This is a genomic window from Cryobacterium sp. Y50 (assembly GCF_002929805.1).
Taxonomy (GTDB): domain Bacteria; phylum Actinomycetota; class Actinomycetes; order Actinomycetales; family Microbacteriaceae; genus Cryobacterium.
The window spans coordinates 1-55,647 of the sequence record NZ_PJJM01000083.1 but is presented as its reverse complement, the minus strand read 5'-3'; the positions used below and the strand labels follow the sequence as shown (position 1 = coordinate 55,647).

General features: G+C 63.7%; 55 protein-coding genes, 2 tRNA genes and 5 pseudogenes (1 of these 62 only partly in view). 40 read left to right on the top strand and 22 right to left on the bottom strand.

Features of this window, described 5'->3' with window-relative positions; translation table 11 throughout:
• The 3 genes in view from CXY73_RS07605 to CXY73_RS07595 are tightly spaced (at most 44 nt apart) and all read left to right on the top strand, a layout consistent with a single transcriptional unit that may run on beyond the window.
• A protein-coding gene (locus CXY73_RS07605) for a 3-oxoacyl-ACP synthase III (protein ID WP_104136790.1) crosses the window boundary here: on the top strand, positions 1-89 show its final stretch. 934 nt of this gene lie to the left of the window's left edge; the window shows 89 of its 1,023 coding nt (coding positions 935-1,023); its start codon lies beyond the left edge, outside the window; the stop codon is at positions 87-89.
• Positions 90-133: 44 nt separating this feature from the next.
• Positions 134-3,022 carry an alpha/beta fold hydrolase gene (locus CXY73_RS07600; RefSeq protein ID WP_233198202.1) on the top strand — a complete coding sequence of 963 codons (2,889 nt, stop codon included), beginning with the start codon at positions 134-136 and terminating at the stop codon, positions 3,020-3,022.
• A 24-nt stretch (positions 3,023-3,046) separates the two neighbouring features.
• On the top strand, positions 3,047-4,036 hold the full coding sequence (locus tag CXY73_RS07595) for an NAD(P)-dependent oxidoreductase (protein WP_104136787.1): 990 nt from the start codon (positions 3,047-3,049) through the stop codon (positions 4,034-4,036).
• 230 nt (positions 4,037-4,266) lie between these two features.
• Here the strand turns inward: CXY73_RS07595 and CXY73_RS07590 are convergent, their stop codons facing one another.
• The 3 genes from CXY73_RS07590 to CXY73_RS07580 form a co-directional block, all read right to left on the bottom strand.
• A complete protein-coding gene (locus tag CXY73_RS07590) occupies positions 4,267-4,626 on the bottom strand; it encodes a GntR family transcriptional regulator (RefSeq protein WP_369831225.1) in 360 nt (119 codons plus the stop codon).
• On the bottom strand, positions 4,623-5,615 hold the full coding sequence (locus CXY73_RS07585) for a hypothetical protein (RefSeq protein ID WP_146071681.1): 993 nt from the start codon (positions 5,613-5,615) through the stop codon (positions 4,623-4,625). Before CXY73_RS07585 ends, CXY73_RS07590 begins: the two co-directional genes overlap by 4 nt.
• A gap of 145 nt (positions 5,616-5,760) precedes the next feature.
• On the bottom strand, positions 5,761-6,135 hold the full coding sequence (locus CXY73_RS07580; protein ID WP_233198201.1) for a GntR family transcriptional regulator: 375 nt from the start codon (positions 6,133-6,135) through the stop codon (positions 5,761-5,763).
• Positions 6,136-6,304: 169 nt separating this feature from the next.
• On the opposite strand from CXY73_RS07580, the gene CXY73_RS07575 reads away from it, so the two are divergent.
• Entirely contained in the window at positions 6,305-7,075 is a 771-nt protein-coding gene (locus CXY73_RS07575) for an ABC transporter permease (protein ID WP_104177342.1), read from the top strand.
• A gap of 9 nt (positions 7,076-7,084) precedes the next feature.
• Here the strand turns inward: CXY73_RS07575 and CXY73_RS07570 are convergent, their stop codons facing one another.
• Positions 7,085-7,522, bottom strand: a complete 438-nt coding sequence (locus tag CXY73_RS07570) for an Lrp/AsnC family transcriptional regulator (protein WP_104136778.1) — start codon at positions 7,520-7,522, stop codon at positions 7,085-7,087.
• A gap of 226 nt (positions 7,523-7,748) precedes the next feature.
• On the opposite strand from CXY73_RS07570, the gene ddaH reads away from it, so the two are divergent.
• The 6 genes and pseudogenes from ddaH to CXY73_RS23510 all read left to right on the top strand — a co-directional run bounded on the left by ddaH (position 7,749) and on the right by CXY73_RS23510 (position 11,533).
• Positions 7,749-8,603: a dimethylargininase gene (ddaH, locus tag CXY73_RS07565; RefSeq protein ID WP_104136774.1), complete on the top strand. Its 855-nt coding sequence runs from the start codon at positions 7,749-7,751 to the stop codon at positions 8,601-8,603.
• 44 nt (positions 8,604-8,647) lie between these two features.
• Positions 8,648-9,904, top strand: a complete 1,257-nt coding sequence (gene rocD / locus CXY73_RS07560) for an ornithine--oxo-acid transaminase (protein ID WP_104177350.1) — start codon at positions 8,648-8,650, stop codon at positions 9,902-9,904.
• A gap of 40 nt (positions 9,905-9,944) precedes the next feature.
• Complete coding sequence (locus tag CXY73_RS07555) at positions 9,945-10,907, top strand: acetylxylan esterase (protein WP_104177341.1); 963 nt, start codon at positions 9,945-9,947, stop codon at positions 10,905-10,907.
• A gap of 53 nt (positions 10,908-10,960) precedes the next feature.
• A complete protein-coding gene (locus CXY73_RS07550) occupies positions 10,961-11,167 on the top strand; it encodes a ribbon-helix-helix protein, CopG family (RefSeq protein ID WP_233198200.1) in 207 nt (68 codons plus the stop codon).
• Positions 11,164-11,340, top strand: a pseudogene (locus CXY73_RS23515) (death-on-curing protein); the annotation flags it as partial. The gene CXY73_RS07550 and the pseudogene CXY73_RS23515, both read left to right, overlap by 4 nt.
• 19 nt (positions 11,341-11,359) lie before the next feature.
• Positions 11,360-11,533: a hypothetical protein gene (locus CXY73_RS23510; RefSeq protein WP_368665892.1), complete on the top strand. Its 174-nt coding sequence runs from the start codon at positions 11,360-11,362 to the stop codon at positions 11,531-11,533.
• Between the two features lie 46 nt (positions 11,534-11,579).
• On the opposite strand, the gene CXY73_RS07540 is transcribed toward CXY73_RS23510, so the two are convergent.
• From CXY73_RS07540 to CXY73_RS07525, 4 genes are all read right to left on the bottom strand, one after another.
• Positions 11,580-13,004, bottom strand: a complete 1,425-nt coding sequence (locus tag CXY73_RS07540; protein ID WP_104177340.1) for an alpha-hydroxy acid oxidase — start codon at positions 13,002-13,004, stop codon at positions 11,580-11,582.
• Between the two features lie 12 nt (positions 13,005-13,016).
• On the bottom strand, positions 13,017-13,718 hold the full coding sequence (locus CXY73_RS07535; protein WP_104136766.1) for a FadR/GntR family transcriptional regulator: 702 nt from the start codon (positions 13,716-13,718) through the stop codon (positions 13,017-13,019).
• Positions 13,719-13,996: 278 nt separating this feature from the next.
• Positions 13,997-14,326, bottom strand: coding sequence for a metal-sulfur cluster assembly factor (locus CXY73_RS07530; protein ID WP_104136763.1), 330 nt, complete (start codon positions 14,324-14,326; stop codon positions 13,997-13,999).
• A gap of 40 nt (positions 14,327-14,366) precedes the next feature.
• On the bottom strand, positions 14,367-15,296 hold the full coding sequence (locus CXY73_RS07525) for a 2-hydroxyacid dehydrogenase (RefSeq protein ID WP_104177339.1): 930 nt from the start codon (positions 15,294-15,296) through the stop codon (positions 14,367-14,369).
• A gap of 196 nt (positions 15,297-15,492) precedes the next feature.
• Here CXY73_RS07525 and CXY73_RS07520 point away from each other — a divergent pair, with 196 nt between their 5' ends.
• Positions 15,493-16,959 carry a peptide MFS transporter gene (locus tag CXY73_RS07520; protein WP_104177338.1) on the top strand — a complete coding sequence of 489 codons (1,467 nt, stop codon included), beginning with the start codon at positions 15,493-15,495 and terminating at the stop codon, positions 16,957-16,959.
• 146 nt (positions 16,960-17,105) lie between these two features.
• Here CXY73_RS07520 and CXY73_RS07515 read toward each other — a convergent pair whose 3' ends face one another.
• The gene (locus tag CXY73_RS07515; RefSeq protein WP_199184318.1) at positions 17,106-18,533 is read right to left on the bottom strand and encodes an MFS transporter; all 1,428 of its coding nucleotides are present in this window, start codon (positions 18,531-18,533) and stop codon (positions 17,106-17,108) included.
• Positions 18,530-19,003 (bottom strand): MarR family winged helix-turn-helix transcriptional regulator, encoded by a 474-nt coding sequence (locus CXY73_RS07510; protein ID WP_104136936.1) that lies wholly within the window; start codon positions 19,001-19,003, stop codon positions 18,530-18,532. Before CXY73_RS07510 ends, CXY73_RS07515 begins: the two co-directional genes overlap by 4 nt.
• Positions 19,004-19,093: 90 nt before the next feature.
• Between CXY73_RS07510 and CXY73_RS07505 the strand changes: the two genes are divergently transcribed.
• Positions 19,094-19,936: an alpha/beta fold hydrolase gene (locus CXY73_RS07505; protein ID WP_104136753.1), complete on the top strand. Its 843-nt coding sequence runs from the start codon at positions 19,094-19,096 to the stop codon at positions 19,934-19,936.
• Between the two features lie 9 nt (positions 19,937-19,945).
• A complete protein-coding gene (locus CXY73_RS07500) occupies positions 19,946-20,998 on the top strand; it encodes a biotin/lipoate A/B protein ligase family protein (RefSeq protein WP_104177337.1) in 1,053 nt (350 codons plus the stop codon).
• A 92-nt stretch (positions 20,999-21,090) separates the two neighbouring features.
• On the opposite strand, the gene CXY73_RS07495 is transcribed toward CXY73_RS07500, so the two are convergent.
• Positions 21,091-21,429 carry a GNAT family N-acetyltransferase gene (locus CXY73_RS07495; protein WP_104136748.1) on the bottom strand — a complete coding sequence of 113 codons (339 nt, stop codon included), beginning with the start codon at positions 21,427-21,429 and terminating at the stop codon, positions 21,091-21,093.
• Positions 21,430-21,478: 49 nt separating this feature from the next.
• On the opposite strand from CXY73_RS07495, the gene CXY73_RS07490 reads away from it, so the two are divergent.
• From CXY73_RS07490 to CXY73_RS07480, 4 genes and pseudogenes are all read left to right on the top strand, one after another.
• Positions 21,479-22,366, top strand: coding sequence for a site-specific DNA-methyltransferase (locus tag CXY73_RS07490; protein WP_104136745.1), 888 nt, complete (start codon positions 21,479-21,481; stop codon positions 22,364-22,366).
• Between the two features lie 106 nt (positions 22,367-22,472).
• Positions 22,473-23,396: pseudogene (locus CXY73_RS07485) on the top strand (LLM class F420-dependent oxidoreductase).
• A 71-nt stretch (positions 23,397-23,467) separates the two neighbouring features.
• A complete protein-coding gene (locus tag CXY73_RS21920; RefSeq protein WP_158253108.1) occupies positions 23,468-23,605 on the top strand; it encodes a hypothetical protein in 138 nt (45 codons plus the stop codon).
• A 49-nt stretch (positions 23,606-23,654) separates the two neighbouring features.
• Positions 23,655-24,368 (top strand): amidase domain-containing protein, encoded by a 714-nt coding sequence (locus CXY73_RS07480; protein WP_158253107.1) that lies wholly within the window; start codon positions 23,655-23,657, stop codon positions 24,366-24,368.
• A 163-nt stretch (positions 24,369-24,531) separates the two neighbouring features.
• On the opposite strand, the gene pgm is transcribed toward CXY73_RS07480, so the two are convergent.
• On the bottom strand, positions 24,532-26,148 hold the full coding sequence (gene pgm, locus CXY73_RS07475; RefSeq protein WP_104177336.1) for a phosphoglucomutase (alpha-D-glucose-1,6-bisphosphate-dependent): 1,617 nt from the start codon (positions 26,146-26,148) through the stop codon (positions 24,532-24,534).
• 35 nt (positions 26,149-26,183) lie between these two features.
• On the opposite strand from pgm, the gene pheA reads away from it, so the two are divergent.
• A complete protein-coding gene (gene pheA, locus CXY73_RS07470; protein ID WP_104177335.1) occupies positions 26,184-27,140 on the top strand; it encodes a prephenate dehydratase in 957 nt (318 codons plus the stop codon).
• Complete coding sequence (locus CXY73_RS07465) at positions 27,137-27,628, top strand: hypothetical protein (RefSeq protein WP_104136733.1); 492 nt, start codon at positions 27,137-27,139, stop codon at positions 27,626-27,628. Before pheA ends, CXY73_RS07465 begins: the two co-directional genes overlap by 4 nt.
• Before the next feature lie 32 nt (positions 27,629-27,660).
• On the opposite strand, the gene CXY73_RS07460 is transcribed toward CXY73_RS07465, so the two are convergent.
• Positions 27,661-28,644 carry a diacylglycerol kinase family protein gene (locus CXY73_RS07460; RefSeq protein ID WP_104177334.1) on the bottom strand — a complete coding sequence of 328 codons (984 nt, stop codon included), beginning with the start codon at positions 28,642-28,644 and terminating at the stop codon, positions 27,661-27,663.
• Between the two features lie 63 nt (positions 28,645-28,707).
• Here CXY73_RS07460 and serS point away from each other — a divergent pair, with 63 nt between their 5' ends.
• From serS to CXY73_RS07435, 5 genes are all read left to right on the top strand, one after another.
• The gene (gene serS / locus CXY73_RS07455) at positions 28,708-29,988 is read left to right on the top strand and encodes a serine--tRNA ligase (RefSeq protein WP_104136727.1); all 1,281 of its coding nucleotides are present in this window, start codon (positions 28,708-28,710) and stop codon (positions 29,986-29,988) included.
• A gap of 5 nt (positions 29,989-29,993) precedes the next feature.
• Complete coding sequence (locus tag CXY73_RS07450; RefSeq protein ID WP_104136933.1) at positions 29,994-30,800, top strand: HAD family hydrolase; 807 nt, start codon at positions 29,994-29,996, stop codon at positions 30,798-30,800.
• Between the two features lie 122 nt (positions 30,801-30,922).
• Positions 30,923-31,007: transfer RNA gene (locus CXY73_RS07445), tRNA-Ser, on the top strand.
• 87 nt (positions 31,008-31,094) lie between these two features.
• Entirely contained in the window at positions 31,095-32,393 is a 1,299-nt protein-coding gene (locus tag CXY73_RS07440; RefSeq protein WP_104177333.1) for an LCP family protein, read from the top strand.
• Positions 32,394-32,496: 103 nt separating this feature from the next.
• Positions 32,497-32,585 (top strand) — tRNA-Ser (locus CXY73_RS07435).
• A 229-nt stretch (positions 32,586-32,814) separates the two neighbouring features.
• Here CXY73_RS07435 and CXY73_RS07430 read toward each other — a convergent pair.
• From CXY73_RS07430 to CXY73_RS07420, 3 genes are all read right to left on the bottom strand, one after another.
• Positions 32,815-33,516, bottom strand: coding sequence for a hypothetical protein (locus CXY73_RS07430; protein ID WP_146071680.1), 702 nt, complete (start codon positions 33,514-33,516; stop codon positions 32,815-32,817).
• A 63-nt stretch (positions 33,517-33,579) separates the two neighbouring features.
• A complete protein-coding gene (locus tag CXY73_RS07425; protein ID WP_104177331.1) occupies positions 33,580-34,623 on the bottom strand; it encodes a hypothetical protein in 1,044 nt (347 codons plus the stop codon).
• A complete protein-coding gene (locus CXY73_RS07420; RefSeq protein ID WP_104177330.1) occupies positions 34,620-35,519 on the bottom strand; it encodes a tyrosine-type recombinase/integrase in 900 nt (299 codons plus the stop codon). Before CXY73_RS07420 ends, CXY73_RS07425 begins: the two co-directional genes overlap by 4 nt.
• Before the next feature lie 463 nt (positions 35,520-35,982).
• Between CXY73_RS07420 and CXY73_RS07415 the strand changes: the two genes are divergently transcribed.
• Positions 35,983-36,408 carry a hypothetical protein gene (locus CXY73_RS07415; RefSeq protein WP_104177329.1) on the top strand — a complete coding sequence of 142 codons (426 nt, stop codon included), beginning with the start codon at positions 35,983-35,985 and terminating at the stop codon, positions 36,406-36,408.
• On the opposite strand, the gene CXY73_RS21485 is transcribed toward CXY73_RS07415, so the two are convergent.
• Complete coding sequence (locus CXY73_RS21485; RefSeq protein WP_146071679.1) at positions 36,374-36,709, bottom strand: hypothetical protein; 336 nt, start codon at positions 36,707-36,709, stop codon at positions 36,374-36,376. The genes CXY73_RS07415 and CXY73_RS21485 overlap by 35 nt on opposite strands.
• A gap of 119 nt (positions 36,710-36,828) precedes the next feature.
• Here CXY73_RS21485 and CXY73_RS07410 point away from each other — a divergent pair, with 119 nt between their 5' ends.
• Positions 36,829-37,470, top strand: coding sequence for a helicase associated domain-containing protein (locus CXY73_RS07410; protein WP_104177328.1), 642 nt, complete (start codon positions 36,829-36,831; stop codon positions 37,468-37,470).
• Positions 37,471-37,920: 450 nt separating this feature from the next.
• Positions 37,921-38,268: a transposase gene (locus CXY73_RS07400; RefSeq protein ID WP_146071678.1), complete on the top strand. Its 348-nt coding sequence runs from the start codon at positions 37,921-37,923 to the stop codon at positions 38,266-38,268.
• Here the strand turns inward: CXY73_RS07400 and CXY73_RS22665 are convergent.
• Positions 38,249-38,542, bottom strand: a pseudogene (locus CXY73_RS22665) (IS256 family transposase); the annotation flags it as partial. The gene CXY73_RS07400 and the pseudogene CXY73_RS22665 overlap by 20 nt on opposite strands.
• Positions 38,543-38,682: 140 nt before the next feature.
• Between CXY73_RS22665 and CXY73_RS07390 the strand changes: the two are divergent.
• A pseudogene (locus CXY73_RS07390) lies at positions 38,683-38,982 on the top strand (transposase); the annotation flags it as partial.
• Between the two features lie 149 nt (positions 38,983-39,131).
• On the opposite strand, the gene CXY73_RS07385 reads toward CXY73_RS07390, so the two are convergent.
• Positions 39,132-39,728 (bottom strand): FadR/GntR family transcriptional regulator, encoded by a 597-nt coding sequence (locus tag CXY73_RS07385; protein ID WP_233198199.1) that lies wholly within the window; start codon positions 39,726-39,728, stop codon positions 39,132-39,134.
• A 350-nt stretch (positions 39,729-40,078) separates the two neighbouring features.
• On the opposite strand from CXY73_RS07385, the gene CXY73_RS07380 reads away from it, so the two are divergent.
• The 7 genes from CXY73_RS07380 to CXY73_RS07345 all read left to right on the top strand — a co-directional run bounded on the left by CXY73_RS07380 (position 40,079) and on the right by CXY73_RS07345 (position 45,988).
• Positions 40,079-40,948, top strand: coding sequence for a fumarylacetoacetate hydrolase family protein (locus CXY73_RS07380; protein ID WP_104177324.1), 870 nt, complete (start codon positions 40,079-40,081; stop codon positions 40,946-40,948).
• A 90-nt stretch (positions 40,949-41,038) separates the two neighbouring features.
• The gene (locus CXY73_RS07375; protein ID WP_104177323.1) at positions 41,039-42,064 is read left to right on the top strand and encodes an ABC transporter substrate-binding protein; all 1,026 of its coding nucleotides are present in this window, start codon (positions 41,039-41,041) and stop codon (positions 42,062-42,064) included.
• Entirely contained in the window at positions 42,061-42,855 is a 795-nt protein-coding gene (locus CXY73_RS07370; protein WP_104177322.1) for an ABC transporter ATP-binding protein, read from the top strand. The genes CXY73_RS07375 and CXY73_RS07370 overlap by 4 nt, the downstream gene beginning before the upstream one ends.
• A complete protein-coding gene (locus CXY73_RS07365) occupies positions 42,848-43,774 on the top strand; it encodes an ABC transporter permease (protein ID WP_104177321.1) in 927 nt (308 codons plus the stop codon). Before CXY73_RS07370 ends, CXY73_RS07365 begins: the two co-directional genes overlap by 8 nt.
• Positions 43,771-44,433: an RraA family protein gene (locus CXY73_RS07360; RefSeq protein ID WP_104177320.1), complete on the top strand. Its 663-nt coding sequence runs from the start codon at positions 43,771-43,773 to the stop codon at positions 44,431-44,433. Before CXY73_RS07365 ends, CXY73_RS07360 begins: the two co-directional genes overlap by 4 nt.
• A complete protein-coding gene (locus CXY73_RS07355; RefSeq protein ID WP_104177319.1) occupies positions 44,430-45,194 on the top strand; it encodes a sulfite exporter TauE/SafE family protein in 765 nt (254 codons plus the stop codon). Before CXY73_RS07360 ends, CXY73_RS07355 begins: the two co-directional genes overlap by 4 nt.
• 596 nt (positions 45,195-45,790) lie before the next feature.
• On the top strand, positions 45,791-45,988 hold the full coding sequence (locus tag CXY73_RS07345; RefSeq protein ID WP_146071677.1) for a hypothetical protein: 198 nt from the start codon (positions 45,791-45,793) through the stop codon (positions 45,986-45,988).
• On the opposite strand, the gene CXY73_RS07340 is transcribed toward CXY73_RS07345, so the two are convergent.
• Positions 45,966-46,967 (bottom strand): LacI family DNA-binding transcriptional regulator, encoded by a 1,002-nt coding sequence (locus CXY73_RS07340; protein ID WP_104177316.1) that lies wholly within the window; start codon positions 46,965-46,967, stop codon positions 45,966-45,968. The genes CXY73_RS07345 and CXY73_RS07340 overlap by 23 nt on opposite strands.
• 188 nt (positions 46,968-47,155) lie before the next feature.
• On the opposite strand from CXY73_RS07340, the gene CXY73_RS07335 reads away from it, so the two are divergent.
• The 5 genes from CXY73_RS07335 to CXY73_RS07315 are packed head-to-tail and all read left to right on the top strand — an operon-like array spanning position 47,156 to position 52,015.
• Entirely contained in the window at positions 47,156-48,112 is a 957-nt protein-coding gene (locus CXY73_RS07335) for an asparaginase (protein WP_104177315.1), read from the top strand.
• Positions 48,113-48,163: 51 nt separating this feature from the next.
• On the top strand, positions 48,164-49,042 hold the full coding sequence (locus CXY73_RS07330; protein ID WP_104177314.1) for a polysaccharide deacetylase: 879 nt from the start codon (positions 48,164-48,166) through the stop codon (positions 49,040-49,042).
• Between the two features lie 38 nt (positions 49,043-49,080).
• Complete coding sequence (locus CXY73_RS07325; RefSeq protein ID WP_104177313.1) at positions 49,081-50,460, top strand: MFS transporter; 1,380 nt, start codon at positions 49,081-49,083, stop codon at positions 50,458-50,460.
• Positions 50,457-51,242: an SDR family NAD(P)-dependent oxidoreductase gene (locus CXY73_RS07320; RefSeq protein ID WP_104177312.1), complete on the top strand. Its 786-nt coding sequence runs from the start codon at positions 50,457-50,459 to the stop codon at positions 51,240-51,242. The genes CXY73_RS07325 and CXY73_RS07320 overlap by 4 nt, the downstream gene beginning before the upstream one ends.
• Positions 51,242-52,015 (top strand): SDR family NAD(P)-dependent oxidoreductase, encoded by a 774-nt coding sequence (locus CXY73_RS07315; protein WP_104177348.1) that lies wholly within the window; start codon positions 51,242-51,244, stop codon positions 52,013-52,015. The genes CXY73_RS07320 and CXY73_RS07315 overlap by 1 nt, the downstream gene beginning before the upstream one ends.
• A gap of 846 nt (positions 52,016-52,861) precedes the next feature.
• Here the strand turns inward: CXY73_RS07315 and CXY73_RS07310 are convergent.
• Together CXY73_RS07310 and CXY73_RS07300 are read right to left on the bottom strand one after the other, a co-directional pair.
• A pseudogene (locus tag CXY73_RS07310) lies at positions 52,862-54,308 on the bottom strand (IS3 family transposase).
• Positions 54,309-54,580: 272 nt separating this feature from the next.
• Positions 54,581-55,519, bottom strand: a complete 939-nt coding sequence (locus tag CXY73_RS07300) for a helix-turn-helix domain-containing protein (protein WP_158254060.1) — start codon at positions 55,517-55,519, stop codon at positions 54,581-54,583.
• Between the last annotated feature and the right edge of the window lie 128 nt (positions 55,520-55,647).

Here is a 55,647-nt window from a genome sequence, read left to right as displayed (position 1 = left end):
AGGCGTCGAATCTGCAGCCGGGCAACCGGGTGCTGCTGATGGGCGTCGGTTCCGGCCTCAACACCGCCATGATGGAGCTCTGCTGGTGAACTCCGTTCTGTAACCCTGCTCGAACCCGCTCAGAAATGGCCCTGTGACTGATACCCGAACCTCCCGTCGTCTGTCTCGCACCGTTTCGGCTCCGGCGGCACTGCCGCCGGTCGGGCTGGCGGGCCTCGACCCGGAGTGGTCCCAGCTGGTCGAGGTTGCCGAGAGCAATTCAACGGGAGAGCTGCGGCACGGCTGGCACCTGCTCGACAACGGCCCGCAGCTCGACGCGCTCGGCGTGATTGCGGTCGGAACGATTCTGTGCGTGCACGGCAACCCGACCTGGTCCTACCTGTGGCGCAGCCTGCTGTCGTCGGCAACGGATGCCGCGGCGTCGGGTGCGCCCGCCTGGCGCGTGATCGCCGTCGACCAGCTCGACATGGGTTTTTCCGAGCGCACCGGAGGTTTTCGCCCACTGGCCCGCCGGGTGCAGGACCTCGGCGACCTCACCGACGCCCTCGACTTGGCCGGGCCGGTCATCACCCTCGGCCATGACTGGGGAGGAGTGGTCTCGCTCGGCTGGGCCGTCGACCACCCCGAGCTGCTGGCCGGGGTCATGCTGCTCAATACGGCGGTGCATCAGTGCGCTGGCGTTCCGATTCCGGCGCCGTTGCGGCTCGCTCTCGGTCGTGGAATTCTCGGTCCGGCGACCGTGGCGACGCCGGCTTTTCTGGCCACGACGCTGGCGTTGGCGCATCCGTCGCTATCGAATGAGGTCAAGCGCGGCTACCGAGCGCCGTACCTGACGAGTGCTCGGCGCGGGGGAATCGGCGGGTTCGTCGCCGACATTCCGGTCGCGCTAAGCCACGAAAGTCGGCCCGAACTCGACCGCATAGCGGAGGGCGCACGCGCCCTCACGGTGCCGACATTGCTGCTCTGGGGTCCACGCGACCCGATCTTTAGCGACCGCTACCTCGACGACCTGGTCGAGCGGATGCCGCACGCCCAAGTGCACCGGTTCGAGGGCGCTGGGCATCTGCTGGCCGAGGACGCGGACTACGCTGCCGCCGCGCTGCTCTGGCTTGGTGACGCCGTCTCGGGGAGTGAGGCCGCCTCGTCGGCTGCGCCCCTGTCGTTGGTCGAGCTTGCCGAGACCGCCAGAGGGGGATCGCAAGCCGCGTGGGAAGTCGCGGGGACGCATCCACTTTGGTATTACCTCGACGAGCTGCAATGCTCCGACGAGATCGCCCTCGTTGATATGCAGCCGGCGGCCCCGCGCACCGTCAGCTGGCGCTTGCTGTCGCGGCGTGTGCGCCAGATCGCGGCCGGTCTCGTCTTCATCGGCGTTAAGCCCGGCGACCGCGTCTCGCTCCTGGTTCCGCCGAGCGCAGACCTCACCGCGGTGCTCTACGCCTGCGTGCGCATCGGCGCGATCGTCGTCGTAGCGGATGCCGGCCTCGGCCTCCCCGGCCTCACTCGCGCCGTGCGCGGCGCCCGCCCTGACTGCGTCATCGGAGCCGCTCCCGGCCTCATGGCCGCCCGCGCTCTCGGCTGGCCCGGACGCAAGATCTCGACAGCGCGTTTTCCGGCACCGATGGCCGCACTCCTGAGCATCGAGCACACCCTCGCCGAGCTGACCAGGCTGGGTCAGGCGCGCCTCGACGCCGGCGACGCACTCCCGACCGAGCCCGCGCCGACCGACGCGGCGGCCGTGCTGTTCACCTCCGGATCGACCGGGCCGGCCAAGGGCGTCGTCTATACGCACGGCCAGCTCTCCGCCGTGAGCAATGCCCTCTTTCTGCAATACGGAGTTGGCGTCGGAACCGGTCTCGTCGCCGGATTCGCTCCGTTCGCCCTGCTCGGCCCGGCCCTCGGCGCCCGCTCGGTCACGCCCGACATGGACGTCACCGCCCCCAAGACCCTCACGGCCACCGCGGTTGCTGCCGCCGTCGCCGCCATCGACGCCACCGTTGTCTTCCTTTCGCCCGCCGCGCTCGTGAACGTCGTTGCGACCGCCGGCGCGCTCACCCCCACCGATCACGCGGCCCTCGCCGGGGTGCAGCGTTTTCTCTCGGCCGGCGCCCCAATCTCCGAGAGCCTGCTCACCCAGGCCGCGGCGCTCATGCCGCAAGCGACCGCGCACACCCCGTACGGCATGACCGAGGGCCTGCTGATGGCCGACATCACGCTCGAGGGCATTCGGGCTGCTGCTGCGAGTGTTTCGATGCCTTGCAGAACGGATGCCGCAGCGCACGACGGCGAGCTGGCCCCGTCCGCTGCCTCGAAACCTGAGACGGTGGTCCCGGCAAGTTCAACCAGCGGAGATGGAGAGACCGCGCCGATCGCGATGCCGACTGCGACCACTGTGAACCCGGCCGGGGGAGTCTGCGTCGGGGCCTCGACACAAACCACGCGCATCCGGATCAGCGCGCTCGACGCGAGTGGGGCATCCGTTGGTGAATTGTCGGAGCAGCCCGACGTGACCGGTGAGATCGTCGTGTCGGCGCCGCACGTCAAGGACCACTACGACCGGCTCTGGCTCACCGAGCGGGCCTCGCGCCGCGGCGCCGTGCCCGGCGAACGCTGGCATCGAACCGGTGACGTCGGTCACCTCGACAGCGCAGGCCGCCTCTGGGTCGAGGGCCGCATGCCGCATGTCATCGTGACGGCTGACGGCGTTGTCACCCCGGTCGGTCCGGAGCAGCGCATCGAAACGCTGCCCGACGTTGCTCGGGCGGCCTTCATCGGCGTCGGCCCGGTCGGCACCCAGCAGCAGGTCGCCGTGATCGAAACCGTGCCGCCGGCCAGCCGCATGCACCGGGCATCCGTGTCGCTCGCCGCCGCAGTGCGCTCCGCTGTCGGCTCGCCGGTCGCCGCCGTGCTCGTCGTGCCCGGCCTGCCCACCGATATTCGGCACAACTCCAAGATCGACCGCAGCCGGCTTTCGCGTTGGGCGACCGGCATTCTCTCTGGTGGTCGCTGGGTCAAGCCATGAAAGCCAAGCCATGAAAGCCAAATCATGAAAGTACTTGTGACTGGAGCCAGCGGATTTCTCGGCCGTGCCGTCGCCGCCAGCATCAGCGCGGCCGGGCACGAGGTGCGAACCTTTCAGCGGCGGTCGTCCGGCCTGACGGGCGTCGAAGACGTGCACGGCTCCATCACGACTGTCGCCGACACACCCTACGCCGGTCTCGCCTACGCCGTGAGCGGTATGGACGCGGTCGTACACCTGGCTGCAAAGGTCTCGCTCACCGGTGACCCGGCCGAGTTCGAGGCGGTGAATGTCGGCGGCACCCACACCGTTGTGCAGGCTGCGCAGCAGGCTGGCGTTTCCCGTTTCGTCTACGTTTCATCGCCATCCGTAGCCCACGCTGGCAGCTCGATCATGGGTTCCGATGCACTGCCGGCCTCGCCGAAACACGCTCGTGGCGATTACGCCCGTACCAAGGCGCGCGCCGAGCTGCTCGCGCTCGCTGCCGATGCTCCCAAGTTCCGTGTGGTCGCTGTGCGTCCGCACCTGGTCTGGGGTCCCGGCGATACCCAGCTGGTTGAGCGCATCGTCGACCGTGCGCGCTCAGGTCGGCTGCCGTTGCTTGGCCACGGCGCTGCGCTGATCGACACGACCTACGTCGATAACGCGGCCTCGGCCATTCACGCCGCGCTCGACGCGGCTGCCTCCGTGCACGGCCAGAGTTACGTGATCACCAACGGGGAACCGCGCCCGGTCGCGGACATCCTCGCCGGAATCTGCGGCGCGGCCAACGTGGCGGCACCGACCTGGCGGGTGCCGGCATCCGCTGCCCGCGGTGTCGGCTCGCTCATCGAGGCCATCTGGCGGCGTCGCCCGGGTGTCGACGAGCCACCGATGACCCGGTTTCTGGCCGAACAGCTCTCAACGGCGCACTGGTTCGACCAGCGCCGCACTCGCGCCGACCTGGGCTGGACCCCCGCGGTCTCCCTCGACGAGGGCTTCGAGCGTCTTGCCGCGCACTATCGCGCTCGCCTCTAGCTGCGCCGGGCTGCCTCAGCAGTTCGACCGGGCGCGGGCCTGGTCGGTTTGTGCGGCGGTGTGCACGCGAGTGTTGCCGGCCTGCGGCGGGCCGCGCGCCTACGAGCGGATACCGTAGGCCTCGTACGCAACCGCGGAGATTTCCGGCCCCAGCCTCGAAAACTGCGCGTTGGGCGCACATTGCGCCCGAATTTCCGCAGTTATGTGCGGCCCTACCCGAAGCCCAGCCGCTATGCGCGAAACCCGAGGGCCGCGCGCGCGAACCCGAGCGCCTCTGCAGGGGCCACGCCGAGCTTGCGCGCCCGGTCGGCGAACGCGGCGGCGGCCTGCACCTGTTGCTGGGTAGCGTTGCCACTTGCGGCGATGAAGGATCCGTTGCGGCCGCGCGTCTCGATGACCTTGTCGCGCTCGAGCTCGCGGTAGGCGCGGGCCACGGTATTGGTGGCGAGCCCCAAATCCTCGGCGAGCTTGCGTACGGTCGGCAGCTTGTCCCCGGGGGTCAGATCACCCGCGCGAACAGCGGCGAGTACCTGCACCCGCAACTGTTCGTAGGGCGGTGTGGCGGAACGCGGATCGACCAGCAGCATCATGCCGAGGTCTTCTCGCGGCTGTCCTCATCGGGCAAGTTATGGGCGGATGGGCCGCGCCGGCGCCGGATTAGCTCGGCGGCTGTCTCGGGCCACATTCGGCGTAGGTAGTGCGTGGTGCTGCGATTGCGCAAGCTCGTCACGCTCCAACCGATCAGGGCGAAGACCACCACCGGCCCCACGATCGCGAAGGAATCAACCAGGACCTCCCCGACCGAACCGGGCTCCGGCAGGTCAATCGCGTCACTCAGTGACAGAAACAACACGCAGGTGCTGACGGCGGCGATAATGCCCGGGATTCCGATCAGGCTGCGCAGGGTGGTACTGCGAAAGGCATCGCTCCAAGCCAGTTCGATGAATGTGCTGGCCGGTTGGCCGCGGCCGAGCAGCGCGCCGGCAGCCGCCCAGGTCAGCAGGCTCGCTGCGGCCGCGAGGGCCAGCAAGAGTCCGGCCGGCCAGAGAATTGTACGCACCGAAACGTCATCGAACACTTGCTCCGGGTTGATCGCGATGACCCCGAGCACGGCAACATAGCCGAGGGTAGCCAGCGCCAGAAAGCTTAGCGAAAACGTGCGGTCGAGCGGCGTGACGTAATCGGCCAACCGGGGCGACAGGCTGCGTGCGAGTCGCGGCGCGTCGGGAACCGGGGTGAAGGCCACACGCGAATCATTGAGGATGAGGGCGATTGTCGACGTAACCGTCATCGCTACCCCGACCAGAAGCCCGTTCCATAGGCTCTCGCTGCCGTCCATTGCGACGAGTACCGCCGCTCCGACGACGAGTCCCACCATCGATCCGACCACTCCGGCACGTTCGCGGCGGTAAAGTCGGCGCGACAGCTCGGGAACAATTTCGGGCACCAACGCGAGCCCGACCTGCTGGGAGTAGGCGTGAAGCATTCGTTTGCGCGGTTCGGCCCGCGAGATATAGGCCAAACGGATGCCGAGACCCGCCATTGCCAACGCTGCCAGAATCACTAAGATCGGATTCACGAAACCCTCCTTTTGTGTGCGTTTTGTACCAGAGTAGCAATACAAACCAGCGGGGCAATCGACGCTCGGCAGAAAAAGCTGTCGCGGCCGTGCCTAACCGCAGAAACTTCGCTCCAACGTACCCAGAAGAGTGCAGCCGAGACGCTCAGGCGCGCGGACGTTCCAGAGCTTCGGTGACGAGAGCGAGCGCCTCCTCCTGGCTCAGCCCGAGCTGCTGAATGCGAGCGGCGAACGATGCGGCCGCAGCCTGGGCTTGCCGCGCCGCCGCATCGCCATTGGGAGCGATGAATGACCCGAATCGGCCGCGGGTTTCGATGACGGCGTCACGCTCTAGCTCACGATAGGCGCGGGCGACCGTGTTCGTGGCCAGGCCGAGTTCAGCGGCGAGCGCCCGCACGGTCGGCAGGCGAGTGTCGTGGGCGAGTTCGCCGGAGCGCACGGCCGCAATCACCTGACTGCGTAACTGCTCAAAGGGCGGCGTACTCGACTGGGAATCAATGGCGATAAAAGAAGCGGGCACGGAACCCTCCGTTCGACGTTAGGAACAATTTTGCCCCGCCATAACGGATGCTGCAACAGCATACCGTTGGTACGTTCCTCCAGAATATCCAAGAGACCGGGTGAATGAGTGCCTCAGCGTTCTTGAAGCAACGTTCGTGAGGCCGCGGCGGCTCGGTAGGCTCGATCCCATGACCTTTCCGGCCAATCTACCCGCTCAACTGGCCGGGCTACTGCCGACCCTGGTCGGTGTCGTGCTGCTTCTGGCGGTGGTCGTGACGGTGCTGCGTGGTTACCGCACGCAGCATCCGTTCGCGCCGGCGCTGGCCCTGCTGCGCGGCACCCTGCAGCTGGCCGCGATCAGCCTGATTCTCAGCGGAATCATCAACGATCCGCTCTGGGTCGGTGTCGGACTGCTCGTCATGTTCGCGGCGGCCGTTGGCACGGTGACCCGGCGGATCGGCTTCAACCGGCGCCATTTGGTGCGGGTTGCCGCGGCGATGGGGCTCGGCGTTGTTGTCACGCTGACGATCGTGTTCACGACCGGAGCGATTGAATTTTCACCGCGCTACGTTCTCGCGATCGGTGGCATCATCATCGGCAATGCCATGTCGATCGCGACGCTGAGCGGACGGCGCTTCACCGAAGCGGTCGGCGACCACTGGGACGAGGTTGAGGGCTGGCTCGCGCTCGGCGCCACACCCGGTCAGTCCACCCGGGAACTCGCTCGGCAAGCGGTCTATTTCGCCATTATCCCGTCAACGGATCAGACCAAGACCACGGGGCTGGTCACCCTCCCGGGAGCGTTCGTCGGCGCGCTTTTCGGGGGAGCCTCGCCGCTCGAGGCCGGGCGGTTTCAGATCGTCGTGCTCGCTGGCATCCTCTGCGCCGGGTCGATCGCTGCAGTGACGCTGCTGCACCTGGTCGCTCCCGTGCGTCAAAAGCCCGTCCCTGCTGCTTGACCTCCGTCGTTACCCGACCGAACGGTGGATCAGACGGGACAAGACGATCGCGCTGCGGGTGTGGTCGACGTTGGGCGCGAGGCGCACCTTTTCGAGGGCCGCCTCGAGGCCCGGAATGTCCCGGGCACGAATGTGTACCATGGCATCGGCGCTTCCGGTGATCGTTCCGGCATCGACCACCTCCGGCACGCCGGAGAGAATGCGCAAGAGTTCGTCGGGGGCGACGGTGCCTCGGCAGAACAGCTCGACGTAGGCTTCGGTGCTCATGCCGTCGACAGCCGGATCAACCTGAATGGTGAAGCTGCGAATGACCTTGTCGGCCACGAGCCGATCGACGCGCCGTTTCACAGCGGATGCCGACAAACCCACGACGGATCCGATGTCACCGTAGCCGGCTCGTGCGTTCTGGCGCAGCAGGTCGAGAATGCTGTGGTCTAGGTTGTCCATGGACCGAGTCTAAGCGACTGCTGTACGCAAATGTGCGTTCCGATGGTCATTCTCGAAGATTTATTGCGCAGATCAGCGTGAAACGTTGAATCGTGCTGTGTGAGACTAAGACTGGCGTCCCGGAATGATCGCAAGTCAATCGCGCCGGGCTCTCGTGAGCGACCTGGTCCGCCATCCACCCTACGTTTCTCGGGTTGTCAGGCCCGCTAAACGACGAAGGAGCTTCATGTCGATCAACTCTCCCGCCCCCGTTCTCGCTGCAGAAGCCACCGTTCCGGTGCGCACCGCCACCAAGCGCACTATTCTCATGTGCAAGCCGCAATTCTTCACCGTGGTATACCGCATCAACCCGTGGATGGACCCGGCCGTGCCCACCGACACTTCGCTCGCCGTCGCGCAGTGGCAGACCCTGTACGACACCTACGTCGGTCTCGGCTACGACGTGCAGCTGATCGAACCGATCGACGGACTGCCCGACATGGTCTACGCGGCCAACGGTGGATTCGTCATCGACAACCAGGCCTACGGTGCCAAGTTCACCCACGTGCAGCGCCAGCCCGAGGGCCCCGCCTACATGCGCTGGTTCGGCGCCAACGGTTTCGACGTGCGCGTGCCGGTCGAGACCAACGAGGGTGAGGGCGATTTTTTGCTGGTCGGCGACGTGATTCTGGCCGGCACCGGCTTTCGCAGCGACTCGAACAGCCATGCAGAGCTCTCGGTCATCGCTGGCCGCCCGGTCATCACCCTGCGCCTGATCAACCCAAGCTTCTACCACCTCGACACCGCCGTCGCCGTGCTCGACGACAGCAACATCGCGTACCTTCCGAGCGCGTTCGACGCGGAAAGCCTCGCGATTTTGCAGGAACGTTATCCCGACGCGATCATCGTCACCGAAGAGGATGCATCCATCCTCGGCCTCAACTCCTACTCCGACGGGTACAACGTCGTCATCGCCGCCCGTGCCAAGGACTTCGAACGCCAGCTGCGTGCCCGCGGCTACAACCCGATCGGCGTCGACCTGTCCGAGCTGCTGCTCGGCGGCGGCGGCGTGAAGTGCTGCACACTCGAGCTGCGCCGATGACCGCGCCCACTCATACCGCGACAACGAACCTGAAGGAGAACGACATGACGACGAATCTGACCGACGCACCCACAGCATCCGTTTCGCCGGAAGCAGCCGCACTCATCGCCCAGGAAAGCGTGCACGCCGCGCACAATTACCACCCCCTCGAGGTCGTCGTCGCCTCCGGTGACGGTGCCTGGGTAACGGATGTTGCCGGTCACCGCTTTCTGGATTGCCTCGCCGCGTACTCCGCCGTGAACTTCGGACACTCCAACCCGGTGCTGCTTGACGCGGCCCGCGCGCAGCTTGGCCGTATCACCCTCACCAGCCGTGCCTTCTACAATGACCAGCTCGGCCCGTTCGTGACCGCGCTCGCCGAACTGGCCGGCAAAGACATGGTGCTGCCGATGAACACCGGCGCCGAAGCGGTCGAATCGGGCATCAAGGTCGCCCGCGCCTGGGGCTACCGGGTGAAGGGTGTCGCGCCCGATCAGGCCAACATTATCGTCGCCGCCGGAAACTTTCACGGACGCACCACGACCATCATCAGCTTCTCCGACGACGAGTTGGCCCGCGCTGACTTTGGTCCGTTCACTCCCGGTTTTCGCACCGTGCCCTACGGCGACGCCGCGGCGCTCGAGGCTGCGATCGACGAGAACACCGTCGCCGTGCTGCTCGAACCCATTCAGGGCGAGGCCGGGATTGTCGTGCCACCGGCGGCATACCTGCCGACCGTGCGGGAGATCACCACGCGCCTGGGCGTGCTGTTCATCGCCGATGAGATTCAGTCCGGCCTCGGTCGCACTGGCTCGACCTTCGCCTGCGATCTGGTGGGCGTTGTTCCCGACCTGTACCTGCTCGGCAAGGCGCTCGGCGGCGGAATCGTGCCGGTGTCGGCGGTCGTCGGCAACACCGACGTTCTCGGAGTGCTACATCCCGGCGAGCACGGCTCGACTTTCGGCGGCAACCCGCTGGCCGCCGCAGTGGGCCTGGCCGTCGTGAAAATGCTGGCCACGGGAGAATACCAGCAGCGCGCGACCGAGCTCGGCACGCGCCTGCACGCCGGGCTCTCGGCGCTGATCGGCCACGGCGTGGTCGAGGTACGCGGCGTCGGGCTCTGGGCCGGCATCGACATCGATCCCGCGCTGGCCCCGGGCCGCGTCGTCTGCGAAGCCCTCCTCGCCCGCGGCGTACTCGCCAAAGACACGCACGGCTCGACCATTCGCCTCGCCCCGCCGATCGTGGTCTCCGCCGACGACGTGGACTGGGCCGTCGAGCAACTGCGCCTTGTGTTGGTCGACCTCACCGCCGCCAAGTAGGCGCCCGGGCTCGGGGCCGAGCGGCCGTAGGCTGGCAGGCATGTACACCGACCTGCCCGAAGCCGAACTCCTCGCCTACCGCAGCGGCCAGGCCGACCCGCGTGACTTCGACGCGTTCTGGGCCGACACCCTCGCCGAGGCCGAGAGCCATCCGGTCAATGTCACCGTGACTCCGGTCGATGCCGGTCTGCAAACGCTCGACGTATTCGACGTGACTTTTTCCGGCTTCGGCGGACAACCGATCAAAGCCTGGCTGCGCGTTCCCGCCGGTGCCAGCGGTCCGCTGCCGACCATCGTGCAGTTTCACGGCTATGGCGGGGGACGTGGGCAGGGTTTCCAAAACCTATTGTGGGCATCCGCCGGGTACGCGCACTTCGAGATGGATGTGCGCGGGCAGGGCTTCAACGGTAGCACCGGCGATACCGCCGGCGCTGCGGGGAGCGGCCCGCAGGTGCCGGGTTTCATGACCCGCGGTATCGACTCGCGCGAGACCTATTACTACCGCCGCCTGTTCACCGACGCCGTGCGTGCTGTGTCGGCGGCCCGCAGCCTCGCGCTCGTCGACGAAGCCCGGGTGGGCGTGGTCGGCACCAGTCAGGGCGGTGGGATCGCGCTCGCCGTGGCCGGACTGGTGCCCAATCTAGCCGCGGTCGTCGCGCGGGTGCCATTTCTCTGTGACTTTCCGCGAGCATCCGTCGTCACCGACGCTATGCCCTACCGCGAGCTCGGCCAATACCTCGCCACGAATCGGCTGAAGGTAGCGCGGGTGCACGACGTGCTCTCCTACTTCGACGGCGTGAACTTCGCCAAGCGCGCCAGCGCGCCGGTGACGATGACGGCCGCGCTGATGGACCCGATCTGCCCGCCGTCGACCGTGTTCGCGGCCTACAACAACTATGCCGGACCGAAGCAGATCACGGTCTGGCCCTACAACGGGCACGAGGGCGGCGCCTGGGAGGACGACGCTCTCGCCCTGCGGGCGTTCGGCGAATATCTCGCCTGAACCAGTCTCAAGAAGGATCTTGCTACCCAAACCGGGCCTACTACCATTTTGGTATGGCTATCAATGTGCGCATCCCGGAGGAACTCGATCGTCAGCTCGAAGAGCTCGCGACGGCACAACACGTATCGAAGCACGCACTGCTCCTGCAGGGCGCAACCCTGGTTGTCGATCGCTACTCGCGTCGAGATGAAATCGAGTCGGGCCTGCAGTTCGTGCTGACCCACGACGCCGAGTTGCTGCAGCGGCTCGAAGACGCATGACGCGTTACCTGGAGGTCGCTGACGCGCTTCAGGTGAGTGAGCGGTACGGATTCTACGTGCAGGACGGCGGCCTGCTTGCGTCTGCGCTGGCACGGCCGTCTGCGTCCATGTTCGGAACGGATGCCTACGCGACCTTTGACCGCAAGGCCGCAGCCCTGCTCGAATCGCTCGTTCGCAATCATTGGCTCGTCGATGGAAACAAGCGCACCGGCTGGACCCTCATGGTGCTCTCTCTGGATCAACGGCTATGCCCACGATTTCACCGCCGACGAGGGTTTCGATTTCGTGATCGGCGTCGCAGAGGGAGTCATCGACCTCGACGAATCTGAACGCCGCCTCGCGGCGCATCGGGTCAAACGGCCATAAGCTGGCGGCGCAAACCCGGGCCAGGTTGCACCGCCCGCGGCTACGGCTATGCCGTCGGGGTCGCCTTCTTTGGCGCACGCTTCACCGGCGTGCCCGTGACGGCAGTGGATGCTCTGACGCTCTGTTTCGGCGCGGCGGCTGTGCGTACTGGGGCCTCGCGTACTGGGGCCCCGCGTACTGGAGCCTTGCGCACCGGCGCCTTCCGTGCCGGAACAGCCTCGGCCGAGGCGACCATCGGGGCGGCGACCGGCATCAGGCGGGCCAGTTGCGTCACGTGCCCGGGGTTCAGCTCTTCGAGCGAGTTCACGCCGAGCAGCCGCATCGTGCGGCTGACCTGCTCCGACAGAATCTGAATGGTGCGGTCGACGCCGGCCTCGCCGCCGGCCATCAAGCCGTAGAGGTAGGCGCGGCCGATCATGGTGAAGCGCGCACCGAGCGCGACGGAGGCCACGATGTCGGCTCCTGACATGATGCCAGTGTCGAGGTGCACCTCGGTGTGCGCACCGACCTCACGCGCGACCTGCGGCAGCAGGTGGAACGGAATCGGCGCCCGATCAAGTTGGCGGCCACCGTGGTTCGAAAGCGTGATGCCGTCGACGCCAAGATCGACGAGGCGCTTGGCGTCCTGAAGATTCTGCACACCCTTGACGACGACCTTGCCCGGCCACTGCGCCTTGATCCAGGCGAGGTCCTCGAAGTCCACGGTCGGGTCGAACATCGTGTCGAGCAGGTCGGCGACGGTGCCGCTCCAACGGTCAAGGCTCGCGAAGGCGAGCGGTTCGGTGGTGAGAAAGTTGATCCACCACTCCGGGCGCGGCAGCGCGTTGACGACCGTGCCGAGCGTGAGCGCCGGCGGAATCGAGAAACCATTGCGCTTGTCCCGCAGCCGAGCACCTGCCACGGGCACATCGACGGTCACCAGAAGCGTGTCGAAACCGGCCTTCGCGGCCCGATCGACCAACGCCATCGAGCGGTCGCGGTCCTTCCACATGTACAGCTGAAACCAGTTGCGGCCGCTCGGGTTGGCGGCCTTCACATCTTCGATCGAGGTCGTGCCCATGGTCGACAGCGCAAAGGGGATTCCGGCCCTGGCCGCCGCGTGCGCCCCGGCGATCTCACCCTCGGTCTGCATCATGCGGGTGAATCCGGTCGGCGCGATGCCGAACGGTTGTGCGACCGGGCCGCCGAGCACGTCCCACCCGGTCGAAACGGTCGACACGTCGCGCAGAATCGAGGGGTGAAACTCGATGTCTTCAAAGGCCTGGCGGGCCCGGCTGAGCGAGATTTCGGCTTCGGCGGCGCCCTCGGTGTAGTCGAAGGCTGCCTTCGGGGTGCGCTTCTGGGCGATCGCGCGCAGATCGGCGATCGTGAGCGCCGCAGCGAGTCGGCGCTTCCTCGCGTTGAACTCCGGGCTCTTGAATTTCATCAGCGGGGCGAGATCTTTAATCTTGGGGATGCGTCGTTGAACCATGGTCGTCCTTTTCTAGTGATCGCGCAGGTGGGTTTCGGCGTAGTAACCGGAGATGTGGGTGTGCATCGCAAGGCGGGCGGCATCCGCTTCACCGGCGAGAATGGCAGCGAGAATGCCGCGGTGCTCCAGCATCAGTCGAGCGGATGTTGCCGGCCAGCTCGGCAGGCCCGCCGCACCGGCCCGCGCGTACCCCTCGATCGCGCTGCGGAGGCCAGCCATGGTCGCCGTGACGACCTGGTTGCCGCTCGCTTCGGCGAGGGAGAGGTGGAACGCCGCGTCGAGGGCGAGAAATTCGGCTTCGGTGAGGGGCTGGCCTTCCATCGCGGTGAGGATCTGCACGGAGGAGGCCAGGTCGGGGGAATCACCGGTCGCGAGGTCGGTGACGATCGAGCCTTCGAGCACGAGTCGGGTTTTGACCACGTCGGCCACCGCAAAGCCCTGGGCCGCGACCTGCAGGCGCATGAGCGCGGACATGCCGCCGCCGGGTCGGGCGACGATGATCGCGCCCGCTGAGGGACCCGATCCGACCGCCGTGCGGATCAGACCGAGCACTTCGAGCACGCGCAGGGCCTCGCGCACGCTGGATCGGCCGACGCCGAGGTCGGCGGCAAGGGTGCGCTCGGGCGGCAAATGGTCCCCGGGGCTGAGCCGACCGTCGAGCAGATCGCGTTCGACCGCGTCGAGTACGACCTGCCAGGCGCGTGGGGCGGTCATAGGGTCCTCTCGGTGACATGTGGTCTGACCACAGGTTACACGATCACCACCCGCTCGCGCGATAGGCAAATCCGTCAAAGCTCGGGAGCACCCGCTTGGTGCACACGCGCCTGGCCTGCCACCCGGGCGCACCAAGCAGCAGCGCGACGCGCGTCTCGCGCCGCCCAGGCGAATCAGGGCCGAGAGACGTCCGCCTCCACCGCGCGTGGGAATCAGTCATTTGTTCGCGAGAGCAGCACATGGCCGGGTTGCGCCAGCCGCGTAGACCGTGGGGGTACTTACATCCTCAGCCCAAGAGCGCTGATCATGCTGCGCCCGTCGTCGGTGATTTTGTCGGGAGTCCACGGCGGCATCCAGACCCAGTTAATCCGATGGCGTTCGACCACGCCGATGAGTGCCTGCTCGGTCTGTTCCGTGAGCACCTCTTGCTCGGGGCAGCCGGCCGAGGTGAGGGTCATTTGGATGACGAGCGTATCGGTGTCGTCGTCCCAGGCCAGGCCGTAGATCAGGCCGAGGTCAAAGACGTTGATGCCGATCTCGATATCCATAACGTTCTTGAGTGCTTCTTCGATGTCATCCAGGCGTGCCGGAGTGAGTGCTGAGACCATGTTCCCAGCCTACGGTCGCGGCGGGTCGCGCTCTGCCCGACTAACGCGTCAGCACGACGTTGACGGGGCTCTCGCCGCGCAGTATTCGCTCTATTTGGTGGCGAACGAGCAGGGCCATGCGTGGCAGCATCGCGCTTGAGGCGCCGCCAACGTGGGGGGAGATAATCACGTTCGGCAGCGCGAAAAGCGGATGCCCCGCCGGCAGCGGCTCCGGATCGGTCACGTCGAGCGCGAGCCGCAGGCGGCCGCTGGTGGCGTGTGCGAGTAGCGCATCCGTGTCGGCGACCTGACCGCGGGCAATGTTGACGAGCAAGCTACCGTCTTGCATTTGCGACAGGAAGGCGTCGTCGACCATGCCGGTGGTCTGCGTCGTGAGCGGCACGCCGACCACGACGATATCGGCCCTCGAAAGCAGCTCGGGTAGGGACTCGAAGCTATAGATCATGCCGCGCTCATCGCTGCGGGCCGTGCGGGCGACCCGGATGACGGTGGTTTCGAAGGCGAGCAGCCGAGTCTCAATGGCGTGGCCGACGCCGCCGTAGCCGAGCAGCAGAACGGTGCGATCGGCGAGGCTCGCATGGTGCGAGGGTGCCGCCCACGTACCGACATCGGCGGCGCGCACGAAGTCGGGAATGCCGCGCTGGGAGGCCAGGATGAGCGCGAGGGTGAGCTCGGCGGTAGAAGTTTCGTGCACGCTGGCCGCGTTGGCGTAGACGTGCCCGGCTGGCAGCACCCGGTCGACGCCGTCGTAGCCGATGGACTGGCTCTGCACGAGCCTGGTATTGACTCCGGCGAGGTGGGCCAGCCGGTCGGTTTTGCCCATGTACGGCGTGACGACGATATCGATCTCGGGAACCGGTGCTGGGCCTTCCATCGCCCACTCGATGATCTCGACGCCGTCGGGCAGATCGCCGAGGGCGGCGCGCAGTTGGGGCTCGGGCAGGCTGACGCGCAGTATTTCGGGGCTCATCGGTCAAGCCTAGACCGACACCGATGCTGCGAGCACGACCGGAGAAATGCTCTGCTCAACAGCCGAGGGGCGGTGTGTAAGGCGGCGAGGTCGCCTGGGTCATCCCGTGCCCGTCTCAGGGATTCCGAGGAAGTGCTTTCTGCTCCGGCTGAAGCCGGACGATGTTCTCTCCGGGGGCGATTGATAATATTGGCGCATGAGCAAAGACGTTGATCACGCTGCTGTCCACGATGATCGAGCTTTCTTTGGACAACCGCGTTCGCTTGCCAACATCTTCGGCGTCGAGATGTGGGAACGTTTCTCCTTCTACGGCATGCAGGGCATTTTACTGTTGTACCTGTACTTTTCGGCGGCCGACGGCGGTCTCGGAATTGCACAGGCTACGGCGGCCGGCATCGTCGGCGCGTACGGTGGTGGGGTCTACCTCTCGACGATCCTCGGCGCTTGGATCGCCGATCGTCTCCTCGGCTCGGAGCGGGTGCTGTTCTACAGTGCCATCGTCATCATGCTTGGCCACATCGCCCTGGCCAGCGTGCCCGGAGTCGGTGGGCTGGCCGCCGGCCTTATCCTGGTGGCAGTCGGCAGCGGTGGACTCAAGGCGAACGCGACGTCCGTTGTTGGCACGCTCTATGCGTCGGATGACCCGCGGCGAGACGCGGGATTCTCACTGTTCTACCTCGGCATCAACCTCGGTGCGTTCGCCGGACCGATCCTCACCGGACTGTTGCAGACGACCGTCGGTTTCCACCTCGGGTTCGGCCTCGCTGCCGTTGGCATGGCAATCGGCCTCATCCAGTATTCTCTCGGCCGCAAGCGACTACCGGATGCCGCCCGGCGGGTTCCCGATCCCCTGCCGCGTTCACGTTGGTCCCGATACATCGTCCTTGCGATTCTGGCGCTCGGCGTCATCGTCGTGCTCGTGCTCACCGGAGTGATTACCGCGAGCAATTTGGTCACTATCGTGATCGCGCTGACGATCGTCGCAACGGTCGCCTACTTCGTGGTGATTCTTTCGAACCGCCATATCACGACCGTAGAGCGCAAACGGGTCTATGCCTTCATCCCGCTTTTTATTGCCAGCGCCGCGTTCTGGTCTCTGTACCAGCAGCAATTCACGGTCGTCACGATCTACTCGGACGAGCGACTCAACCGTGAGCTGTTCGGCTGGGAGATGCCGGTGTCCTGGGTGCAGTCCATCAACCCCGTGTTCATCATCGTGCTCTCCGGCATCTTTGCCGCCCTGTGGACCAAGTGGGGCTCGAGGCAGCCTTCCACGCCGATCAAGTTCGCGGTGGGAACCGCGGTGATGGGCGGTGCCTTCCTGCTGTTCCTGCCGTTCGCCGGCGGTGCCGCGAATTCGACGCCACTCCTGGCGATGATCGGAATCCTGCTGATCTTCACGGTTGCGGAGCTGCTGCTCTCACCGGTCGGGCTCTCCGTTGCTACCAAGCTCGCACCGGAGGTCTTCAAGACTCAGATGGTGGCGCTGTTCTTTCTTTCGGTCGCGCTCGGATCCGCCGTGTCGGGGGTGCTCGCCACCTGGTACGCGACGGCGCCGGAGCGACTCTATTTCGGTGTTCTCGGCGGCATCGCTATCGTGCTGGGGCTTATGCTCGCCCTGATCGCGCGTCCGGTGCTGCGCCTGATGGGCGGGGTGCGCTAAGCCCTCCGGAGCGGTGAGTGCCCAGTCGGTGCCCTCGATAAAATAGCTGGCGCGATCACTGCGTCAAGCGAAATCTCGATCCGGCACTGACGCGTGCGGCTACCGTCTGAAATTGAGTTCCGGGCCCGGGCCCGGAACTCACAGGGCTAGCGCGGAACCGTCGCCTCGATGATTGCGATCTCCCGCGTGGCGGTCTCGCGATTGTGCTCGGCGGCGCGCTCTCGGCCCAGATCGGGCTCGTCGTCTGAGTTCGACCGCTCCAGCACGGCGGTTCCGCCGCGACGACTCGGCCGCACCGGCGGCACCTCGCGCCCGTCGCCAGCGTGCAGCACGCGCACCCTCGGCGCGGTGAACGGATGCACCTGCACCCGCAGTCGGCGATACCGCACCATCCAAAACAGCACGACCAGTGCGGCCAACAGGCCCGAGACCGCGGCGAGGCCGAGGGCCCAACGGGGGCCGAAGGCATCGGCTACCCAGCCGACGAGCGGGGCGCCGAGAGGAGTGCCGCCGACGAAGATTGCCATGTAGAGCGCCATCACGCGGCCGCGCATCTCGGGTCGGGTGGTTGTCTGTACGTAGGCGTTCGCGGTGGTCATGAGCGTCAGCGACGACAGGCCGACGAGGGTGAGAGAAATGGCGAAAGTGGCATATGTCGGCATGATGGCCGACAGCCCGCAGGCCAGACCGAACATGGCAGCACCCAGCACGACGAGACGCATCCGTGCGCGGCTGCGCCGGGCGGCGAGTAGTGCGCCGATGACGGCACCAATGGCCATGATCGAGCTGAGCAGACCGAACTCCGCTGCCCCCTGTCCGAACTCAATCGTCGCCATGGTCGAGGTGAAGATGGCAAAGTTGAGGCCGAAGGTGCCGATGAGAAAGACCGCAATCATGACGACGATGATGTCGCTCCTGCCGCGCACATAGCGAAAACCGGCCAGAAGCTGACCGCTTTCGCGGGAGATCTTCGGCTGGCGACGCAGCTGGTGGGTGCGCAGCAGCGTCATGGCGAAGACGGTCGCGGCGAAGGTGACCGCGTTGATCATGAAGACCCAGCCGGCGCCGACGGCGACCGTGAGCAGGCCGGCCGCGGCGGGACCGATCAGCCGTGCGCCGTGGAACGATGCCGAGTTGAGCGCGACAGCGTTCGAGAGTTGGTCTTCGGCGACGAGCTCAGAGACGAAGGCTTGACGGGCCGGCGCGTCGATGGCGGCGACGACGCCGAGACCGAAAGCGAACAGGTAGACATGCCAGAGCTGGGCGACCTCAAGCACGGTCAAAATGCCCAGGCCGAGGGCAAGCAGTCCCATCAGGGTCTGGGTGAGAATGAGTAGCTTGCGCCGGTTGAACCGATCGGCGATGAGGCCGGACCAAGGCATGAGCAGCAACTGCGGGCCGAGTTGCAGAGCCATGGTGAAGCCCACGGCTGTAGCGTCGTAGTCGGTGAGCTGGGTCAGCACGATCCAGTCCTGGGCGGTGCGCTGCATCCAGGTACCGATGTTCGACACCAGAGCCCCAGCGAACCAGATGCGATAATTGACGACGCTCAGCGAGCGAAACATGGCACTCAACTGTCGGCCAGCTCCTTCATGATCAGAGTTGCATCGGCGAGCACGCGGTGCTGTTCGGAGCTGAGCTGGGCAATGCGCTGCACCAGCCAGGCGTCTCGACGCTTGCGGGTTTCGGTCATCATCTCGGCACCGGCATCCGTTGTGCTGAGTACAATTTTGCGCCCGTCGAGGGTTGAATCGGTGCGGGTGACGAGACCGGCATCGACCAGGCATTTCACCGTGCGAGTCATCGACGGCGGGGTCACCCGCTCGAACTCGCTGAGTTCAGTCAGTGTGAGCGGGCCGTGAACGTAGAGCACGCCGAGCGCAGAGAACTGGCCGCTGCCGAGTTCGTTCTCAGCTTTCTCCTGGCGCAGCCGACGGGCGAGGCGGCCGTTCGCCAGGCGAAACTCGTGGCTGATTTCGGCGGTGTTGTGTGCCGCGGACGGCTGGGCCTTGATAGTGCTGAGGGCGGCGGTCTTCGGGTGCATGCGGGATTCCATATATCCTTAGCATAGCAAATTAGCCTTGCTAAGTACATTTTTTCAGGCCACCGGCGCCAAACACGGCAGACTGGCCTCGTGCCTACATATACGGATGCCTCTGGCCTGGTTTTCACCTACTACGTCTGGCCGGTCGACGCCCCCAAGGCCGTCATTCAGATCGCCCACGGCGTCGGCGAACACGCCCAGCGCTATGCGGCGCTCGCCGCCGACCTCAACCAGGCCGGTTATGCCGTCTATGCCGACGACCACCTCGGACACGGCCAGACCGGACTCGACCAGCACGGCGGCGACCGCGCGTTGCTCGGCCGGCTCGGCGTTGGCGGGCTACGCGCGGCGGTGGCCGGCGTGCATCAACTGAGCGGAATCATCCGTTCGCAGCATGAAAACCTCCCCCTCGTGCTGCTCGGACACAGCTGGGGATCATTCATGGTGCAAATGATTGTGAACGCGCACGCTGCTGAGTATGACGCGATCGTGCTCTCGGGCAGCGCCTACCGCTGGCCCGGCTACCTCGACGGCGGCGACCTCAACCGCAAACATAAAACGCTCGGATCTACCGGCGTCGAATGGCTCAGCCGGGACCCAGCGGTCGCCGCAGCCTTCGTGGCCGACCCGCTGACCACTGCGACACCGCTCGCGAAGCTGTTCGGCGTGCGCGAGGCCGCACGCATGTTCGGGCGCCCGGCCCGTGATCTGCCATCTGAGCTACCCCTGCTCGTGTTGGTCGGCGGTGACGACACCGTCGGGGGCGAACGCAGTGCGCTCAAACTGGTGAACGCATACATTAAGCGCTCAGGGCTGCGCGACGTGCAATTGATCGTGTACCCGGGTGCACGACACGAGGTTTTCAACGAGACCAACCGGGACGAGGTCATCGGTGACCTCGTCGCCTGGCTCGACGAACGATTCAAGCCGTAGGCTGGAACCGTGCATGGTGAATATAAGGTTCCGGGCGGCAAACTGGTCGTCGTTGATCTCGATGTCGTCGACGATGTCATCGTTAATTTTCGTCTGGCTGGGGATTTCTTTCTCGAGCCCGACGATGCCCTTGAAGACATCAACGCGGCGGTGAACGGCGTGCCTGCCCGCAGCACATCCGCCGCGATCGCGGACGCCGTGCGTGGCGCGCTGCCGGCCGGAGCGATTCTGCTCGGCTTCTCGCCGGAGGCTGTTGCGGTTGCCATTCGTCGGTCGCTCGCCCAGGCGAGCACCTGGCGCGACTACGACTGGCAGGTCATCCACTCGCAGACGCCGGTCGCCCCCGTGCTACAAATGGCCCTCGACGAGGTGCTCGCGATCGAGGTTGGCGAGGGACGCCGCCAACCCACTCTGCGCATCTGGGAGTGGAACGAACCGGCCGTCGTCATCGGCAGTTTTCAGTCGCTCAAGAACGAGGTCGACCCCGAGAACGCTGCGAAGTACGGCTTCACCGTGGTGCGGCGCATCAGCGGTGGCGGTGCCATGTTCATGGAGGCAGGCTCGGTCATCACCTATTCGATCTATGCGCCGACCGACCTCGTGCAGGGTATGAGCTTCGCCGACTCCTACGCATTTCTCGACGAGTGGGTCATCACCGCGCTCAAATCGCTCGGCATCGACGCGCACTACCAGCCTCTCAACGACATCACGAGCCCGACCGGCAAGATCGGCGGGGCCGCTCAGAAACGGCTCGGCAGCGGCGCCGTACTGCACCACGTCACCATGAGCTACGACATGGACGGCGAAAAAATGGTCCAGGTGCTGCGCATCGGCCGCGAAAAGCTCAGCGACAAGGGCATCACGAGCGCTGCCAAACGCGTCGACCCTCTGCGCAGCCAGACCGGCCTGAGCCGCGCTGCGATCATCGACCGCATGAAGCAGACTTTCACCGGCCTCTACGGCGCCACCGAGGGTGACGTCACCGCCGAGGAATATGCCAAGGCCACCGAGCTCGTCGCAAATAAGTTCAGCACGGAGGAATGGCTAACCCGGGTTCCCTGACGGGCGGGCGGTTACCCCAGCCCCGGCGAGCGGATGCCCGCGGCGCGGCCGCCAGCATCCGCTCGCGCACGCATGCGCGCGTCGAAAAGCACCTACCGGCCTCGTGTCAACAGGTCTTGGTATTCCGCGTGGGTGTCGATCCAGTGCGCAACATAGGAGCAGTCGGCTACCACGGCCAAGTCGGTGCGCACGCGCACGTCGTCGAGCGCCTGCTCGACCAGGATGCTCGCCAAACCGTGGGCGCGCCGGGTCGCGTCGACCTCGGTGTGCGTGAAATGCACCGCGGATTTTGTGGTGACGTAGTCGGCCAGGCCGACGCTGTCGTCGTCGAGCCAAACCGTGTATCGGTTCTGTTCCGGGCTGTGGCGCACCCGGAGCAGACCTACTCCCGGAAGATCCTGCGAGTGAATGGTCGTCGATTCAGCAGTCATCCCCACAGACTATGCCGATAGACGGCACGGAGGCTGAAAGAATAGACAAATGCCAAATGCATGGACGCCGACCAGCCCGAGCCGTGTCATCCACGCCAACAACCTTGAGGTGTTGCCTAGCCTGCCGGGCGGCGCCTTCACCCTGATCTATCTCGATCCGCCGTTCAACACTGGTCGGTCACAGAAACGTCAGACCACCACCTCGGTGCGTTCGGTCGCCACCGACGGATCCCATGCGACCGGAACGATCACCGGGTTCAAAGGCCAGCGTTACGAGCGCATCAAGGGCGACCTGCTCGGTTACGATGACAAGTTCGAGGACTATTGGGCTTTTCTGGAGCCGCGTCTGATCGAGGCATGGCGGCTACTGGCCGACGACGGTACGCTCTACCTGCACCTCGACTACCGCGAAGCGCACTACGCCAAGGTACTGCTCGATGCCCTGTTCGGCCGGGAATGCTTTCTCAACGAGCTCATCTGGGCCTACGATTACGGCGCCAAGTCCAAGAATAAGTGGCCCACCAAACACGACACGATTCTGGTCTATGTGAAGAATCCGGCCCGGTATTACTTCGACTCCACGACCGTCGACCGCGAGCCGTACATGGCGCCCGGCCTGGTCACGCCCGAAAAAGTGGCCAAGGGCAAACTGCCGACGGATGTCTGGTGGCACACGATCGTCTCGCCCACCGGCAAGGAAAAAACCGGCTACCCCACCCAGAAACCGGTCGGAATTCTACGGCGCATCATCCAGGCGTCCAGCCGTGAGGGCGACTGGGTGCTCGATTTCTTCGCCGGCAGCGGCACCACCGGTGCCGTCGCGGCCGCCCTCGGCCGCCGCTTCGTGCTGGTCGACCAGAACCCCGAGGCGCTTGCCGTGATGCGGGCACGGTTCGAGCTGGTGCCGGGCGTTGAATTTCTAAACCCTGACGCTTGACTCGAACCACCCTCGTGGCACTCGTTTGAGAAACCGGCACGGGTTCAAACCCGTGCCAGCTTCTCAACCATGTGTCGCGACCCGCCCCGTGATGTAAGGAAGACCTTTGAGATTTCGCATTTTCACCGAGCCCCAGCAGGGCGCCACCTACGACGACGTTCTGGCCGTCGCGCAGGCCACCGAGCGACTCGGCTTCGACGCCTTCTTTCGCAGCGACCACTACCAGGTTATGGGCGACGGCGATGGCCTGCCCGGCCCGACGGATGCCTAGACCACCCTCGCCGGGTTGGCGCGCGAGACGAAACGCATCCGTTTGGGAACCCTGGTCTCCTCGGTGACCTACCGGCCGCCGGGCATTCTGGCCATTCAGGTCGCGCAGGTCGACCAGATGTCGGGCGGACGAGTGGAGCTCGGACTCGGCACCGGCTGGTTCGAGCGGGAGCATCTCGCCTACGGTATTCCCTTTCCGGCCAAGCGGTTTGGCATGCTCGAAGAGCAGCTCGCGGTGATCACCGGCCTGTGGAACACGCCGGTCGGAGCCCGATACGACTTCGCGGGCGAGCACTACACCCTGGTCGATTCGCCCGCCCTGCCCAAGCCCACACAGGTGCGGGTTCCGGTGATCGTCGGGGGCGGCGGCGCGAAACGCACCCCGGCCCTCGCTGCCCGGTTCGCGACCGAGTTCAACCTGCCGTTCCCCGAATTCGACCAGATCAGAGCCAAATATGACGGCGTGCGCGCGGCCTGCGATGCCATCGGCCGCGATCCAGCAGAGCTGAGCTATTCGGTGGCGCTGATCGCCGTCGGTGGCTCAAACGAGGCAGAGTTCGCCCGCCGGGCCGCCGCCGTGGGTCGCGAGCCGGCCGAACTGCGAGAGCACGGCCTGGCCGGCACCGCATCCGAGATCGTCGACCGGCTCGGTACCCTCGCCGATTCCGGCGTCGAGTGCGTCTACCTGCAGATCATGGACCTGTACGACCTTGAGCACCTCGACTGGTTCGCCGCCGAGGTCGTGCCACAGCTTCGCTGATCCGTAACGAGTGCCGCGAGTCGGCGGGCGGCATTCAGGACTCTGAAAGCCCCCGACGCTAAGCTCGAATCATGTTGCAGAACAACGAACCCACGGACGCCGACCAGCGGCGTACCCGGCGTCGGTTCCTGATCGGCGTTCTCATTGTTGGGGTCCTCGTCGCCCTCGCGGCGGTCGCGCTCTATCTCAGCGCTGCCTTCAGCGTCTAACCCCGCCCCCCAAAAAAACCGAAGCGCCCTCGAACGAAGTGAGTATCCTGTGCAGTTGACCCGGTGGCAACGACTCGGCCTGACGGCAGCCGTTGGAGCCGTGCTCGCGGTCGGTGCGACCGCGCTCGTCGTGCAGGCCATCGAAGGTCCCGACGCGCCCTCGACTACCGCGCATACAACGGCGCCAGCAACGGATGCCGCCACCCCCGCCGCAACGGACCGCGCCACCCCCACAGACCCGGTCGATGCGGTTGAGGTCGAATCGGGGCCGGCACTCAGCGCCGAAGTATCGGCGCAGCTGGACTACGTGCTCGCGCACTGGGACGAGAAAGACTACAACTCCGCCGACTGGGGCGTGCTCGGCATCAACGATTGCGTCAACTTCGCCAGCCAGGCCATGATCGCCCGCGGCTGGACCATGGACGATGTTTGGTCGAGCCCGAAGAACGGTAACGCCTACGACGCATCCGCCGCCTGGCGCAGCTCGACGGCCTTCATGAAGTATATTGCCGCCACAGGCAAGGCCACGGCCCTCACCGATCAGCAGCGCGACCAGGTCAAGGTCGGCGACATCGTGCAGTTCGACTGGGACAACACCGGCGACCGCGATCACACCGGCATCGTTTCGAAGGTCGAGCGTACGGGGGACGCCATCTCAATTTCGTTTGCCGGGCACACCCTAAATTCCGATTACCGCTCGGTCGACACGGCGATCACGGAGGACCACCCGGGCGGCACGGCGTACTACTGGAGCGTCCCTTGACGGCTCCCACACCTTTTGAAATCGTGAGCGTCGGTTCCGACGGCGGTCTCTTTGGAAAGGCCCTTGGATCGAGCTTGTCAGTGATTCCGGTCAGCGGAAGAAATCTCGAAAACCCAACCATTCTGCTTCGGGCGAAGCGTTACCGCTGCACCGAAAGCATGGGTTAAGCGATCGCCGTGTCGACGATAACTTTGGCCTCAAGCTGAACTTGGCGCAGGTGCTCGTCGCCGAGAAAAGACTCGGCGTAGATCTTGTAGACGTCTTCGGTACCACTCGGCCGGGCCGCAAACCAGGCGTTCTCGGTGGTGACCTTCACTCCGCCGATGGCAGCGCCGTTGCCGGGAGCAACACTGAACGCGCCGGTGATCTTCTCGCCGGCTAGCTCGGTGGCCGTGATCATCGAGCCGTCAAGCTTGGCCAGGGCGGCTTTCTGCGCGGGCGTGGCCGCAGCATCCACTCTCGCATAAGAAGGCGCGCCGAAGTGCTCGGTCAGTTCCGCGTAGCGCTCGCTCGGGGTCTTGCCGGTCACCGCGAGAATCTCGGAGGCGAGTAGGGCGAGCAGAATGCCGTCTTTGTCGGTGGTCCAGACGGTGCCGTCGAAGCGCACGAAACTCGCTCCGGCGCTCTCTTCACCGCCGAAAGCGACGGAACCGTCGATGAGACCGGGCACGAACCACTTGAAGCCGACCGGAACCTCCCACAGGTCGCGGCCGAGAAAGCCGGTGACCCGGTCGATCATCGTCGACGAGACGAGGGTTTTGCCGACCGCGGCGTCGGGCTTCCAGCCTTCGCGGTGGCTGTACAGGTAATCGATGGCGACGGCCAGAAAGTGGTTCGGGTTCATCAGGCCGCCGTCGGGCGTGACGATGCCGTGCCGGTCGGCATCGGCGTCGTTGCCGGTCAGAATGTCGTACTCGTCTTTGTGCGCGACAACGGATGCCATCACCGACGCACTCGACGGATCCATGCGAATCTTCTCGTCCCAATCCAGGGTCATGAAGCGCCAGGTCGGATCGACTTTCGGGTTGACCACGACCAAGTCGATCTCATAGCGGTCACGGATGGCACCCCAGTAGCCCACGCTCGCGCCGCCGAGCGGGTCGGCCCCGATGCGGATTCCGCTGGTGCGGATCGCCCGCATGTCGATGATGTTCTCGAGGTCGTTCACGTAGTTGCCGCGAAAGTCATAGGTTTCCAGGGCGCTGGGTTCGCTCATCAGTACGCCATCCAGACCATGAGCGATGAGCTCGTTTGCCCGGTTGGCGATCCACGAGGTGGCATCGCTGTCGGCCGGACCGCCGTGTGGCGGGTTGTACTTGAAACCGCCGTCCATCGGTGGGTTGTGGCTCGGGGTGACGACGATGCCGTCGGCCAGGTCGCCGTGCTCGCCGCTGTTGTAGGCCAAAATTGCGTGCGACAGGGAGGGAGTGGGCACGTAGTCGTCGAACTCGTCCACGATCACGCGCACGCCGTTGGCGACGAGCACCTCCAGGGCGGTCGTGTAGGCCGGGCCGCTCAGGGCGTGCGGGTCGGTACCAATGAACAGCGGGCCGGTGATGCCCTGACCGGCGCGATACTCCACGATCGCCTGCGTCGTGGCGCTGATGTGATCCTCGTTGAACGCGGTGTTCAGCGAACTGCCGCGATGTCCGGAGGTGCCGAAGACGACCTGCTGGGCCGGCACCGCGACATCCGGTTTCAGGTCGTAATAGGCCTTGACCAGCCCATCAACGTCGATCAAATCAGATTCCAGGGCTGGGGTGCCCGCGCGTTCGCTCATGAGCACAGTCTGGCATCCCCAGTAGGCTGTCAGCCATGCCCGACTCGCCGAATCCGTCCCACACCCAGACTTACAGCTATCTCGGCCCGGCCGGCACCTTTACCGAAGCGGCGCTCGCCCAGGTACCCGGCGCCCGCGGCCAGATCTGGCGTCCGGTCAACAATGTGGGTGAGGCGTTCGCCGATGTCACGAGCGGCCGTAGCGTGGCGGCAATGATCGCCATTGAGAACTCGGTCGACGGCGGAGTCACGGCCACGCAGGATGCCCTCGCGAGCGTGCCGAACCTGCGCATCATCGGCGAATACTTGGTGCCGGTGAACTTCGTACTGGTCGCTCGCCCCGGCACAACGTTGGACGACGTGCGCGTCATCAACGCGCATCCGGTCGCCTATGGGCAGTGCCGTATCTGGCTCGAACAGACCCTGCCGAGCCACGGCCACATCCCCGCATCGAGCAACGTCGCCGCTGCCTCCGCCCTCTTGGACACCGATCAAGCGGATGCCGCGATCGCCCCGCCCGGAATCGACAAGCACCACGACCTCGTCGTTCTCGCCTCGAATATCGGGGACAACCCCAACGCTGTCACCCGGTTCGTGCTGGTCGGCCGCACCGCCGAACTCACCGCGCCGACCGGCGCCGACAAGACCAGTCTCATCATCGAGCTGCCGAGCGATCGCTCCGGTGCCCTGCTCGACATGCTCGAGCAGTTCGCCACCCGCGGCGTGAACCTCAGTCTCATCCAGTCCCGGCCGATCGGTGATTCCCTTGGACGGTACCGCTTCGTCGTCGACGCCGAGGGGCACATCCTTGACGAGCGGGTCGCCGACGCCCTGCTCGGCCTGCGCCGGTTCAGCCCCAAGGTGATCTTTCTCGGGTCGTATCCGCGCGCTGACAAGCGGCCGATCGAATTCACCTCCCGCTACGACGACGGCATCTTCATCGAGGCCCGCGACTGGTTGCGTGGGCTGATCGCGGGGGAGCCCACCCAATGACCGACCCGCGCTTTGACCCGAATCACGATGCCCGGTATCAGCGTGGCTATGAGCCCGGTGACTCGGCGGATTCCGGTAGCTCAAAGATGACCGAACTGTTCGCGCCTACCTCTCCCAACCAGCCAGCAGCATCCGTTGGTACAGACGGGCGCGACTCGGGCGCGCTTCCCGTGCCTGCAGACGGTACAGCTGACGACGACGAGCCTCTCGACCAATACGAGCCGCGTAATCCGTTCATCATCGCCTTGTGGATTCTTGGGCCAGCCCTCATCATCGGCGGGATGATCCTGCAGGTGCGCACGATTACTGCCACCTATTTCAGCTCGGGCTTCGCGGGATCCTCGAGTGCGGAGGTACCCATCGAGATGGTGATGCAGCAGTTGATCTACGCTCTCGCGCCCGCAATGATCTCCACCGGTCTACTCACCGTTGTGGGCCTGCTGTTCGTCCACGCCCTGCGGTGGCGTTCCCGATCGTCGCGCCTATAGCTAGCTCAGCCATCTCACTCAGGCCATCTCACTCAGGCCGGCACGCGCACGATCAGCGCGCCAGCATCGGCGTGTAGCCGCACCTTCTGCACCAGCCCGAACTCGTCGCCGTCGAGCTCGAAATCCTGGGGGTGCTCAAGAGCGATGCGAATATCGGGCCCGCGCAGGGTCGTCATCACGCGCTCATTCGATGACTCCGTAGCCGCAATCATGCGTCGCCCCACCGCCGAGCGACGCAGCACGCCGTTCTCCCAGGTCACCCGTCGCCAGATGGTCAGCCAGCCGAGCATGCCCTTGGGCTGCAGCACGGCAATGTCGAGAATGCCGTCGTCGAGGCGCGCATCGGGCAGAAACTGCAGGTTGCCCGGCAGCAGCCCGCAGTTGGCGACGAGAATGGCGCTCACCTGCGCCGGGCGGGCGGTGCGCCCAGCAACGCTGTAGCGGATGCGAAATGGCCGCGCCTTCGGCAGCGCCCGCGCCACCCCGTCAACGTAGGCGAGCCAGCCCACTTGCTTCTTGAGGTCGTCCCGGGTGTGGGCGATCATCTGCGCGTCGAGTCCGAGCCCGGCCATGACCAGAAAAACGTGTTCTTCGACCGCGCCGGCCTCGGTGGTGACGCTGGCGACGCCGAGGTCGATGGACTTGTCCGCGCCGCCGAATGCGATCACGGTGGCAGCGTCGACGCTGCCGAGGGGCAGATCGAGGTTGCGCGCGAGCAGGTTGCCGGTGCCCGACGGCACGATCGCCATGCGCACGCCGGAGTCACGCAGCGCCTCGGCTACCGCGCGAACCGTGCCATCGCCGCCGGCCGAGAGCACCATCGAAGCGCCAGCGCCGAGCGCCTGTTTGGTGGCCGCCTGGCCGACGTTGTCCTTGCTCGTTTCGAACCACTGTGTTTCACCCCAGCCAGCGGACTGCGCGGCCGCGGCCACGCTCGCTCGCAGTTTGGCGAGGTCAACTTTCGCTGGATTATAGACGACGGCGGCGTGCTGATCGAGGCGTTCGGAGGCGGTCACGAGGCCTAGGCTACTGGGTTGACTCCGCGTTTACCCGTCCGTGTGCACTTGTAGACTGACCGGGTGATTGATCCGGTGCTGTTACGCGAAAACCCTGACCTCTTCAAGCGTTCGCAGGAGGCCCGTGGCGACTCCGTTGAAGCGGTGGATGTCGCGCTCACCGCCGACGCGCAGCGCCGCGCATCCATCACTGCGTTTGAAGATCTGCGCGCGAGGCAGAACCTGTTCGGCAAGACGGTAGCCCAGGCCCCGCCCGAGCAGAAGAAGACCCTCGTCGCCGAGGCGCGCGGTCTCGCTGCAGAAGTGAAGGCCGCTGGCGCCGTAGCAGCTGAGGCCGAGGAACGCTTCAGCAAGATCGTCAAGACCATCGCCAACCCCATCATCGACGGTGTCCCAGCCGGTGACGAGGCCAACTTCGTGACCCTGCGCACCCACGGCGAAGCCCCAGTCTTCGACTTCGAGCCGCGCGACCACCTCGAGCTCGGCGAGCTGCTCGGCGCCATCGACATGGCTCGCGGCGCCAAGGTCTCTGGTACCCGGTTCTATTTTCTCAAGGGCATCGGCGCACGCCTCGAGATCGCACTCATGAACATGGCGCTCGACCGGGCGCTCGACGCCGGCTTCGTACCGCTCATCACCCCCACGCTCGTGCGCCCTGAGATCATGGACGGCACCGGCTTCCTCGGTGAACACAACGATGAGGTCTACTACCTGCCCGCCGACGACCTGTACCTCACCGGCACGAGCGAGGTCGCGCTCGCCGGGTACCACAAGGACGAGATCCTCGACCTCTCCGAGGAGCCGCTACGCTACGCCGGCTGGAGCACCTGCTACCGTCGCGAGGCCGGTTCGGGAGGCAAAGACACCCGCGGAATCATTCGGGTGCACCAGTTCAACAAGCTCGAAATGTTCACCTATGTACTGCCTGAAAACGCCGAGGCCGAGCACGATCGCCTCGTCGCCCTGCAGGAAGGCATGCTGCAGTCTCTCGGCCTGAGCTACCGGGTGATCGATGTCGCCGCCGGCGACCTCGGCTCAAGCGCCGCCCGCAAGTTCGACATCGAGGCCTGGGTGCCCACCCAGAATGCTTTCCGCGAGCTCACCAGCACGAGCAACTGCACCACCTACCAGGCACGCCGGCTGGACATCCGTTATCGCACCGAATCGGGCAAGACCGCGCCGGTCGCGACCCTCAACGGCACGCTTGCGACCACGCGCTGGCTCGTCGCGATGCTCGAAACCCACCAGCAAGCGGATGGCTCGGTGCTGGTCCCAGAGGCGCTGCGGCCGTACCTCGGCGGCCTCGAGGTGCTCACGCCGCTTGCCGTGAAGGGCGCGAAGTGACGTCGATGGTCAGCGAAGAGCCGTGGCTCGTCGCCCTCGACATTGACGGCACCACGATGCACGAGGACGGCTCGATCAGCCAGTCCGTGATTGACGAGGTCGCCCGGCTCGCCGCGGCCGGCCACGAGGTCATGCTCGCCACCGGGCGCTCGGCCGCCGCTGCCCTGCCGGTGCTCGGCCGGCTCGGAATCTCGCCGCGCTACGTGGTCTGCTCCAACGGTGCCATCACCATGCACCGCGACGACACGGCACCGCTCGGTTACCGCCGTGAATGGGTTGAAACCTTCGACCCGAGCGATGTGCTCACCTCCATTCGGGCGCACCTTGGCTCGGCCCGGTTCGCCGTCGAAGACGAGCATGGCTTTTACCGCTACACCGAACCGATTCCCGATGCCACCATCGGTATGGACAGTGAACGGGTCGACTTTGACGAGCTGCTGAAGCACCAGGCGACCCGCGTGGTCGTCATTTCGCCCGACCACGACATGGAGGATTTTCTCCAGGTGGTCGAGCGCATGGGGCTGAACCGGGTGAGCTATGCGATCGGGTGGACCGCCTGGCTCGACATCGCTCCCGACGGCGTCAACAAGTCGACGGCGATGGAGCGGGTGCGCGTGGCCGTCGGTGTTCCGCGTGAACGCGTCATGGCCGTCGGCGACGGGCGCAACGACATTGACATGCTGCAATGGGCCGCCGAATTCGGTCGCGGCGTGGCCATGGGCGAATCGCCCGATGACGTTCTCGCCGCCGGGTCGGAGATTACCGGAAACGTGACCAGCGACGGCCTTGCCACTGTGTTGCGCACACTCTGACGGGCATCCAGCCGTTTATCAGGCATCTCTGTCAGCCTGAGCAGTCTGCCATCGGCTAGAATCGGGCCAGTTCGCCCAATTCTTCCCGGCAGGGCATTTTCGTGCTGGGAATGGGCAAACCGGGAGGGCTGTCCGAGCGGCCGATGGAGCCAGTCTTGAAAACTGGTGGGCAGAAATGTCTCGTGGGTTCGAATCCCACGCCCTCCGCAAACAGTGCAAGTGAAAACAGTACAAGTGCAAGACAGGGCGCATGCCTCAGGCTGACCAGGCCGACAACCCGACGAGAGGACATGAGTGAGCGACCAACTTCGCCCCCGCAGTGCCGGTTCCAAGAATCTCAAGACTGTTGCCCGTCATGGTCGGCTCAAGAAGTCGAACGCTGCGGTTGCCGTTGCGAAATTCATTGCGGGCAGCGTGGCCGTCGTTCTGGTCAGTGGATTTTCCGTGGCCGCCATCGCCACCTACGACGTTGTCGCGAGCGCGCCGCCGAGCGTGCACTTGGCTAATGAGAGCAACGGCCCGGTTCCGTCGATCGGCGCCATCGACGGCGGCGTGAACATGCTCGTCGTCGGCAGCGACAGTCGCGTCGGCCAGGAGGCCAGGTTCGGCCCGGAGGATTCCACCGGGGACCTCAATGATGTGACCATGCTGCTGCACATCTCCGAAGACCACAGCAACGCCTCGGTCATCAGCTTTCCCCGCGACATGTTCGTCGCCATCCCCTCCTGCCCAAAGGAAGACGGCAGCGGGTCGTACAGTGCAATGAATAGCCTGAAGATCAACACCACGCTCACTTATGGCGGCCTCGCCTGCACCGTGCTGACCGTAGAGAAGCTCACCGGGCTGTCCATTCCTTTTGCGGCCGAGGTGCAGTTCAGCGGCGTCATGGCCATGTCCTCCGCCGTCGGCGGCGTTCCGGTCTGCGTGGCCACCCGCATCGAAGACGAGTACACCGGCACCTTTCTCGACCCGGGCGAGCACACACTCGAGGGCTACGAAGCTCTACAGTTTCTGCGCACCCGCCACGGCCTCGGCGATGGTGGCGACCTGACCCGCATCAACAACCAGCAGTTGTTCATGTCTTCGCTCGTGCGCACAATCAAGAGTGCTGACACGCTCGCAGACCCGACCAAGGTGTATGCCTTGGCGAAGGCGGTCACAGCTAACATGCGCCTCTCCGACAGCCTGAGCAGTGTGACGACACTCGCGTCGATCGCCATCGCACTGAAGGACATCGATTTGGATCAGGTGGTCTTCGCGCAGGTGCCCACCGGCAGCACGACCGGCGGGGTGAAAGCCGTGCAGCCAGCCTTCGACAACCTGTTCGAGGCGGTTGCCGCCGATCAGCCGCTAACCCTGAGCGGAACCACCGGACGCGGCACCGAGGCCAATCCGAACGCTCCCGTTGAGCCGGACCCGGTCGCGACCGCAGTTCCCTCGGCAACGACCGATCCTGCCGCAACAGCTGATCCGACTGCGACCGAGGCTCCCGTCGCCACCGAAGACACGGGCGTCGTGCTCTCGGAGTCGGTGACCGGTCAAACGGCTGGTGACTATACCTGCACCAGGGGACGTACGCTCGAGAACCAGTAGCCGGGCGCGGGCATCCGTTTTACGGGCCGTGATTTTCATGGTCAAAGCGGATGCCCGCGTTACGGCTAAGATGAACGAGTGTGTTTGCGCAAGCAGGTACCAAGGAGACGTCGCATAGTTCGGCTTAGTGCACCACCCTGCTAAGGTGGAGTACCCGCAAGGGTACCGAGGGTTCAAATCCCTCCGTCTCCGCAGAGAGGAATTCACGTAATTCCGGCGTTTAGTTTACGAAATTCTTGCGGCAACAAAAAACCGGCGATCGCATCGCCGGTTTTTGCGTTAAATCGCCGATTCTGGGAGTGCTAGCCCCAAGAAATGCTGTGATCCGGGCGTGGTCTGCGGTTAAACACCGCTTCGCCCTGTTTTTGGCAGGGCGAAGCGACTTTTGCTGCAGGTAACGGAATTGTTGACGACCGGGCGGCTAGCTGGGTGGTGGTGATGGTGCCGTGTCGGTGGGTGGCGTCGCCGCAGTGATTTCAGTGCTGGAGTAGTACGTGCTCGCGAAGGACTTGTTCTTCGAGGTGAGGGGCACTCGGGCGAGCTCGCTCTGAATGAACGTCAGAATCTTTCGGATGTTGGCTGAGACGAGTGCGAGTGTCACGGCCAGCGACGCGAAGGTGTTGCCGCGGGCGCGCCGTTTCATGGGGGAGGCGATGTCTTCGGTTGCGGAGTCCTTGATGAATGCGTTCTGCGATTCGACGGTGTTGCGCAGTGCGTAGAAACCCTTCCACACTGGACTTTTGTGGGGGTAGGTCTGCCCGTACTTCAGGGCTTTGTCCTTGGCGGGGTCTTTCCCGGCGGGTATCACGACGGTCTTCTTGCGGATGGGCTCGATGAGTTCGCCGGTCTTGTGGTCGAACGCCAAACCGTCGTAGTTCTTAGGGTCGGGGTAGAGGTATTGGCGTGAGCCGTCGGGCCGGCGCTTGCCCTTGGGCTTGGCGCGGTACTTCTCACGCTCGGCGATTCGCTGGTCTCGCAGTTCTTTGGCTTGACGCACGGGGTTTGAGTCGCTGGAGAGGATGGCGTCGTCTTCGGGCGTTTCCTCGTCAACGGGCACGCCGGTGTCGGCTGCCTTCCGGTCCTTTCGGTACAGGTCGAGGGCGTGGATAAGGTCCTGGGGCATGTAGTGCACGTACCACTGGCCGCCGACTTGGATGAGGTCCTCGTAGAAGGTTGTCTGGCCTTGTTAGTCCTGGTCGTAGTCGAAGACCGGCTTGGCGCCAATTTCGGCCAGCGTGGCCTGCAGGGTGTCGGCGGTGCTGCGGGGCAGGTATGCGCGGTCGCCCATGAAGTGCAGGATGGGGAAGCCGGCGGCGAGAATCGCCTTGACCAACCGGTTTCCTTCGCCAGCAATCATGCCTGGTTTGTGAAAGCTGACGCCGTGGGCGAGCAGGGGAAAGGTTGCGCGTTCCCCGGGCGTGTTGGCAGTCATGGTGGTGATTTCAGCTTCGATGGCCCACTCTCGCTTGTCCTTGTACGTGGTTCCGCTGCCGTCGTGGTCGCCCTGACGTACGTACCAGCCGCCGTCGTAATTGATGCTGCAGTGGGCCCCGTTGGGGTTCTTCCTGCGCGGGCCGCCGAGCCATCCGTTGAGAGGGATTTTGGTTGCGTCGAGGGCCGTGTTGCCCTTGAATCGGCGGCGGAGTGCTCGAGGCATGAGCGCGATGGACCCGTGGAGTAGCCCGTTGCAGAGGGTGGAGAGGTGAGCCTGCTTGATGGCGGTGTCGGCTGGGTCGCGAGCGGCGAGAATCTCCTTGTATTCGTGGCGGGTGGGCAGTTTGCGGCGGTTGCCGGGGAAGGGGTCGATGAGGCGTTGCAGCCGCGAGACGGCTCGCCAGAGGCGGTCGTACCAGAAGGCATGCTCGACGTCGTGAACGCGGATGCCAAGGCTTTCGCGTTCGGCATCCGTCAAACGCAAAATCGTCGCGGCCATGTTGTTGAATCGAAGGTCACTGTCGATACGTATTTGGATGAGAATCACTGCGAGGGCGGCATGTTCGTCGATGGTTTGCTTGCGGCCTCGCGGAGAGGTGAAGCCGGATTCGAGTCGCCATGGATTGATAAGCGCACGAACTTTCGCGGACTCAAGAACACGCATTGTCTCGCTCACGTAGACCCGGAGGGGGTCTGTCGTGATGCGGCGCATATACATGGCGTTCGTCATGCCAAATGCCTCAAGCATCCAATCTTCGGCTTCGCGCACGCGGGCGCGGTCGATGCGCGGAATCACTTGTTCAGCTCCCCGCGCAGGTGCTGACGGTAGGCGACGGTGTCCAGCTCTGGTACAAACTGCAGGAGCCGGGCCAGGTTCTCGAATTTGCCGACGCCGCTGGCGGTCATGAGCGCGCGCATGTCGGTGCGGGCGGCCAGGTGTGTCACGAGCCACGTCGCTCGCATGCGGTTGGTTTGCGGCCGTGGCATTCCGGGCGGCTGAACGCTTTGTTGAATGAACGCGGTGACGAGGTTCTTGCTGTTGTTCTTGCGGGTCGGGCTGCCGAACACGCGGTCACCAGCGTCGAGGCCGGCGACTGCTACGCGCAGCCAGGGTTCCCAGCGCGCCAGAAGCGGTACGTATCGGGCATTGCTGCCGCGCACGGACACGAGTACGCCGTGGGCATCGAACTGGATATCCTCGCGCCGCGCTTCACATACCTCGTTGGACCACAGGCCGCCGCCTGCGCAGAGCGCCAGAAGAACGGTCGCGTTGCGTTCCCGACTGGGCGTGTTCTGCCCTCTGGCCCAGAACTCAAGGCGGGTCAGGTTCGCATCGGAATAGGGTTCCATGCTGACGCGGGAGGAGAGCGCCGTCAGTTCTGCCTCGGGGCTGTCGGAGAGGAGTATCTCGGAGATGCGCAGCAGGATGGCTCGGTAGTTGCGGCGTGTTCCCTCTGCCTGGTTCATTACCTCGCTGGTGTACCGGGATATGAGTTCACGGCGAAAGAGAATCTGGGGCTGCAGCGGGAGGCTGGCGATGTTTACCGCCCAGTCCACGTAGTGCGAGCAGACGATGAGCAGCCGTGAGGTCGTGTACGCGCAATTGGGCGCGGTGACCGCAACGGCGTCTTCGACAAATTCTCGGATGCGTTCCCACCGCTGCGGTGATATTTCGGGCTGGTACCGAGCCATTACGGTGATGCACGCGGCCGGGAGGCCTGAGCGAATTGTTTCGAGGGCACCTGACGGGTCGCAATCGACGCCTGATGTTCGCCGTTCACCGATGAGGCTGGCGATAAGCGGCGCGTCAAAGACCCACGGGTCGCGCCAACACATCGTGGTGAGGCACTGAGCAGGAGAGATGAGGTTGCGGGGCGGGGCATGTCTCTTCCTGGTGCTGGAGCGTCTGTGCGACAAAGGTGCACGGGGTGCGCAATGGACAACTGCGTTGAGGGTGGACGCGGCGTGGCGGAATGCAGCACGAGTCTGCGGGGTCAGGGGTGTTGTGGGGGTGTTCATACGGTGTCTATGCGGGCAGCCGATAAACGGCTGTCTCATAAACAGGTGGTATTACAGTGTGTACGACCTAATTCCCGTATGAATGGTGTAAAACCTAAATAGTAGGTTGATACTCGGTTGTTGATAGGGTGAAAGTATGCCGAAGAAGCCCCTACCTGGCGGTCACGTGTTTGAACCGAGAGCCCGGATGCAGGTCCCAAAAAGTTTTGGCAAGGCCGGTACCCCCTTTGCCTTTGTTGGCGAGGAAGATGCGCAATTAGCGGCGGCACAGTTTCAGCATTTGGTCGCCAACACCATCCGCGAATGCGTGTTGAGAAAATCCGGAACGCTGCGTTCGTACTTGGAGGAAGCCAAGTTTCCGTCCGAGATGACCTACGACAGGGTGAGTCGAATTCAGCGGGGGGAGACGATGATGACGATCACCGATCTTCTGATCTGGAGCAATGCGTTCCAAGAAGTCCGTGTTCGCGCCGCCGAGCTTGTTGCCGCGGGGTCTCCTGTCCGGGAGAAGCTGGACGAAGAGGCGATCAGCGTGGAACCTGCTTCAGATCCTGAAAAGTGACCCGCTCGATCTTCGTGACGACGGAACTTTCATGCCAGTAGAAGTCGACCGTATCTGACCACCCCGCCGTGTGCATCGTCCATCGGCCGCGCAGTCCGACTGTGAGTGTCTCTATTCGCCGTAACGGCCGAGTGACGTCGTTGATCCCTGGGCTCGCGTCTTCTCCGGGTACTCGAGTGACGGTTCGCGCGTCCAAGTCGAAGTAGTGGCTGCTGTGGAGGGTTGAGACCTTCCACAGCCCGCTTTCGCTCGCGGCCAGAGATGTAACGCTGCCCTCGTTGGGTGCATCTGTCGTGCTCATGTGACCTCCAATAAGAATGCCCCCCAAAAAGGGGCCCAAAACTGAGGCTAATTACCTTCCGGCACGGGTGTGCCCCGTGCAGGAATGCCTCTTTTCGTCGTCGGCGTGTCTTGCCGCGCATGTCTTCTCCGGTACCGCACGCCGTGCGGGCCGGAAAGATGCTCATGACCGAACCAAGCGCTCTATCGTTACTGCACGCCGATTACGCACGGCTCCGACGACTCGGACCTGACGAGCTCACCGCTGATCAGGCCCTCTCCCTCACCTGCTTCCTTCGCGAACAGCAGCTTCGAGATGCGCAACCCGGCGAGGCCCAGATCTCCGACGCCATCACAAGATGGCTCCAGAACGTTTTCGCGTTGGAGAACTTCATCGCGCGTCTGAACCGAATGCCTCGCGAGAACCGTCGGCTACCAGCCAACTCGATTTCTGACGAAGAGAAAACCCTGACCGCCTTCGTTCGCGCACAACGCCGCGCCTTCGCGGGAGCGCGCCTCTGCACATATCAGGAGCGCCGGCTCGCGGCCATCGAAGGGTTCAGCTTTCATCCCCGCGACGACGTTTGGATCTCACGCTTCAGGGAGTATCGAGACTTTATTACCGAGAACGGGCGGGTGCCCCGCTTCCGAAGCGATGCGGGCAGGGAGCGCTCTCTCGCGGCGTGGGCGGCGAAACAGCGACTGTCATATCACCGGGGGCGCCTGCCGCGAGAGCGCGTGCTCGCGCTAAGTGGCTTGGACTTCTGGACCTGGGGACGTTGACGAGAGAAGGCACGCCAGCCGTCTCGTTGCCCGCGAAACCTCGTATTCGATCCTGACCAGGATGGACGGGTGAGTCGCCAGACTCGACCATTGGTTCCTTCAGGTTGTGTCTGGCGGCTTCTCCACCGGCTGCGTTACTTGGGATCGGTTTTGAGCGCGTGGATGTTGCCGAGTCGCTTGGCGAGCGGGTTCGCCTATCGACGCTGCCTTGCTCGGGCGGCGAAGTCGTCGAGGGCTCCTACGACCTCTTCCGCAAGCTAGATTCGATTTCGTCGCCCTTGTGTGATTTGGGCCAGAATGTTGGCGTCAACGAGACGGTCGATAGCGACCTGAGCATTCACGGTCGAGACGCCTAGCTGGGCGGCGACGTAGGTGGCATTGATCGCGGGTTGGCGAAGGAGGAGATCCGAGAGCCGGTGGGCTGCTGAGCCTTGTCTCGCTCCGGGTTTAATGGAGGTTCTTGATCACCCGGAAAGGTTGAGAATCATGCCAGCAATGAAGAAATATCTGCCGGAGTTGAAGGAACGAGCAGTGCGCCTACTGCTTGTCGCTCGCGAGGATGTCGGCGGTGCCCACGGGGCTTCAAGCCGCATCGGCCAGCAACTCGGCATCCCGGCCGACACGCTGCGGAAGTGGCTGCTGCGCGCCGATATCGATACCGGCGCTCGCCCGGGCACCACGACGGAGGATGCCGCCCGGTTGCTCGAGCTTGAGCGAGAGAACCGTGAGTTACGGAGGGCGAATGCCATTCTGCGCAGCGCGTCGGCTTTCTTCGCGGCGGAGCTCGACCGCCCCTGACCAGCTTGGGCGTGGAGCCGTTGCGGGAGTTCGGATAGAACCGTGCTTCCGGGTCGCCCTTCTCATAGCCGAGGTGCTCAGTCAGCTCTACCTGCAAGCCGCGCTCGAGGGCCGCTTTGATCAGACCGGGCACGAACCCGTCCTCACCAGTGAGTTGCAACTCACCCGCATCGATCTTCGAGAACAGCGAATCCAAGGCACCACTATCGCGGAGCTCATCGATCGCTTTCGCCGCCGCCAACTGCGACGGGGACCGCGGTGCCTTGCGCAACATGTTTCGATTCGTCATGACCATCAGTGTCACTCCTTCGAGTAGATCCGCAACCCCTTACACAGACCATCTGACACCCTCCAGATTTGCACCGAACAAGATGCCGGCAGAGGCCCGCGAACCGCGATCTGCCGCGCGGCGACGACGGTTCCCTCTCCGTCGAGTGGCTCCTCGCCGAATGGCCAACCGGGACACCGGCCCCCACCGACTACTGGCTCTCCACCCTGCCGGAGTCGACCCCGCTAAAAGAACTTGTCCGCCTGGCCAAAATCAGATGGCGCATCGAGCACGACTACCGCGAGCTGAAAACCGGTCTCGGCCTCGCGCACTTCGAAGGCCGCACCTACGCCGGATGGCACCACCACATGACTCTCGTAACCGCCGCCCACCTCTTCATCACCCAACTGCGGCTGACCCGCCCAAAAGCGGATGGGGCAGGCTGAGTCTCTACGGCATCCTCAGAGAACTCCAACGAGTCCTCGCCGTCTATCTCGGATACTGCCCCCACTGCCGACAACGAGCCCCAACCTAACCAAGTACTACTAGTTGTCGCCCAGCCATGACGTGAGTGACTCAAGGGGTTGAACATCTCCTACAACGTTTGGTCGCTATCGCGCTCGGTGTTGTGCTCCTCAATGAGCCGAAGGGCGAGCTCACGGTCACCCGCTTCGATCGAGTCAACGATTCGCACGTGGAGATCCTGCCGATATTCGATGTATTCGGCAACAGGTTGAACCGTAGGCGGTTCAACGGACAGCGTGTGAGCTTCAATGACGTCCAGGAGACCGAGGTACACGGTTCGCAGTATGGAGTTCGGACTCGTCCCGGCTATGCGGGCGTGGAGGTGCCAATTCGCCCGAGTGAAGGCGGTCGCATCAGATCGAACGACGGCAGATTCCATGACGGCCAGTTGTTCACGCATCGACGCGATATCAGCCGCTGATGAGCTGATCAATGCGTCTTCCACCAGAAGCGGGTCGAGTGCGTTGCGCATGCGAACAGCTTCGAGCACAGTAGTTTCGGAATCATCGAGCGCAAGGAAGAGATTTCCGAGCCGCACCAATGGCGATTGCGCCGCAGCAAAAACTCCGCCACCAGGACCGGGGCGCAGGGCGACAACGCCGCGGTTCTGACTTATCTTCAGCGCTTCGTTGAACGTTCCCACGGACACCTGACAGCGCGCACGCATTTCTTCCTTGGTACCCAGTCTGGCTCCAGGCCTCAATCTGGCGGCCAGATCACCAATGATTCCCGATGCGACCTCCGCCCTGTTGGCCGGAAATTGCTGCCGCCTCGCCATCGGTGCGGCGGACTCACCCGCCCCGTTCACAGTCGACAGGTCCATACCGAGCCGTCCTTTCTTCTGCGCCGGAACGCACCGACAATACCGATTTTGGAGTCAATCATGATCATCATAACTGAATGCTTGACAAGCCTCCTGCATTCCAGTAGAAATGTTCATAACGATCATGATGAAATTAGTGAGAGGGCCGGACGCGACGTTCCGACCACACGCTTCCCCCAACTAAAGGAGCCTTAATGCGCATCGCCAACCACGCCGGCCGAGCAGTAATCCTGACCTCCGATTCAACAGGAACGGATGTTCATACCGCCAGCGAGGGCCGCTTCGGTCCGAGTCTGCCGGCGGTTTATGACCATTGGAAGGACTTCACGGACTGGGCGGGTTCGTACACCGCACGCACAGCAGACGTCATCATCGACCGGGCGGCACTCGGCTCGCCCTCCCCGCGCCCACCCCAGGTATTCGCGATCGGACTGAACTATCAGGCCCATGCGAGCGAGGCCGGCTACCAGTCTTCGGACGAGATGCCGCCGGTCTTCACCAAGTTCGTCTCCGCCATGACGGGACCCGACACGGTCGTCCCACTCCCCGCCGACGGGCGCGTCGACTGGGAAGTCGAACTCGTTGTCGTGATCGGCACCGAGGCCAAGAACGTCGCCGCCGACGCCGCGTGGCGCCACGTCGCGGGGCTGTCCATCGGACAGGATTTCTCCGAACGGGTTACGCAGAACGCCGGGCAGGCCCCGCAATTTAGCCTCGGCAAGTCCTTCGAAGGCTTCTCCCCGGTGGGTCCCTGGCTCGTCACTCCGGATGAATTCCCTAACCCCGATGCGATCAAGCTGGGCTGCAGCATCGACGGCGAGCCGATGCAGAACGGCACCACGGCTGACATGATCTTTTCCGTTCCCCGGGTCATCGAAAGCCTGTCCAGGATTGTCCGGTTGCTCCCCGGCGACATCATCTTCACCGGCACGCCGTCCGGTGTCGGAATCGGCCGGAGCCCGCAACGATTCCTCTCACCGGGAGAAACACTCCTGACGTGGATCGACGGTATCGGCGAGATCAACCAAAGCTTCGTCGCCGCGCGCGCGGAGGTGCTCGCCTGAGGCGCTTTCACCGGATATGACCATCCTGCACTGCACACAAGGTCCCCTCGAACTGACCAGCACGTTCCAAACGATGACAAAGGAGTCATTTTGCGTAAATTCACCTTCCTCACCGCCGCAGTTGCCGCGGCCCTCGCGCTCACGGCGTGCTCGGGTCCGACTAGCAGCGATTCCACGGGCGGCAGCGCCGAGAGCGCCGGAACCCCGGTGACCATCGCCATGGCCACTCCGAGTTGCCTGGTCTTCTACCCCGCCTACGTGGCAAAGGAACAAGGGTTCTTTGCCGAACAGGGACTGGACGTCACGATTCAGGGACTTAACGGTTCCGCCGCTGTCATCCAGGCCATGCTGGCCGGCCAGGCCCAGATCGGGACACCGGGCGCCGTGCCTCTCGTGCTGGCCCAGGCCGACGGCGAGAACTTCCAATACTTTGCCAATGCCGCCCCCGGCGGCCTCTTCCAGCTGGTCAGTCCCACCGAGAACGGCATGGCGGATGCCTCGGCCCTGTCCGGTGGCACCATCGGTGTCGCCACGGCCGATGGAAACGAGGTCAGTTTCGCCAAGGCGATCATGACGGCAGCCGGCGTCGCCGAGGGCGACTACGAGTTCCTTGTGGTCGGCGAGGGAGGACAGGCCGTGGCCGGTTTCCAGCGCGGCGACATCGACGCATACGCTGCCTCGCTCGACGCCGTGGCGACAATTGAATATGCGGGCATCCCGATCGACAACCTCACCGGCACGGCCACGGCCTACCTTTTCGGTAACGGCCTTGCTGCCACCGCTGAATACGTGACGCAGAGCCCAGAGGTGCTCACTTCGTTCGGCAAGGCATACAAGCAAGCCGTTGAGTTCTCCGCAGACAATCCCGATGCCGTCTTCGACGCCTGCGCCGAATACCAGCCCCAGGAAGTCGAAGATCGGGACTACGCCCTGGCCCTGTTCGAGGCCATCAAGGGTTCGCTCGTCTCTCCCGACAGCGACCCATTCGGCTACAACAACCCCGCCTATTGGGAACAGGTCGTGGCAGATGTCGCTGTGACCGGAGACATCCAGGCCGACGACATCGTTGTAGACGATCTGTACACGAACGAATTCGTTGACGGATTCAACCAATGAGTTCGCTCACTGCCACAGCCGTGGACGTGCGCTACAAGATAACGAACGTCAGCCACACTTTCCCCGGTATGGAGGTACAAGCGCTTAAAGACATCAACTTGTCGATCACCTCCGGTTCTTTCAGCTCTCTGATCGGACCCAGCGGCTGCGGTAAATCCACTCTGCTCAACACCATGGCCGGGCTTCTCTCCCCCAGCCAGGGCCAGGTCACCCTCGACGATCAGAACGTGACCGAGCCGCCAGACGAGGTGGGCATCATGTTCCAGAAGGCCACGCTCCTGCCCTGGCGCACAGCGATCGACAATGTACTGCTGCCGATCGAGCTCCGCGACGGCGCCAAAGCCGCCGCAACATTCTCGGACAAAGCAGCCAATTTGCTCGACACCGTCGGCCTGGCAGGCTTCCATGAGGCTTACCCCCGGGAGCTGTCCGGAGGAATGGCGCAGCGCGTCGCAATCTGTCGGATGCTAATCACGGAACCCGAGATTCTGCTGTTAGACGAACCGTTCGGTGCCCTCGACGAGCTCACGCGAGAGCGAATGGACCTCGAGCTACAGCGCATCGCCGCTGGGCGCACGGCCACGGTAGTTCTGGTGACCCACTCAATCCCGGAAGCAGTGCTTCTCTCGGATCGTGTTTTTGCCATGTCGGCCCGTCCCGGAAGCATCTCGGACGTGATCGATATCGACCTGCCGCGCCCGCGGTCCATGGAAACGCTGAACCACCCGGCATTCGGTGCCTACGTCTCCCAGGTCCGCGATGCGCTGAACAGAGGGCACGATTATGTCTAGCACGGGGCAAACATCACAGGTGCGCGACTCTTCACGACGAACAGCTCCTCCCACAACAAGGCCGGCCGGAGGCCGGAAGAAGAATTTCCTGCTCGTTCGGCGCATCAGTGCATTCTTCAACTCTCTCCCGCAGCCCGTCGCCATTCTGCTGGTGCTCGTCACGATCCTGCTGTTTTGGGAAGGGATTGTCAGAACCGGGGCGGTGTCGGCCATCATTCTCCCGTCACCGTTCCGGGTGGCGGAGCAAGTAGGGATCGTCGCGACACAGCTCGCATCCGGCGGCTTCCTTGCTGCCGAATTATGGACCACTGTGCAGGAGATCCTGATCGGGTTCGGGCTAGCCTGTGTCGTCGGTTTCATCATGGGACTCTGGATCGGCCAGACTCAGTTTGGTCGCAAGGCGATCATGCCCCTGTTCGTGATGCTCGAAGCCACCCCGAAGATCGCCTTCGCTCCCGTCTTCATTGCGTGGTTCGGCTTTGGAATCAGCTCAAAGTTCATTATGGCTGCCTTCATGTCGTTGTTCCCGATCATTATTGGAACGGTCGCCGGTCTGGCAGCAACATCTGAGGACGAGATCAAACTCTTCAAGTCCATGAAAGCCAGCGCCTGGGATGTGTTCTGGAAACTCAAGCTGATGCGGGCGTTGCCGTTCATCTTCACGGGTTTGAAGATCGCCGTCGTGGCGGCCGTGACCGGTGCTGTCGCGGCCGAGTTCATCGGCGGAGGCATTGGCTTCGGTGAGCAGATCCGCGTCGCTGCGGCCCGCATCGCGCTAGACCGTGTGTTCGCGCTGATCCTGGTGTTGAGCCTCGTCGGTGCGCTTCTCTTCTCGCTCGTAGCGCTGCTGCAGCGGAAGGTCACCTTCTGGGACACGGACTCGCCGGCCCGTCGCAAGAAGAAGAGGGGCAGCGCATGACCAGTTCCGGCGGAGCCCTGCAGCGCACTGACTTATTGCACAGACTGCTCCGGTCAGGAACAGCGACCATTTATGAGGCTCAGGGACAGCGCGGCGCCCTGGACTCGGAGCTGCGGCCCCTTGACCCGAGCATGAAGGTGGTTGGTCCCGCCCTGACCGTCGATACCCAGCCCGGGGATAATCTCACCATTCACGCGGCTTTACCGCGGGCCGTGCCAGGGGAGGTCCTAGTCATCAACGCGCATGGCGCCGTGAGCTGCGGCCCGTGGGGGGATATTCTCACTGCCGCCGCCATGCAAGCGGGAATTGCGGGCCTTGTCATTGACGGCGCCGTTCGCGATACCGCCGCAATCATCGCGACGGGATTTCCCGTCTTCGCGCGAGGAGTGTCCATTCGCGGCACGACAAAATCCAGGTGGGGAACGGTGGGTCAGCCGATCAACCTGGCGGGCACGACGATCTCGAACGGCGATATTGTCGTCGGCGACAGGGACGGTCTCGTTGTGGTGGACGCTGCGGCACTGGAGAAGGTGGCGCAGGCCACCTTTGATCGCGATGCCATCGAGCAGGACTACCGGGCGAAGATTCTCACCGGAATCAGCACCGCGGAGTTGCTCGGTCTCGTGCCGACGATTCGGAAGTTCGAACGACTCCAATGACCGCGCTCGATGCCGCGATCATTCTGGTGGCGGGCATCGCCGCCGGGGTCATCAACGCCGTCGCGGGAGCGGGAACTCTGATCACGTTCCCGACGCTGCTCGCTTTGGGAATTCCGCCGATCACAGCCAACGTGTCGAACACTGTGGGTCTCGTGCCCGGCGGCGTCGTAGCCGCATTCGGCTATCGCCGAGAGCTGGCCGGCCAGTGGCGCGCCGTACTCATCATGGCCATTTTTTCGCTCATCGGCGGCGTCGTCGGTGGGGTGCTGCTCTTGATCCTGCCTGAGAGCGCGTTTTCGTTGATCGTCCCGTACCTCCTCGTCGTTGCCGCTTCGCTTGCGGCCCTCCAATCGCGCGTGGCCCGTTTCGTGCGGCGCAATGCTGCGTCGCGTTCCCGAGATACCCGCCCGGTCACCTTTGGTCTCGTCCTCGGAGTTCTGGCCACCGGTGTCTATGGCGGTTATTTTGGTGCCGCCCAAGGAGTGGTGCTGATCGCACTCCTGGGAATTCTCTGGACCACCGACCTGCACAGGGCGAACGGGGCCAAGAACGTGCTCGGCGCCACTGCCAACATTGTGTCGGCAATCGTCTTCATCTCGAGTGGTGCCGTGGAGTGGAGAATTGCGGCCCTGATCGGAGTCGGTTCGGCGGCGGGCGGCTGGCTTGGGGCACGGATCGGCCGCCGACTGTCAGCGACGGTGTTGCGCACAATCTTGGTGACCGTTGCACTCGGTGCCGCGGCGGTTCTATTCGCCACCTGAGACAAGGACCCTGTGTAGATCCGGTGTCGATACCCCGCTGAACACCCCGGCTGGATGCAGCCCCGTCGCCGAACACCGCAAATCGGACGGAGCCATGCACATCCTACCGAGAGAGACACGAGGGTGACCGATTTGCGACCGCAGTGCGTCACTACCGAGCGGGCACAGTGAACGAGCTGGGGCTCTGGCGCGGTCTGCCACCCGCAGTGAAGGACAGAACCGAGCAACCATTTCGGCGGCGACAAAATTCGCCTCGCGCGGCTGCCCGCATCGGTAACTCCCGGCGGACTCACCTCGCTCGACTCTGCCGGCGGGCATAGCTAGGCACCGGAGCGCCGGTCGAGGTCACGTTCGTGGCACAACGCTCCGTCCGGTCACCGAGGTGAGTCGGGGTCGTCGAGGGAACGCTGGGCAACTGGGTTCGCCTCTGGAAAGAGGAACATCCCAAGGCCGGTGGTGCCGCCGAACCGGGCCCGGTCGAATGGGCCAAATACAAGGCTTCGCAAGCTGAGAATGCTGAGCTGAAGAGGGAGATCGAGTTCCTGAGGGAAGTCAACGCCTTCTCCGCCGTGAAGCACACGATAGACGATTACTTCATGTTTATCTTGGCGGAGAAGGCCTCCATCCCCATCGAGTGGATGGGGCGCAAATTGAAGGTCTTGCGGGCCTCGTTTTACCGCTCGCTGCGGCCGGTCGTTCAGAAACCGACACGGGTGCGTCACACCGTGCTGGCCGCGCGCGAGGACTACGTCAGTCACATAGTGCGCCATGTCATGCCGTCGACCGCACAATAAGCTCCGGTGGGAGACGCTCGCTCTTGACCACTTCCTTATCGAGCAGTAACAGGAGCTTTTCGAAACCCAATCGTCCCATCTCGACCATGGGCGAGCGCACGGTCGTAAGGCTGACTGCTTCTGCAATGGGAGTGTCGTTATAGCCGACGACCGCGATGTCGTCTGGTACAGCGACGCCGAGTTTCTGCAGTGCTCCGATCGCGCCAATTGCTGCAAAGTCATTGACAGCAAACACCGCTTCGGGGCGGACGGGGGCTGCCATGAGCTCGGCAACGGCGCGCTGCCCGGCCGGCGCGTCGAAGCCCGTGTAGTAGACGTCAACATCCGAGCCGCCGATGCCATGTTCCTCTAGCGCTTCAAGAAAGCCAGCAACGCGGTCGACCGTGGTCGAGGCGTACTGTGCTCCTGCTATCACAGCGAAACGTCGCCGCCCGGTTGAGATGAGATGCGAGGCTGCTAATCGTCCGCCGGTAACGTCATCGCAGGTGACGGAAACGTGGCCTGCTTTCCGACGCGACACCAGCGTGAGGGGCACGCCACGTGCCGCGAGTTTGTCGAGAAACGGCGAGTCGATGTGCGCGTCACCAAAAATCAGTCCGTCCGCGCGGCGCGCTAGGAGCGACTCGGTTCGCGATCGCTGACGGGTGGGATCGTCGAGAGAGTTCGCGACCACCGTCATCCGCCCGCGCGCCTCGGCCGCCGCGTCGATGCCTTCATAGATGGTGGCGAGTACGTAATCTTGCAGGCGCGGCACGATCACCCCAATGAGGTCAGAGCGTGAAGTTCGCAGGGAGGCAGCGTGTGGATTGCGGGTGTAACCGCGCGTGCTGGCCAGCTCATGGACGCGGCGGATGGTTTCGGGGGATGCCCACTTGGATTCTGTGCCCGGTTCGGCGTTGATGATCCGAGAGACAGTTGAGACGTTGAGACCCAGTTCCCCGGCGAGGGTTCTTAGGGTAGAGGGCTCCGTGACGTTCATAGTGAAGCTCCGATTCTCTGCGGTGAGGGTAGTTGCGTGAACGTCATCACCTGCAATAGTATCAACACACCATTGGGCATACGTTTGCGGCATACGTTTGCGGCATACGTTTGTGTAGATGCTCAACTGGTGGGCTAGGCATAATTGCCTGGCCGAATTATGTCTGGTTACGAGGGAGTAGCAGCGAAGTGGCACACATTGCAGTTCTTGGCACAGGCGGTACCATCGCATCCCGGTCGCACGGGGCCGCGGGCGTGGTTGTCGAGGCCAGCGCAGCTGAACTCGTCGCAGAGCTTGGCGGCGAACACGCCGTTTCGTGGCGCGATATCGTTACCCTCGGCAGCTATCAACTCACGCTCAAGGACCTGCGCCTGATCGCGGAGGGTGTGGCGGCGGCCGCGAACGAACCGGATGTTGACGGCATCGTTGTCACGCACGGAACCGATACTCTCGAGGAGACTGCTTTCCTGCTCGACCTCGTGCACAACTCGTCAAAACCGGTTGTGATTACGGGCGCGCAGCGCACGGCAGACTCCGACGCTCCCGACGGCCCCGGCAATATTGCTGAAGCCATCGCTGTTGCCGCCGATCCAAGAATGCGCGACCTCGGGGCGCTCATCTCGTTCAGCGGTTCCGTGCGTACGGCACGCGGTGCCCGCAAGAGCCACACCGTTGCGGTGTCACCCTTCACCGGTGGTACCGAGGTGGCCCACTTTGCTGGCGCGCGCCTCGTGCCAACTGCGTCCACGCTGCACCGCAGCCCGCTCGATCTTCCCGCCGAGTCATTCGACGGCACGGTGGTGGACATCGTGAGTATCTACCCGGGCGCTGAATCGGTGCTTCTCACAGCTGCTCTTGAGCGCGCTGCTGCCGTGGTTATCTCGGGAACAGGCGTCGGCAACGCCGGCCCAGGTTTCGCCGAGGTGGTTCACACCTCAGACCAACCCATCGTGCTGTCTTCCCGAGTGCCTTGGGGGCCTGTCGTACCGACATATGGGAACGGCGGAGGTATCGACCTGGTCGCAGCAGGGGCTATCCCTTCGGGCCATCTTAATCCTTACCAGTCGCGAATTCTTACCGCGCTGCTGGTCTCACAGGGTCACACCGGAGCAGACTTCGCCGCACGTTTCACTCTGCACCGGTAATAAACCAACTCAAAAAAACTCACCGCACCTATCGCGACAATCGGAGTCAATATGTCAAAGAAGATTTATGTCAGCATCGGAATCGATGTCGATGCCGTTGGAGGCTGGCTCGGTTCCTACGGCGGAGAAGACTCACCCGGTGACATCTCGCGGGGGCTCTTTGCCGGCGAAGTCGGCGTACCGCGCCTACTTAAGCTGATGACCGACCGCGACCTGGCCACCACCTGGTTCTGGCCGGGCCACTCCATCGAGACTTTCCCTGAGCAATTCGATGCAACCGTCGCTGCAGGGCACGAGGTGGGTGTGCACGGTTACAGCCACGAGAACCCCCTCGCCATGACCCGCGAACAGGAGACCGACGTGCTCGACCACTGCCTCGACCTGTTTGTGAGCAAAACGGGCGTTCGCCCCGAAGGGTATGTGGCCCCGTGGTGGGAATTCTCCACCGTTACCAACGAGATATTGCTTGAGCGCGGCTTCCTCTACGACCACTCCCTCATGCACAACGACTTCACGCCCTACCGCGTACGCGTGGGCGATAGCTGGACCAAGATTGACTACACCGCTCCCCGGGCCACCGACTGGATGAAACCCCTCGTGCGCGGTGACGAGACCGAACTCATCGAGATCCCCGCCAACTGGTACCTCGATGACCTGCCTCCCATGATGTTCATCAAGGGGTCGGCTAATAGTCATGGCTTCGTGAGCCCGCGCGACATCGAACAGATGTGGAAGGACCAGTTTGACTGGGTCTATCGCGAGATGGACTATGCCGTCTTTCCCATCACGATTCACCCCGATGTCTCAGGACGTCCTCAGAACCTCCTCATGATCGAGCGTCTGATCGAGTACATGAGCAGCCATGATGGTGTGGAATTCGCCACCATGAAAGACATCGCCCGCGATTTCGACCAGAGGTTCCCGCGCTAAGCGCCGCCTCCCCACTGCAAGGAAAGGAAACCTATCTCATGACCACATCTCGCGAGATTACAGACGCCCAAAAACAGTCTAAATCCCCGGCGAAGAACCAGCCGATAGCCCCCTGGGACGTGCCCATCACGAAGAAGACCGTCACCCACGTCTCGATCATCTGCTTCATTGCGTGGGTCGCCTCGGTGTATGACTACACCCTGTTTGGAACCTTGCTCCCGGTGATCGCCGCGGACTTCGGCTGGGATGCCGGACAAGCCACCATGATCAACACGTTTGCCACAGTGGGCGTGTTTATTGTCTCGCTCGCTGTCGGCACCATTCTGGACCGCCTGGGTCGCAAGCGAGCACTCATCATCCTGATGATCGGTGGCGCGGTTGCGTCCGGTCTAACGGGGCTGGTCATTGGGGTTGTGAGCCTCATTATCGTTCGCGCCTTTTCGGGCTTCTCGATGTCAGAGGAGGTTGTCAATGCCGTGTATCTCAACGAAATCTACAAGAAAGTCAAAAGCCGCGGCTTTATGTTCAGCCTCGTACAGTCCGGTTGGCCGGTTGGTGCACTGCTGTCAGCGGGCCTCTCGGCCATTTTGCTCCCCCTAATCGGATGGCGCTGGAGTTTTTTATTTGCCGCCGTCCTATCGCTAATCGTGGTTGCCCTTGCTTCTCGACTCCCGGAGTCACCGACTTTCGCCGCGATGAAAGAGGTGCGCCGGCGCCGTGAAACTGGTGACATCGAGGGCGCCAAATCGCTCGCTGCCGAGCATGAGCTTGAGGATGCCAGCCACTACAAGACGGGTCTCAAGGATGTTTTCACCAAGGACCTGCGGATGAATACCATCAGCCTGTCGCTTGCATGGTTCTTCAACTGGGTTGCTATCCAAGTGTTCTCGGTGCTCGGCACGACGGTGCTCATCGAGGCGAAGGCCGTTACGTTCGACAATGCACTGCTCATCCTAGTGGCGGCCAACGCGGTGGCGTTCCTCGGCTACCTTGCGCATGGCTGGGTCGGTGACCGACTCGGCCGCAAGCTCACGGTCACCATCGGCTGGATGCTCGGCGGGGTGTCATCCATGGTCATGCTCTTCGGGCCGAACGATGCCGCATTCGTTATCACGTTTTACGCCATCACCCTGTTTTTCCTCACCGGACCGTACGCCGCACTGCTCTTCCACATGGGTGAGTCGTTCCCGGCCCACGTGCGCGGTATGGGTACCAACGTTGCCCACGTCATGGCCCCCGTCGGCGGTATCGCCGGTTCGTTCTTCCTCGGTGCGTTCCTGATCGCGGGTGTCGACATGATGTGGGCCGCGTTCTTTACTGGCTCGCTGGGTCTCTTTCTCTCCGGGCTATGCATGCTCGGCACGCGCACAACCAACCGGATGGGCGACCACAAGAAGCAAATGGGGCACACAGCATGAGCGTCCAGCGCGACGATAATCTCGAAGGTAAGGTAGCCGTCATTTCCGGCGGCGCTAGCGGCATCGGACAGGCCCTCGCCATAGCCTACGCCAGGGCGGGCACGCACAGCGTGATCGGTTACTTCGCCGGCGATCCGCACTCGCAGACCCAGACCGAGGAGCTGGTGGCGGCCTCCGGCGGTCGCTGCATCACAGTTCCCGTCGATGTGCGGGACTACCAGCAGACTGAAAAACTCGCTCAGGCAGCTGTTGATACGTTTGGCAGGCTCGACATCGCGGTCGCCGCGGCGGGCGTCCTTCGACGCACGCCCCTCGCCGAGATGACCGATACGGCGTGGGACGACATGATGGCCGTTGATCTCTCCGGCGTCATGCGGGTCTTTCGCTCGTGTTCAGCTCGGATGACCGAGGGCGGCGCGATGGTCGCCACCTCGTCGATCGCTGGGGGCGTCTACGGCTGGGCTGAGCACTCGCACTACGCGGCCGCCAAGTCGGGCCTGCTGGGGCTCTGCCGTTCACTTGCTGTCGAGCTCGCACCGCAGGGAATCCGGGTGAACGCAGTTATTCCGGGCCTCATTGAGAGCCCTCAGTCGCTCGATGCCAAGAACTCTCTGGGCAAAGCGGGACTGGACGCCGCAGGAGCTGGAATTCCGCTTGGCCGGGTTGGCAACGTGGACGAGGCGGCCCGCGTGCTCCGCTTCCTCACGAGTGACGATTCCGCCTACATCACCGGTCAAGAGATCATCGTCGACGGCGGCCTCACGATTAGGTGGCCCAGCTGATGACTGGCTCGAATGCTGGAGCAGGCCAGCTCGCCGGAAAAGTAGCCGTGATCACTGGAGCCGCGAGCGGCATCGGCCAGGCCATCGCCGCGCTCTATGCCACCGAGGGCGCCACCCTAGCCCTGCTCGACCTCTCACGTGAGCGCCTCAGCGCAAGCGTCGCGCTTTGCGAACAGGCGGGCGCCACTGTCTCGGCGCACGCCGTGGACGTGACCGACTCCGACGCTGTTCGTCAAGTCATGAATGCAGTGGTCGCGAGGCACGGCGGCATCAATATCCTCGTCAACAGCGCGGGCGTTCTCGACGAGACGCCCCTGCTCGAAATGTCGGAGGAGACCTTTGATCGCACGATAGCGGTCGATCTCAAGGGAATCTTCACCGCTTGTCGCTGGGCGGCACCGGAGATGGTGGCTGCTGGCACTGGCGGCCGAATCATTAACATCGCGTCGCAGCTCGGTCTCAAGGGTGGGATTGGGCTCGCGCATTACGCCGCGGCGAAGGCGGGTGTGATCGGATTCACTAAATCTCTCGCACTTGAGCTCGCGCCACACGGTGTGCTCGCTAACGTCATCGCCCCGGGGCCCATTTTTACACCGCTTATTGACGGCCTCTCTGACGATTGGAAAACCGCCAAGCAGGCGGAGCTCCCCATTGGCCGATTCGGCTATGCCAACGAAGTCGCCCCAACCGCTTTGCTACTCGCGAGCGACCCTGGCGGTAACCTCTACACGGGCCAGACGCTTGGACCTAACAGCGGCGACGTGATGCCATAACTGCGGGACGGGCGAAAGGTAACAGACATGTGCGGAGGATGCCCCGGAGGTATCTTGATCTCCCCCCTGAGTCGTCACGTCACCCTTCGGGGCATCAAAGCACAGGTTACCCGTGAGCTCTCGTCACGCTGTGCCCCACGCTTCCGCGTCGCAGTATTTGGTGACTCATGGGTCGTGAGTGGAACAACGGGCAAGCAGACAGTTTGTGCCTCGATCGAGGATGCGGCGCTAACCGTTGTGGGAGCCGTCGATTTTTCCAGGGTGTCGGCTACTGCGGTTCAGGTGATTATGCGCGTGGACATCCAGCCCGCGGATTTGGACATCTCGGGAATTCCGGCGTGCGGTCCTCGCCGTCCCACGGATCACGCAGCGAACACTATTTCCGCAATACCGAGAATCTCTCTGCCACCAAAATCTCCCAGTGTCCCGTCGTTCCCTGCCCCGGAGACGCTCACCCCGTCGGAGCTCGTCGACTGCCTTCTCTGGTTTGCCGCGACCCACCCTGCGGCCATCCGTGAGTAATGCTGCTGTTAACGCCAACCGAAAATGGGGTTCTCTTGACGTAACCGTGGGTCGTTTCCGAGCGCCTTAACGAGTGCACGCCGCACTCCGTCTAGGTTTCTAACTGACAACGGTAAGAAACACAGGGACGAGAAAACGGCGTGCAAAACTCAACACTATGGGGAGCTCTGCTCGGAGTCGACAAAACCATCGTCGAGGCGGTGGATCTCGACGTGAAGACGGGCGTTCTGGTCGCTTCGGTGCGTCCCACGGCGTTTATGCGGAACCGTTGCGGGTCGTGCCGGAAGCGCTGCGGAAGATGTCAACCTTTATGAGTCAGTTTCTTTAGCCGGTCATTGAGTTCGTTCCTTCCTTCGCGGGTTCGTTGATCCACGACGTTGTCGGGAACGTGGGTGGCTGCGGGTGATGCCGCACGAAACGTTCGGGATGCTCGGCATAGGCCGTTGTGAGCACGCGAGCGCGGGCGTGCTGGATGGCGGGTGCGCGGCCGTGGTGAACGTTGAACGGGGTATGCATTCCGATACCCGAATGACGATGCTCGTGGTTGTACCAGTCGTAGAATTCGGTGCAGAATGAGCGTGCCTCGGCGAGGCTGTAGAACCGGTCGGGGAACTCGGGGCGGTACTTCAGAATTGTGAAATGCGACTCGCTGAAGGGATTGTCGTTACTCGTATGTGGGCGGGAGTGTGACTTGGTCACGCCCAAGTCAGCGAGCAGGAACGCGACAGGTTTCGATGCCATCGAGGAGCCGTTGTCGGAGTGGATCGTCAGCTGATCTCGACGAATGTTCTGCTTCTCGATCGTGTCGAACAGGAGCCGCTCAGCCAGTTCGGCGCACTCCCGGGTCGCGACCATCCAGCCGACGACGTACCGAGAGTAAATGTCGATAATCGTGTAGAGATGGAAGTACGACCATGTGGCTGGGCCCTTGATTTTCGATATGTCCCACGACCAGGTCATATTGGGGCCGGTGGCGATGAGTTCGGGCTTGACGCGGGCGGGGTGTTCGGCCTGGGCACGACGTTCACCGGTCTCGCCGTGGGCGCGGAGCAGGCGATACATCGTCGCCACCGAGCAGAGGTAGGTGCCCTCGTCGAGGAGGATCGCCTGGATCTCTGCCGGTGCTTTGTCCACGAACCGACTCGAGCGCAGCACCTTGAGCACGGCAGCACGTTCCAGCTCGGTCAGTGCCCGTGGCTGCTTGGTCGGTTTCGGCCGCGGTCGAAGCGCTGAAGGCGGCCGTGGCGCGCGGGGATGGCGGCGGTAGTGCGTCGCCCGGGACCGGCCCACGGCCTGGCACGCGTCCCTCGTGCCGATGAGCGCGACAAGGGCGGTGATGGTGACGTCGATTATTTCTCGGTGCTCGTCGCGCTGCTGTTGGTCGAGAGCTGATCCAACAGAGCCGAGAGTGTTCCCTGGATAGCGATCACCTGCCTCGCCGTATCCAACTCGCCCGACAAGCGCAGATTCTCCTTCCGCAGCCGGGCGGCGTCCTTCTCCACAGCACTGGCCGGCGGCGCGCTGACCGGCCGTGCCAAGGCCTCTAAAACGCCCTTATCGCGCTGGTCACGCCATGCACTGACCAAGGAGGTGAGAGCTTTTCACGGCGAAGCAGCGCGCCGCGCTCCTGCCGACCGAGGCGATCATACTCGGTGAGAATGTCGCGTTTGTACTTGGCTGTGTAGGTCCGCCGCTTCGGGCGCTCAGGGACTTGGGGATCGGGAACATCTTCCATCCCTACAGCCTGCCCCGTCGAGCTGGACTCTGTCATTACGGTGTTCGTCAAGGGAACTCCTTCCCCGCCTTCTACAACACTATTCGGGACGATCCCGGTGCCTTACACAAGGTTGACAGAGAGGGCGGCGGCTTGCCTGCATAACTCAAATGTCACATACCTTGTGGGACATTTGCCAAGGGAAAATATCGATCCATGTCGGGGACGCTTCGACTCATTTCCAACAGTGATGGCCGTGTGCGTGCTCACCCAGGCATCCACGTGCTCGGATTCTTTGGTCTGGCAGGCGAGACGGTCCGTTGTTTGACTCAGCGGTAGGACATTGCGGAGAATTCACTCGGGGTGATGTCATACATTGCCTTGAAAAGTCGGGAGAAATGGCTCGCGTCGGAGAAGCGCCATCTCGTTGCGATGGTCGCGATTGAGTCGCCTCGACCGAGTTCGTCGCGCGCACGGGCAAGGCGGCGGGTGCGAATGAGGCTTGACACCGTTTCGTTGTTACCGAATGAGCGGTGGAGCGAGCGGACGGATACCCCGATTGCCTGCGCGACAGAGTGAGGCGTTAGGTTGACGTCGCGGAGGTTGCGGTCGATGTGCTGTTCTGCCAGGACGCGTGTGGAATCGGTACCCAAGCCGAGAATCGACTCTGGATTGAGCGTTGCCGCGAGTAGCTCAATCGTCGCGTTTCGAGTCGCCGGTATGGAGGCGAGGGGGAGGCCGTCAATTGTCCGGCTGAGTGAGTGAAGGTACCCGTGGAGAAGCTGCACCGAAGGCGACTGCGAATCCAATACGACGCCGTGGCTCAGTTCCCCGCGTGCTCCGTATTCTCCGAGTGCTGACTTGGGGACGAAGAGGCTCCTTTTTATGAGCGTTTCGTTGACTCGGAACTTCGCGGGCTGCGTGCTATCCCAGACGACTATGCTTCCCCGATGAAGTTGGCTTTCCCGGTCGCCTTGGCAGACGACTTCTGAGCCGCTTAGGGTCATCAAGACCACCAAGTACTCGTCGTCTGTGTTCTCAATCTCGTAGCGTCCTCGGTGGCCCGTACTCGGTCCGCATTCGCATTCGACGATCACCAGATCCGCGAGGTACCGTCGGCGGGTTGACGCCTGGAATGTGTCGGAATCAGTGATCTCGTCGACGCGCCAAGGTAAGTGAGTGTCTGAGAGCATCCTTTCCCACCGGCTATGGAGACCGTCCGGGTCGGGGGGTGCTAGGGACCAATCGTCATTGACGGCATCGTCCATGGTGAATTCCATTTCCACCACCCGCGCGAGCGGTGTCCTAACCGACCCTAGTGTCTTGCGTCGTAAATTCATTGGTTAAGTGTTATGATGAGTCATGTCGCGAACTGGACGCCCAAAGACTGAGCTGA

Excerpts from the sequence above, each read along its gene's own strand:
- CXY73_RS07595 (WP_104136787.1), top strand. The coding sequence starts at position 3,047 with ATGAAAGTACTTGTGACTGGAGCCAGCGGATTTCTCGGCCGTGCCGTC.
- CXY73_RS07590 (WP_369831225.1), bottom strand. The coding sequence starts at position 4,626 with ATGATGCTGCTGGTCGATCCGCGTTCCGCCACACCGCCCTACGAACAG.
- CXY73_RS07575 (WP_104177342.1), top strand. The coding sequence starts at position 6,305 with ATGACCTTTCCGGCCAATCTACCCGCTCAACTGGCCGGGCTACTGCCG.
- CXY73_RS07570 (WP_104136778.1), bottom strand. The coding sequence starts at position 7,522 with ATGGACAACCTAGACCACAGCATTCTCGACCTGCTGCGCCAGAACGCA.
- ddaH (WP_104136774.1), top strand. The coding sequence starts at position 7,749 with ATGTCGATCAACTCTCCCGCCCCCGTTCTCGCTGCAGAAGCCACCGTT.
- rocD (WP_104177350.1), top strand. The coding sequence starts at position 8,648 with ATGACGACGAATCTGACCGACGCACCCACAGCATCCGTTTCGCCGGAA.
- CXY73_RS07555 (WP_104177341.1), top strand. The coding sequence starts at position 9,945 with ATGTACACCGACCTGCCCGAAGCCGAACTCCTCGCCTACCGCAGCGGC.
- CXY73_RS07550 (WP_233198200.1), top strand. The coding sequence starts at position 10,961 with ATGGCTATCAATGTGCGCATCCCGGAGGAACTCGATCGTCAGCTCGAA.
- CXY73_RS23510 (WP_368665892.1), top strand. The coding sequence starts at position 11,360 with ATGGAAACAAGCGCACCGGCTGGACCCTCATGGTGCTCTCTCTGGATC.
- CXY73_RS07540 (WP_104177340.1), bottom strand. The coding sequence starts at position 13,004 with ATGGTTCAACGACGCATCCCCAAGATTAAAGATCTCGCCCCGCTGATG.
- CXY73_RS07535 (WP_104136766.1), bottom strand. The coding sequence starts at position 13,718 with ATGACCGCCCCACGCGCCTGGCAGGTCGTACTCGACGCGGTCGAACGC.
- CXY73_RS07530 (WP_104136763.1), bottom strand. The coding sequence starts at position 14,326 with ATGGTCTCAGCACTCACTCCGGCACGCCTGGATGACATCGAAGAAGCA.
- CXY73_RS07525 (WP_104177339.1), bottom strand. The coding sequence starts at position 15,296 with ATGAGCCCCGAAATACTGCGCGTCAGCCTGCCCGAGCCCCAACTGCGC.
- CXY73_RS07520 (WP_104177338.1), top strand. The coding sequence starts at position 15,493 with ATGAGCAAAGACGTTGATCACGCTGCTGTCCACGATGATCGAGCTTTC.
- CXY73_RS07510 (WP_104136936.1), bottom strand. The coding sequence starts at position 19,003 with ATGCACCCGAAGACCGCCGCCCTCAGCACTATCAAGGCCCAGCCGTCC.
- CXY73_RS07495 (WP_104136748.1), bottom strand. The coding sequence starts at position 21,429 with ATGACTGCTGAATCGACGACCATTCACTCGCAGGATCTTCCGGGAGTA.
- CXY73_RS07490 (WP_104136745.1), top strand. The coding sequence starts at position 21,479 with ATGCCAAATGCATGGACGCCGACCAGCCCGAGCCGTGTCATCCACGCC.
- CXY73_RS21920 (WP_158253108.1), top strand. The coding sequence starts at position 23,468 with ATGTTGCAGAACAACGAACCCACGGACGCCGACCAGCGGCGTACCCGG.
- pgm (WP_104177336.1), bottom strand. The coding sequence starts at position 26,148 with ATGAGCGAACGCGCGGGCACCCCAGCCCTGGAATCTGATTTGATCGAC.
- pheA (WP_104177335.1), top strand. The coding sequence starts at position 26,184 with ATGCCCGACTCGCCGAATCCGTCCCACACCCAGACTTACAGCTATCTC.
- CXY73_RS07465 (WP_104136733.1), top strand. The coding sequence starts at position 27,137 with ATGACCGACCCGCGCTTTGACCCGAATCACGATGCCCGGTATCAGCGT.
- CXY73_RS07450 (WP_104136933.1), top strand. The coding sequence starts at position 29,994 with ATGGTCAGCGAAGAGCCGTGGCTCGTCGCCCTCGACATTGACGGCACC.
- CXY73_RS07430 (WP_146071680.1), bottom strand. The coding sequence starts at position 33,516 with ATGCCCCAGGACCTTATCCACGCCCTCGACCTGTACCGAAAGGACCGG.
- CXY73_RS07420 (WP_104177330.1), bottom strand. The coding sequence starts at position 35,519 with ATGGCTCGGTACCAGCCCGAAATATCACCGCAGCGGTGGGAACGCATC.
- CXY73_RS07415 (WP_104177329.1), top strand. The coding sequence starts at position 35,983 with ATGCCGAAGAAGCCCCTACCTGGCGGTCACGTGTTTGAACCGAGAGCC.
- CXY73_RS21485 (WP_146071679.1), bottom strand. The coding sequence starts at position 36,709 with ATGAGCACGACAGATGCACCCAACGAGGGCAGCGTTACATCTCTGGCC.
- CXY73_RS07410 (WP_104177328.1), top strand. The coding sequence starts at position 36,829 with ATGTCTTCTCCGGTACCGCACGCCGTGCGGGCCGGAAAGATGCTCATG.
- CXY73_RS07400 (WP_146071678.1), top strand. The coding sequence starts at position 37,921 with ATGGAGGTTCTTGATCACCCGGAAAGGTTGAGAATCATGCCAGCAATG.
- CXY73_RS07385 (WP_233198199.1), bottom strand. The coding sequence starts at position 39,728 with ATGCGTGCGCGCTGTCAGGTGTCCGTGGGAACGTTCAACGAAGCGCTG.
- CXY73_RS07380 (WP_104177324.1), top strand. The coding sequence starts at position 40,079 with ATGCGCATCGCCAACCACGCCGGCCGAGCAGTAATCCTGACCTCCGAT.
- CXY73_RS07370 (WP_104177322.1), top strand. The coding sequence starts at position 42,061 with ATGAGTTCGCTCACTGCCACAGCCGTGGACGTGCGCTACAAGATAACG.
- CXY73_RS07365 (WP_104177321.1), top strand. The coding sequence starts at position 42,848 with ATGTCTAGCACGGGGCAAACATCACAGGTGCGCGACTCTTCACGACGA.
- CXY73_RS07360 (WP_104177320.1), top strand. The coding sequence starts at position 43,771 with ATGACCAGTTCCGGCGGAGCCCTGCAGCGCACTGACTTATTGCACAGA.
- CXY73_RS07355 (WP_104177319.1), top strand. The coding sequence starts at position 44,430 with ATGACCGCGCTCGATGCCGCGATCATTCTGGTGGCGGGCATCGCCGCC.
- CXY73_RS07345 (WP_146071677.1), top strand. The coding sequence starts at position 45,791 with ATGTTTATCTTGGCGGAGAAGGCCTCCATCCCCATCGAGTGGATGGGG.
- CXY73_RS07340 (WP_104177316.1), bottom strand. The coding sequence starts at position 46,967 with ATGAACGTCACGGAGCCCTCTACCCTAAGAACCCTCGCCGGGGAACTG.
- CXY73_RS07330 (WP_104177314.1), top strand. The coding sequence starts at position 48,164 with ATGTCAAAGAAGATTTATGTCAGCATCGGAATCGATGTCGATGCCGTT.
- CXY73_RS07325 (WP_104177313.1), top strand. The coding sequence starts at position 49,081 with ATGACCACATCTCGCGAGATTACAGACGCCCAAAAACAGTCTAAATCC.
- CXY73_RS07320 (WP_104177312.1), top strand. The coding sequence starts at position 50,457 with ATGAGCGTCCAGCGCGACGATAATCTCGAAGGTAAGGTAGCCGTCATT.
- CXY73_RS07315 (WP_104177348.1), top strand. The coding sequence starts at position 51,242 with ATGACTGGCTCGAATGCTGGAGCAGGCCAGCTCGCCGGAAAAGTAGCC.
- CXY73_RS07300 (WP_158254060.1), bottom strand. The coding sequence starts at position 55,519 with ATGGACGATGCCGTCAATGACGATTGGTCCCTAGCACCCCCCGACCCG.